A 47,729-nucleotide genomic window follows, 5' to 3' on the forward strand; every position below is an offset into this window, starting at 1 on the left:
AACTTTCTCCGCTCGACTTGCATGTGTTAGGCACGCCGCCAGCGTTCGTCCTGAGCCAGGATCAAACTCTCAATTTAAAGTTTAATCATAGCTTACTTACTTAGTAAGTCTTTTTTCAAAAGAATTGCTGGTTTAGTTTAAGTCTAGTTTTAGACTTTGTTTATCTTCTCTGTTTAATTTTCAAAGACCAAGTTTTTGTTGCCGCTCATTTGCGACTTCTTTATCTTATCACTTGCAAACTTTCTTGTCAACATTTTTTTTAATGTTTTTTTGTTTCCTTACGATTTTGCATCGCTGTGACGATGTTTATCTTACCATTTTAAAAGTTCATTATGATATTATTACAAAGTGATTACAAAGCACTAATATGATTTTTCTATTTATTTCTCTTATTTTCTAACTCTATCCTATAATGACACACCTGGTTATGTTTTCATTATACAAAGCACTTTTAAATCTAATTAACCTTTACTTAAAGCTAAACAACTAAATTTAGCTTATATAAAATTTGTTCAAATCCTTAGAGTCTTTTATAAAATATCTATGAAATTAAAATTATGTAGTTCTAGTTTTTACTCTAAATAGATTTTAAATCTAAGTAGTTTTAATCATTAATAATTCACTATTATCTAATATCACTATCTTTGTATTAGGATTAACTATAAAATTCAATTCTTACACTAAATATAAATTCTAAATAACTCTATATATTTTAATTTTTGTACATTTCAATTAAAAACAATTACACATTCACGCCAACTTTTTTTATACCTACAGCATTTTAAATAAATTGCAAAGAAGTTATTTCTGAATGGAGCTACTTTATTTTTAAAACAAAAGAAAGTTATTAACCGAATCTTTTTTTAATTTCTTTTACATATCAGTCTTTTTAAACATATAAATACAAACCTCTATGTGAGCAAAACTTTATTGCTTACTGTTTTATAAATATTTAATAAACCTAGTAAAACATCTGAGGTATAGTAATTTAAAAACTTCACCTATACAAATATATAAGCTTTTTAAAAATAAAAAAAGATAAAAAGATAACTTTTTAAAAAGTTACGCCTAGAATGCAGTTTTAAATATATCTTAGTAAAAAACAAAAGATCTTAAAATTATTTTTAGAAGCAAAATTTTTTATACTTTCAAACCAATGAAAAAGGACTATCTTAATAATAATTCTATAAGATAGCCCTTAAATATACTTTTATTCTATTGAATCTTATTCTTGATCATCAGTATTTTGATCTTCTTCTGCTCTCTCAAGTAATTCATTTAAACTATTATCTTCACTAGATACTACTGGAACTTCTTCTAGCTCTACAGCTACATCACTTCCATCAGCATCATCATCCGAAGATTTTTCAGTGTATGGTATTTTTGCTACAGCAACTACCTTTTCCTCTTCTCCGGTTCTCATAAGAGTAACACCCATTGCAGATCTACTTGTAACTGATATATCAGAAACATTAATTCTTATGGCAACACCACTACTATTTATAAGCATTAATTCATCATCAATCTTACATATAGTAGCACCAACTACTTTACCAGTCTTCTCAGCCAATTTATAAGTTATTAATCCCATTCCACCTCTATTTTGAACCTTATATTCAGATACAGGTGTTCTTTTACCAAATCCATTTTCACTTATTACTAGCACATCTTCATCATCAACAGCTATATCCATACAAACTGCCATATCATCTTTTCTTAGATTCATAGCCCTTACACCTGAAGCTGTTCTTCCCATTGGTCTTACATCTTGTTCATTGAATCTTATTGCATAACCATTTTGGGTAACTATCATTATGTTGGCATCTCCATAAGTTACTTTTGCCTTTAGAAGTTCATCTTCTTCTCTTAAACCTATAGCTATTAAACCATTCTTTCTTATATTTTGGAATTCACTAAGTGGAGTCTTTTTAACTAAACCTTTCTTAGTTGCCATAAATAAGAATCCATCTTGATTCATATCCTTTATAGTCAAGACAGTGTAAATTCTTTCATCTTGCTCTAAAGGTAATATGTTTATAAGATTCGTTCCCTTTGCAGCCCTTCCTGCATCTGGTATCTCATAAGCCTTAAGTTTAAACACTTTACCTCTGTTAGTAAAGAATAATAAATTAGTATGAGTTGAGGTTATGAACACATTCTCTACAAAATCATCTTCTTTTGTAGTCATTGCCTGTATTCCCTTTCCCCCTCTTCTTTGAGCAGAGTAAGTGTCTGCTAATATTCTCTTAATATAACCGCTATGAGTTAAGGTTATAACAACTTCTTGTTCTTGAATTAAGTCTTCATAGTCTATTTCATTCTGATTCTTAGTAATTTCAGTTCTTCTTTCATCAGAATATCTAGCTTTTATTTCAAGAAGTTCTTCTTTTATGACACTTAGAAGTTTTTCTTCACTTCCTAGTATATCATTTAAGTAGTTAATAAGTTTCATTATTTCATTATACTCTTCTTCAATCTTATCTCTCTCTAATCCAGTAAGTCTTCTAAGTCTCATATCTAAAATTGCTTGAGTTTGAACATCAGTCAATCCAAACTTTTCTCTTAATTCATTTCTAGCAATTTCAGTAGTCTTAGAATTTCTTATTATGCTTATAACTTCATCTATGTGATCAAGCGCTATTCTTAAACCTTCTAATACGTGAGCTCTTTCTTGAGCCTTGTTTAATTCAAATACTGTTCTTCTTGTAATAACTTGTTTTTGGAATGCTACATAGTGAACCAGTACCTGTTTTAGATTCAAAACTTGAGGTTCATTATCTACTAGAGCTAACATTATAACACCAAAAGTATCTTGCATCTTAGTATGTTTATATAATAAGTTAAGAACTACATTTGGATTTGCATCTCTTTTAAGTTCTATTACTATTCTCATACCATCTCTGTCTGATTCATCTCTTAAGTCAGAGATACCGTTTATCTTCTTATCTTTTACTAAGTCAGCAATATTCTCTATTAACTTCGCTTTATTAACTTGATAAGGTAGCTCCGTAACAATAATCTTATGTCTGCCTTTTTCTTCTTCTATGTTAGCTTTAGCTCTTACAACAACTTTTCCTTTACCAGTTTCATAAGCTTCTCTTATACCTGAAAGCCCCATTATTGTTCCTGCGGTAGGGAAATCTGGCCCCTTTATATGTCCCATAAGCTCTAGTATAGAACTTTCTGGGTTATCTATAAGCATTATTGTACCATCTATAACTTCCCCTAGATTATGAGGAGGTATGTTAGTAGCCATACCAACAGCTATACCAGATGATCCATTTACCAATAGATTAGGGAATCTAGATGGAATAACAATAGGTTCTTGCTCTTCACCGTCAAAGTTATCCATAAAATCAACTGTATTCTTATTTATATCCCTTAGCATTTCAACTGCTATCTTGTTCATCTTTGCTTCTGTATATCTCATTGCTGCTGCTGAATCTCCATCAACAGAACCAAAGTTTCCATGACCATCTACAAGCATATATCTCATGGAGAAATCTTGCGCCATTCTTACAAGAGCATCATAAACTGATGTATCACCGTGTGGATGGTACTTACCTAAAACTTCTCCAACTATTCTTGCACACTTTCTATAACCTTTATCTGGTGCCAAACCAAGTTCATGCATAGAATAAAGTATTCTTCTATGAACTGGCTTCAAACCATCTCTTACATCTGGAAGTGCTCTACCTACTATAACACTCATAGCGTAGTCTATATAGCACTTTTTCATTTCGTTTTTTATGTCAACTGGAAGAACTTTTCCCTCGTTATAATTCATGTACTTCACCTCTTTTAGTACTAAACATCTAAATTGCTTACATACTTAGCATTTTGTTGGATAAACTCTCTTCTTGGATCAACCTTATCACCCATAAGTATTGTAAATATCTCATCTGCAGCCATTGCATCTTCAATTGAAACCTTAAGAAGAATTCTTCTCTCAGGATCCATAGTTGTATCCCAAAGCTGGCTAGCATTCATTTCGCCAAGACCCTTGTATCTTTGTATACCTACAGAATTATCCTTACCGCCAATCTCCACTAATTTATCCTCTAATTCCTTATCAGAATATACATAATAATCTTTCTTAGCCTTAGAGATTTTAAAAAGTGGTGGTTGAGCTATATATACATGGCCTTGATCTACAAGTTCTCTCATGTATCTGTAGAAGAATGTTAACAGCAATGTTCTTATATGAGCACCATCAACGTCAGCATCTGTCATTATTATTATTCTATTGTATCTCAACTTCTCAACATCAAAATCTTTTCCTATACCACCACCAAAAGCAGTTACCATGGAACGTATAGTATCAGATCCTAATATCTTATCCAATCTTTGCTTTTCCACATTCATTATTTTACCTCTTAAAGGTAAAATAGCCTGGAACCTTCTATTTCTTCCCTGCTTAGCAGAGCCCCCTGCAGAATCTCCCTCAACTATGTATATTTCGCACTCTAACGGATCCTTAGATGAGCAATCTGCAAGTTTACCTGGTAAAGTTGACCTTTCAAGAACTGACTTTCTTGTAAGTTCTCTTGCTTTTCTAGCTGCTTCTCTTGCTCTTTGAGCAAGTAATGATTTTTCTATGATAACTTTTCCAACTGCAGGATTTTCCTCTAAGAATTCACTTATACCTTCTCCAGCTATACTATCAACAACACTTCTAACTTCACTATTTCCAAGCTTAGTCTTAGTTTGGCCTTCAAATTGTGGTTCAGATATTTTAATTGATACAACAGCGGTTAAACCTTCTCTTATATCATCACCGGATAAATTTTTTTCATTTTCTTTTAGATGACCAAATTTCTTACCATAGTCATTGAATACTCTTGTTAATGCAGCTTTAAAACCAATAAGATGTGTTCCACCTTCAACTGTATCTATGTTATTTGCAAAAGAGAACATGTTTTCATTATATCCATCATGATATTGTAGAGATACCTCAACAACTATGCCGTCTTTAACACCTTCAACATATATTGGTTCATCATGCAGTACTTCCTTGTTTCTGTTTAAGTAACTTACAAAAGATTTTATACCACCTTCGTAAAAGTAATTTTCACTTTTTCCGTCTCTTTCGTCTGTAAGTTGTATATTTATCCCTTTATTTAAGAAAGCTAGCTCTCTTAACCTTTGAGATAAAATCTCAAAATCATATACAGTTTCCTCAAAAATTTCATGATCAGGCTTAAAATGAGTTTTTGTTCCCTGTCCGTCATCTTCACCAATCTTGGTGAGCTCACTAGTAACATTTCCCTTTGAGTAAGTTTGCTTCCATACGCTTCCTTCTCTAGTTACGGTAACTTCACATAATTCAGACAAAGCATTAACTACAGATGCACCTACTCCATGTAATCCACCTGATACCTTGTATCCTCCACCGCCAAATTTACCACCAGCGTGAAGAACTGTCATAATTACCTCAACAGTAGATTTTCCCATCTTAGGATGTATACCTACAGGCATACCCCTTCCATCATCAATTACTGTTATTGAATTATCTTCATGTATATAAACTTCTATATTTTTGCAATAACCAGCAAGAGCTTCGTCTATACTATTGTCTACAATTTCATACACAAGGTGATGAAGACCTCTTGAACTAGTACTACCTATATACATTCCTGGTCTCTTTCTAACTGCTTCGAGACCTTCTAGTACTTGAATTTGACTTTCATCATAAGTCTGTTTATTTTGTTCCACCACTCAATTCCTCCTAAAATTTAATAAACTAAATAATACAAAATTAGATATCGGACGATTTATGGCGTGTAATCTATATCCGTTCTTTTTGTAAGTGTAGATGAGGATATTGGAGAAAGATATATCTTACTTTTCTTATCCACTTCAGCAATTACAAAAGACTTGGGTTTATCATTAGTTATTCTTTCTACAAATCCATCTTCTTCTGCCATCCTTAAGAATTGGCTAGTATCACTACTATACATAGTAGTTTGTATATCAAAAATACCAATAACATCTTTGATTGGAACCACAACATTTTCACCTAAGTGTAAAAACAATTAAAACTCCTCCTCTATGTTAGAATTATTCCATCCTGAACCTTAAAAACCCTAGCTTTTTCATCTAGGTAATCAGTTAAATCTTCTATTCCAGTGCAAGTTATAACAGTCTGTATCTGCCCTATAGAAGTTAAAACATATCTTTTTCTATTAAAGTCCAACTCAGAAAGCACATCATCTAAAAGTAAAACTGGGTATTCTCCGGTTATATCTTTTATAATTCTTAGTGATGCAAATTTTATTGATAACACAGCTGTTCTTTGTTGCCCTTGAGACCCATAACTTTTGGCATCTATATCATTAATCAAAATCAAGAAATCATCTCTATGTGGGCCAATAGAAGTAAGTCTTTTTTCTATATCCTTACTTCTATTTTTCTCTAGCCCTTCCAAAAAAGACTTTTTAATATCATCAAAGTTCTTAATACTAGATAAATACTTAAACTCTATTACTTCCTTACCAGATGTTATTTCGTTATGTACAATCTTGCCATGCTCGTTGAGCTTATCTATATACTTAATTCTTTCTTTAACTATGTATTCTGCGAATTCACTAAGCTGTAAATCATATATGTCTAGCATAGATACATCTACTTTTTTTTGCTTTAAAACGGTATTTCTCTCGTTTAATATCTTGTTGTATTGAACTAAACTATAGTAATACTTTTTATTTAATTGAGAGAGCTCCATATCCAAAAACTTTCTTCTTATTCCAGGGCTTTCTTTTACAATCTTTAAGTCTTCAGGAGAAAACATAACAACATTAAAGACACCTACTAATTCTCCAACCTTATTTATTTTAATTGAATTAACCTTAATAGCTTTTTTACCATCTTTGAATATATTGATATCGATTCTTTTATCTATTCTCTCTTTACCTACACTTAAGCTTATAAACGATTTTTCTGAATCCCAATTAACAAGTTCCTTATCTCTATTGGTCCTGTGAGATTTAGCAAAGCCACAATAGTACATAGCCTCTAATATGTTCGTTTTTCCTTGAGCATTATCTCCCATAAAAACATTAACATTTCTTCCTAGATCAATAGTTATATTTCTATAATTTCTGTACTCAAGTAACATAATCTTTTTTATATACATATAAGCACCTATTTAATTATACCACATTTATTAATAGCATATCTTATTTAAATATTACTAAATTATTTTGTAGTCTTCATTATCAAATGTAATCACATCGTTTATTCTAAGCTTTTTTCCTCTTTGAAGACATACCTCTCCATTTACAAGTACATCGCCTTCTTGAACATAAATTTTAGCTTCTGCTCCAGTTGAAGCAGCTCCACACCACTTTAAAAACGCATCTAATTTTATAAATTCAGTATCAATTCTAATTTCATTCATTGTATTGTTAAAGTTTTAACTATAATATTTTTCTTTGTGATTTCTCACAAAAGGGTATATCACAGAAAAACTACTCCTTATTTTTATTTAACTAATCTTACTGGCACTACTAAGTATTTACTATTTTCATTGATTTTATTTTTTATAACACACGGAGATACACTACTAGTAAGTTCAAGCACAACTTCATCTTCTTCCATGTTTTTAAGAACATCTAATAGGTACTTCGAGTTAAATGCAATTTGTATACCTTCACCTTGCATATTTACAGATATCTCTTCTCTAACTTTTCCCAATTGAGAATTAGATGTTATCACCATTGCATCATCTTGGATATCTAATTTAATTAAATTACTATTTCCTTCTTTAGCCATCAAAGATGCTCTTTCTATACTATTTTGTAAAGATTGTTTCTTTACAGTAACACACATTTTATATTCTTGAGGAAGAATTGAATTATATTGAATAAACTCTCCTTCAAGTAATCTTGATATTATCTTAGTCTGACCTAAGTTAAATAATATATGATTTGTAGTAAATGTTATGTTAACTAAGTCTTCACTATCTTCTAGTATCTTAGCAACTTCATTTAAGGTCTTTCCTGGAATTACCGCATTTATAGTATTTTGTGAATCAACAATTTCTCTTCTTAATGCTAATCTATATCCATCTAATGCAACTAAATTTAAATAGTTATCCTTAACTTCAAACAATATTCCTTGAAGTATTGGTCTTATTTCATCTTGTGCGATTGCAAAAGATGTTCCTTTTATCATGTTTTTTAATTGATTTTGAGGAACTGAAAAAATCATATTTTCATTAATATTTGGTAAACTAGGAAAATCATCTGAACTCATATAAATTAAGTTAAATACTGATTTTTGGCAAGTTATTTGAATTACACTATTATCAAGTGTTTCTATCTTAACCTCATCATTAGGTAATTTTCTAATTATTTCTCCAAATATTTTAGCATCTACAACAATTGAACCTTTTTCTATAATATCTGCTTCAAGCTTTGTTTCGATACTTACATCTTTATCAGATCCAATAAGAGTTATAGTATTGCTATTTGCATTAATATAAACACCTTCTAATATAGGCATTGTTGATCTTCCTGTTATAGCCTTTTGAACTATTGAAATAGAATCTTGTAGTTTACTTTTATCACATATAAAAATCAAAGTAAAAACCTCCTTAATTAATTAACAAGTAATGATGTATAGATATATATAAATAAATAATTAATTACAGTAATAATAGTAGTAGGGGCTGGGGATTTGTTGAAAAGTACCTCTAGCCTTTTAAATAAGCCAAAAAACAGTAAAAAAATACTGTGGATAAGTTGTTATGGATTTTGTAACTTATCCACATTATTCACCGAGCATCATTCGAATTTAAGTTATCCACAGTATATTATAAAGTTATTATGTACAGATGTTAATTATTTTTGAGTCAGCTTCTTTGTTATGTCATTTACTGTATTTTGAAGAACTTCATCTGACTTTAATCCGCCTGATATCTTTTCATACGCATGTATTACAGTGGTATGATCCCTTCCTCCAAATTCTTCACCTATTTTAGGAAGAGACATATCTGTCAACTTTCTTGAAAGGTACATTGCGATTTGTCTAGGATAAGCTACATTTCTAGTTCTTCTCTGAGATTTTAAATCTTCTACTCTTAAATTAAAATAATTTGAAACTGTTTCTTGAATCAATTCTATAGTAATATGATTTCCTTGTTTGTTAGATATAATGTCTTTTAATGCTTCTGAAGCAAGATCAACAGTTATTTCTCTATTTGTTAATGAAGAATATGCAACTATTCTTATAAGTGCACCTTCAAGTTCTCTTATATTTGACTTGATTTTTGTAGCTATGTAGACCATAACTTCATTAGCTACGTTTAATTTTTCAACATCAGCCTTTTTTTTCAATATTGCCATTCTTGTTTCAAAATCAGGTGCTTGAGTATCTGCTATAAGTCCCCATTCAAATCTTGATCTTAATCTATCTTCTAATGTAGGAATTTCTTTTGGTGGTCTATCTGAAGATAAGATAATTTGTTTGTTAGCTTCATGGAGTGTGTTGAATGTATGGAAAAACTCTTCTTGAGTTCGTTCTTTTCCTGCAATAAATTGAATATCATCTATTAGAAGGACATCTACATTTCTATATTTATTCCTAAACTCTTCATTAGTGTCGTCTTTTATAGCATTTATTAATTCATTAGTAAATTTTTCAGAAGACACATAAACTACTTTAGCTTTAGGATTATTCTTCAGTATATAATGGCCAATAGCATGCATTAAGTGCGTTTTTCCAAGACCAACTCCTCCATATATAAATAAAGGGTTATATGCTTTGGCTGGAGATTCCGCTACCGCAAGGGATGCTGCATGGGCAAACCTATTACTATTACCTATTACGAATGAATTGAAAGTATATTTAGGATTTAAGGTAGCAGACATTTCATCATTAACGCTAACCACAGTATTATTAGAAGCTTCTTCTTTACTTGGTGTAGCTGAAATGGTTTTTTCTTCCTGAAGCTCGGACTGGATTAGGAATTCAATATTATATTTTTTAGAAGAAACAAGTTTGATTGCCTGCACGAAAAGAGTTTTGTAGCGCTTCTCTATTATATCTTTTGTGAAATCATTTGGGACACTAAACTTTATTGAATCTGAATCCATAGATATAGGTTCGCAACTCTTTATCCAAGTATTAAAACTTACCTCAGACATCTCACCCTTCATTATATTCAATGTTTTTTCCCACATTTGGTTTAGTTGGGCATCCATTTCCTATCCTCCAGTCAAAAAATTTTTTATTAGCAATTTCTAGTAATAACAGTTTATTCACAAAAATATAAACACCCTATTAAGATGATTGACTATGTAAATAAAATTATTCACATGTTGATAACTATGTTAATAATTTTAATCATAAAAAGTTATCAACATATGTTAATATATATTAAATAACACTATCAACAGCAGTATAATAATAGAAAAAGGGCTAAAAATATATAATGTATAAACCACTTATATACACAAAGCAATAAGTTATGCACAGACTTATCAACAGTTGTGGATAAGTATTAGTGGGTTAACAATTTATACACAGCCACCACTTAATCATATCATAAAGAAATAAGCCTGTTCAATAACTTATCCACAAAAAATATATTGTATTATAAAATTATCAACAACTATTGATTTTCTTGACATAAGAACACTTGAAATATATAATTAAAAAGTAAATCTTAAAATCAATAAGATTCAGTGACAGAATAGTTTTTTACTATAAAACATAATTAACTGAAGGGGGTGTATTATAGATGTTCATGACATACCAACCTAAAAAGAAACAAAGAAAAAGAGAACATGGCTTCAGAAAGAGAATGGCTACTGCATCAGGTAGAACTGTTCTTAAGAGAAGAAGACAAAAAGGTAGAAAGAGATTGACAGCATAAGGGCCGCTTTAGTGGCCTTTTTCTGCAACTGCAGAAAAAAAAGGAGAATATCGAAGCTATGGCAGATCAAAAACTAAGAAAGAACATGGAATTTAGAAATGTGTATAGACGAGGTAAATCCTTTGCTAATGATTTGCTTGTATTATATATATATAATAATAGAAGAAACAGAGATGAAAAAGGTACACCGTACAATAGGGTAGGAATTTCTGTTAGCAAAAAAGTCGGAATTAGCGTAATTAGAAGTAGAGCTAAGAGATTAATAAGTGAAAGTTATAGATTGAATAATGAGAATATAAAAAGAGGAAATGATTTAGTGTTCATTGCAAGGGTAGCCATTAATGAGAAAACTTATTGGGATGTCCAAAAAGCTATGATCAACTTATTTAATAAGGCAGGTTTAATAAAAAATGAAAAGGGTTTTAATTCTAATAATAAGATTCTATAGAAGATTTATTTCACCTTTAAAAAGACCTTCTTGTATATATTACCCTACTTGTTCTCAATATGCAATTGAAGCGATACAAAAGTATGGATCCTTAAAAGGTGGATTCATGGCTATAAAAAGAATATTAAGATGCCATCCATTTCACGAAGGCGGATATGACCCCGTGAAGTAAGAGAGTGTAGGAGGTTAGAAATTTGTTACAACCAATAGTTAATTTCTTAACTAATATTTTTACAGCACTACATAGTTTCGTACTTAACATAGGTATTACACATGTAGGTACATCATATGTTTTAGCTATCTTTATATTAACTGTAATAGTTAGGTTAATATTATTACCTCTAAACATAAAACAAATTAGATCACAAGTTAAGATGCAAGAGGTTCAGCCTATAGTTCAAGAGATGCAAAAGAAATACAAAAATGATCCTCAAAAAGCACAAATGGAAATGATGAAGATTTATAAAGAGAATAATGTAAGTCCTTTTAGTGGATGCTTACCATTATTAATTCAAATGCCTATTTTATTTGCTCTATACGGAGTATTTACTAGTATAAATGTACAGGGTGCTTCTTTCCTATGGATACCTAACCTGTATGCGAAAGATCCATTCTATATATTACCTATTCTATCAGCTGCAACAACATATTTATCATCATATTTATCAACTAAGACTACGGTTAATACTAGTCAACAAGGTGGTATGAATATGGGGTCAATGAATATCGGAATGTCGCTTATGATGGGATTTATGGCATTAAACTTTAGATCAGCATTAGTTCTTTATTGGATAATGGGTAACTTAATTCAATTAGTTCAAACTTATTTTTTAGTTATAAGACCAGCTAATAAGAAGAAAGCATTAGCAAGTTAATATATATATTGTATTTTAATACTAAGCTTTTAGTATAATAAGGTGGGTGACTAGGGTATGCAGAAAACTTTAGAAATTACAGGAAAAACTGTAGAGGAAGCTCTAAAGAATGCTCTAAAGGAATTAAATGTTACAGAAGATAAAGTTGAGTATAACATTGTTGATGAGGGGAGCAGAGGTTTATTTAATTTTATAGGAAGTAAACCTGCTAAGATTCTTGTTACAGTTAAGCGTGATTATGTTCTTGAAGCGAAGACATTTTTAAGAAGTGTTTTAGATTCAATGGATATAAAAGCTGAAATAAGAATAAAAGAAGATGATAATGTTTTGAATATCAATCTTTTAGGTCCTAAAATGGGAGTTATAATTGGCTATAGGGGGGAGACATTAGATTCTCTACAATATCTTGTTAGCCTAGTTGTTAATAAAGGCCATGATATCCCATATAAGAGAGTAGTTCTAGATACAGAAAATTATAGAGTTAAAAGAGAAGAAACATTAAAACGCTTAGCAGATAAAACAGCCTATAAGGTTAGAAAGTCTGGCAGACCATTTAAACTTGAACCTATGAATCCATATGAGAGAAGAGTAATTCATTCTGCTCTTCAAGGCAACCAAACTGTATATACATACAGCGAGGGAGAAGAACCATATAGAAGAATAGTAGTTGATATAAGAAGAGAAAAATAGGAAAGCCATTTAGGCTTTCTTTTTGATTTACTTTTTTTTAATATGTTTTGACTAATAAAGTTTATTTTTGTAAAATAAATATTAGTTTTAAAGATATACTAGTTCAAATAAGACGTAAATAAAGGTTCTTAACATTATAAGAATTTTTATTTATAAATTTTTATAATGTTAAGAATTTATACTGTTTATTCGGGTTTTATTGATTTTATTAGTTGCCCTGAAACAATAGAATCTGATAATTTTGTAAAAAGTTAATAAGTCATTGAAAAACGGATATATTAGAGGAGATACTATAATTATAAATTTAATAATGAGGAGGACAGCATGAAAGAATTTGATACAATTGCTGCTGTTGCAACTGCACTTGGTGAGGGTGGGATTTCTATTATAAGAATTTCTGGTAATAAATCACTAGATATAGTATCTAAGATTTTTAGAGGAAAAAGCAATTTAAGTATATTAGAAATGAAGCCTTATACAATGAGGTACGGTAATATAGTAGATTCAAAACAAGAAATAGTTGATGAAGTAATTATAAGCTACATGAAAGGGCCTAAGAGTTTTACTGCTGAGGACACTGTAGAGATTAATTGCCATGGTGGAGTGACGTCAACTAATAGGGTATTGCAAGAAGTTATAAAATCAGGAGCAAGACTTGCTGAACCTGGAGAATTCACAAAAAGGGCGTTTTTAAATGGTAGAATTGACTTAACTCAAGCAGAAGCGGTTATAGATATAATACGAGCTAAAACAGATTTATCTATGAAATCAGCTATGATCCAGAGTCAAGGAGTGCTTTCCCGGGAAATAAATTCTTTAAGAGAAAAACTACTAAATGTGTTAGCACTTATTGAATTTGCTGTTGATTTTACTGAAGATGACGAAGAACCAGATGCTTCTATACCTATAAGAGTTGGTGAAAATATCCAATCAGTAATAAATGAAGTTAATAGGTTATTATCTAGTGCAGATGAGGGTAAGATTATAAGAGATGGTTTAAGTATGGTTATTGTTGGAAAGCCTAATGTAGGGAAATCTTCTCTTTTAAACACTCTTTTAAGAGAAAAAAGGGCTATTGTTACTAATATACCTGGAACTACTAGAGATGTAATTGAAGAATACATTAACTTAGATGGAATACCTATTAGAATTATTGATACTGCAGGAATAAGAGAAACAGAAGATGAAGTAGAAAGAATCGGAGTTCAGAGATCAAAGGAAAAGATAAATGAAGCTGATATTATAGTATTTATGGTTGATGCAAGCAGAGGCTTGGATAGCGAAGATAGAGAAATATTAGACTTCATAAAAGATAAAAAATATATAACTCTATGTAATAAAATTGATTTAGATAAGAACATAGCAACTAATGATTTAGACGTTCTTAGTAATTCGATAGAAATATCTACAGTTACAGGGTATGGAATTGATTCTTTAAAAGATAAGATAAAGGATATGTTCTTTAAAGGTCATATAGATAGTGAAAGTGTAATTATAACTAATACTAGACATAAGCAGGCGCTTTATAGAGCTAAGGAAAATTGTGAAGTGGCTTTAAATCAAGTTAAAAATAATGAATATCTAGACTTGATTTCTATATACGTTACAACTGGTTTAAGAGCTCTTGGAGAGATTACCGGATCAGAACTTGAGGAAGATTTAGTAAATAAAATCTTTTCAGATTTCTGTGTTGGAAAATAGGAGATGAAAATGAAGTATTTAGCTGGTGAATATGATGTGATTATTATAGGTGCAGGCCATGCTGGTTGTGAAGCGGCACTTGCTTCCGCTAGAATAGGATGCAAAACTTTAATTTGTACTATGAATCTTGATAGCATAGCACTAATGCCATGTAATCCTAATATTGGGGGAACTGCAAAAGGACATCTAGTAAGAGAAGTTGATGCGTTAGGTGGAGAAATGGGAATAAATATAGACAATACATTTATTCAATCCAGAATGCTTAACACATCTAAGGGTCCTGCAGTTCATTCACTTAGAGCTCAAGCTGATAAAAAGAAGTATCAGCAAAGAATGAAAAGCATTCTAGAAGATCAAGAGAATTTATACATAAAGCAAATTGAAGTTGTAGAGATAGATGTAGAAAATAATAAGGTTATCGGAGTTCAAACTAAAAATGGTGCTTATTTTAAGACCAAAGCTGTAGTTGTTTGTACGGGTACTTATCTAAAGTCTAGAATTATAATTGGTGATGTAAGTTATAATGGTGGACCAAATGGACTTTTCCCAGCCAATGATTTGTCTAAAAGTTTGCTAGATTTAGGGATTTCACTAAGGAGATTTAAAACAGGAACTCCTGCAAGAATAAATAAAAGATCTGTAGACTTTACGAAGATGGTTGAGCAGCCAGGTGATACAAGAATTGTCCCATTTTCTTTCATGAGCGATAATATAGATAGAGAACAAGTTTCTTGTTGGCTTACATATACTAATAGTCAGACTCATGACATAATAAAAGACAATATACACAGATCACCAATGTATAATGGTTCTATTGAAGGTGTTGGACCAAGATATTGTCCTTCTATTGAAGATAAGGTTATGAGATTCCAAGATAAGCATCAACATCAGATATTTATAGAACCTGAAGGTGAAGATACTGCTGAGATGTATGTAGGTGGAGTGAGTTCGTCTTTACCAGAAGATGTTCAAGTGCAGATGCTTAGAACTATTAGCGGACTTGAGAATGTGGAAATGATGAGAACTGCATATGCAATAGAATATGATTGTATAGATCCAACTCAACTTAAGCCATCTTTAGAGTTTAAAAATATACAAGGACTTTTTGGAGCGGGGCAGTTAAATGGTAGCTCTGGATATGAAGAAGCTGCTTCTCAAGGAATAGTAGCTGGAATAAATGCAGCTCTTAAAGTTAAGGGAAAAGATCCTATGATTTTAACTAGAAGTGATGGATATATAGGTGTTTTGATAGATGACTTAGTGACTAAGGGAACAAGTGAGCCTTATAGAATGATGACATCTAGAGCAGAGTATAGATTATTATTAAGACAGGATAATGCTGATTTAAGATTGACTGAAATCGGACATAATGTTGGTTTAGTCACAGAAGAAAGATATAAGAGATATACTGAAAGAAAAAACAATATAGACTCTGAGTTAGAGAGACTAAAAAAATTACAAATAACTAATAAGCAAGAAGTTAATCAATTTATTGAATCATTAGGTTCAGCAGAGCTTAAAAAGCCTATAAGCATGTATGAGCTTATAAAAAGACCTGAATTAGATTATTTTTCAGTTGCAGAATTAGATAAAGAGAGACAAGATTTACCGTATGATATAGGTGAGCAAGTTAATATAATTTCCAAATATGAAGGCTATATAGAAAAGCAGCTAGAGCAAGTTGAACAGTTTAAAAAGTTTGAAAACAGGCAAATACCTGAAGATATTGACTATGGTAATGTTAATAGCTTAAGAATTGAAGCTGTACAAAAATTATCTAAGATACGTCCAATAAGTATAGGTCAGGCATCTAGAATATCTGGTGTTTCTCCTGCAGATATATCAGTCTTACTTATACATTTAGAAAGCCTTTATAGGAGAAATACTAAGGCGGAGGAAATTTAGTATGATATACTATAGCATTTTAGAAAAAGCATGTAATTCTGTTGGAGTAGAATTCAATGAAGATAAATATGAAAAATTTATGATTTATATGAGTCTACTAAAAGAGTGGAATGAAAAGATAAATCTTACTGCTATAACGGAAGATGAGCAAATTGTGAAGAAACATTTTGTTGATTCAATAAAAGCATTTAATTCTCCATTATTTAAAAGTGCTTCATCACTAATTGATGTTGGCACTGGAGCTGGTTTTCCAGGAATACCTATAGCAATAATAAGAGGTGAATTAAATGTTACTTTAATGGATTCTTTAAATAAAAGAGTTAATTTTTTAAATGAGGTTATACAACAGCTTCATTTAAATAATGTAAAGACTATACATTCCAGAGCAGAAGATGGAGCTAGAAATAGTGAGTTAAGAGAAAAATTTGACATAGCTACATCTAGAGCTGTAGCAAATATGTGTGTACTTTCTGAATTCTGCATACCTTATGTTAAGGTAAATGGTCATTTTATAGCGCTTAAAGGTCCTTCAATCGAGGAAGAACTAAATGAATCTAAAAATGCAGTGGCTACTTTAGGTGGAAAGTTAGTTGAAGTAATACAAGTAAATATTGAAGATACAGATTTAAAACATAATTTAGTTGTTGTCAAAAAAATTAAAGAAACACCAAAAACTTATCCAAGAAAAGCTGGAAGTATATCAAAAAAACCTATAAAATAGTATTATATGTTTTTTTATAATATAAAATCAATTAATATAATGTATATTGTCGTACTGTTTTTATATATAAAAAGAAGGATATTTGTATTTTATAGAGAATTTGTTAAATAATGGGATAACGTGTATTTTAACTTTTTTCGTAAGGATGGATGGGAAATGCATAAAGAAATTGTTCATGTCAATATTGATAAAATAATTCCTAATACTTATCAACCAAGAAAATTCTTTAATGAAGAAGCTCTTGGAGAATTGTCACAATCTATTAGAGAACATGGTATAATTCAACCGCTTACTGTTAGAGTAAGAGGTGAGATTTTCGAATTAGTTGCAGGAGAAAGACGATGGAGAGCAGCAAGGCTTGCTAACCTTGAAGAGGTACCATGTACTGTTGTAGATATAACAGATTCTGAGTCAGCTGAAATTGCACTACTTGAGAATCTACAAAGAGAAGATTTAAATTTTTTAGAAGAAGCAGAAGCATATTATAATTTAATTCAAGATCATCACTTTACTCAAGAACAATTAGCTGAGAGATTAGGGAAGAAACAATCAACGATTGCAAATAAACTAAGACTTCTTAAGTTAGGAAACGAAGTAAGAAATATTTGCATATCAAATAATTTAACGGAAAGACATGCAAGAGCATTACTGTCTTTACCTAACGAAGAATTGCAGCTAAAAATAATAAATAAAGTTATAAAGCAAGGTCTTAATGTTAAAAACACAGAAGATTTGATTAATAAGGAACTTTTAAAATTAGCTGGTGAAAGTCTATCAAAAGAAGGAAAGAAAAGAATGACAGGTGTATTTTCTGCAAAAATATATGTTAATTCTATAAAACAAGTGTTTGATAAATTTAAAATACCTGCTGAATATAAATCAAAAGATTGTGGTGAATATGTTCAGATAACCGTAAATATACCTAAAAATGCATCCAAATAATATATTTGGATTTAGAAAAGACTGTTACGAAATAAACTAAATTGGTTTATTTGCATCAGTCTTTTTTATTTTTAACAAAAAGTAAATATGTTAAATTAATAGAACTTAGATAATTTATTTTGTCTGTTAATTTGTATGCTAATGGTAAAAAGAAGTATTCTTTAGCGAAATAGTTATTATATAATTCAACAAATGTAGATATAGAAAGATTTTAAAAAGTTTTTTTGCGATTTTTCATAAATGTTTCACGTGAAACAATAAAATTAATAATTAATTACTTTAATTATTCTTCATTAAAATATATAATATTTATATAAAGGAAAGGAGGTGGATGACTCGTAAGTTATAATGACTTAGAGTTGAATATGAAAAAGATATGTATATTTAACCAAAAAGGTGGGGTAGGTAAAACTACAACAAATATAAATCTCTGTTCGTACATAGCAATGTTGGGATATAAGGTTTTAGCTATCGATATAGATCCACAAGGAAATACTACAAGTGGGCTTGGAATTGATAAGAGAAAATTAGAGAAATCTATGTATGATGTAATAACTAATGACGTATCATTAAGAGAAATAATTAAGCAAAGTGAGTTAGTTTCAAACTTATACATAGCACCAGCTAAAATGGAGTTAGCAGGAGCAGAAGTTGAAATTATAGAAAAAGAAAAACGAGAATTAATTTTACAGGAGAAAATAAGAGAAGTAGAAGATGATTTTGACTTCATTTTTATAGATTGTCCTCCTTCTTTAGGATTTCTAACAATAAATTCGCTTACTTCATGTGATTCAGTTTTAATTCCTATTCAGTGTGAGTTTTATGCTCTAGAAGGAGTTGGACAACTTATAAACACTATACAGTTGGTAAAGAAATCATTAAATAAAAATCTTGAAATTGAAGGTGTCATAATGACAATGTACGATTCAAGAACTAATTTAAGTAATGAAGTTTATAAAGAAGTTGAGAAATATTTTAAAGATAAAGTATACAAAGTAACAATACCGAGAAACATAAGATTAGCAGAAGCACCTTCATTTGGCCTTCCTATAATGCTATATGATGAAAAATGTAAAGGTGCTGAGGCGTACGAGCAATTAACTAATGAATTTATCGAACGTCAGAAGGGGTGATGTAGATGAACAAAAAATTTGGTTTAGGTAAAGGGTTGGGTGCATTAATTCCTGAAGATGATAATGCTGAAGAAATAGCTAATAAATCAGCTACACTGATTCCATTAAATAATATTAAAGCTAACGAGAGTCAACCAAGAAGATATTTTGATAATGATAAGATTAATGAATTGTCAGAATCAATTAGAAATCATGGCATAATTCAACCTCTAATATTGAAAAAGGAAAATGAGAATTATACTATAATAGCCGGAGAAAGACGTTGGAGAGCTGCAAAACAGCTTATGCTAAAAGAAGTCCCAGCAATAATTATGGATATTGATGATAAAGAAATATTAGAAATTTCTTTAATAGAAAATATACAAAGAGAAGATCTTAATGCAATTGAAGAGGCTCAAGCCTACGAAAGACTTTTACATGAATTTTCGTTGACCCAAGAAAAACTTAGCGAAAGAATTGGGAAGTCTAGAACTGCTATATCGAATACAATTAGATTACTAAATTTAGATAAGAGAGTTCAAAGCTATATAATAGAAGGTGTATTAAGTGAGGGTCACGGAAGAGCCATATTAGCTATAGGTGATAAAGATAAACAATATGAAATAGCACAAAAGGCAATAGATGAAAGTCTTTCTGTAAGGGATGTAGAAAAGCTAATAAAAACATACTTGAGTAAGGCTGATAAGGTCGAAGAAAAGAATGATGAAGAAATTTTAATACCTTATTATAAAGATATACAAGAGCAGTTACAAAATTATTTTGGAACTAAGGTGAATATTAACTCGAAGAAAAATAAAGGTAAGATTGAAATAGAATACTATTCTGAAGATGACTTACAAAGAATATTAGAAATTATAAATATATAAAATGTTTCACGTGAAACATTTATTATAACTTTAGAAAGGGACTTAGAAATGGACACTATAATAAGTAACATACAAGATTTTATGCCATATATAGTTATTGCGCTTTCTGCAATCATATTGCTATTGCTTATTTTAATTATTATTCTATTTAGATCTTTATCGAAAGTCGAAAAGAAATATAGAAAACTAATGAGAGGCGTTAATAATAAAAATTTAGAAGAACATGTTATAAGCTATTTAGATAAAATTGATGAAGCAAATAAAACTTCAGAAGCTGCTCTTGAACACTGCTCAGTAATTGAGGAAAAAATGAAAGGATGTGTTCAAAAGGTTTCTATGATAAGATATAAGGCTTTTGAAGATGTAGGAAGTGATTTAAGTTTCTCTATTGCTATTTTAGATGATAATAATGATGGAATAATTTTAACTGGAATATATAGTAGAAATGACAGCACAACATACGCAAAGCCTGTGGATAAAGGAATATCAAGATATGATTTGTCTGAAGAAGAGCTAACCGTATTAAACCAAGCAATTAATCATGTAAATATACATTAAAAAAATGGAATTAACACAGTGTAGAATAGATATCTTAAATAATAAAAGGTGGTACTAATTTAATTGGTACCACCTTTTATTATTTAAGTCGTCAAGAATAAAAACAAGTTGTAATGGTAAACTATTATTTAAGGAGGGATAAATATGAACTTGTATATATCTGATGAATTAAAAAATCTAAAATCTCAATTAGAGAAACGAGGTTATAATATAGTAACATGTAATGATCAGTACGATGCTATAATTTGCAACTTAAAGGAAGTAGATCTTTCTCATTTACCATCTTGTAAAAGTTACAAATCAGAAGGTATAGTAATAATAGATAGTGGAAGTAAGAATGTGGATGACATTGAAAATATACTTATAAATAGAGTATATTCAGCTATTTTATAGTAGTCATTTTGAAAGTATACTTTCTATTCTAGCTTCAACTGGATTCTTTTTAAATCCAATAGATTTTAATATACAATGATGTATGCCACGAGAAATAGCATCTGCAATTGTCATAACAGTATATAGTCTAGTATTTTGTAGTACCATAAACTCTAGACTACCTGAAATATTTACTACGCCTAATATACTGATATCTCCAACTGGAGGAAGATTCTTATTCACAGCAATTCCAGGAAGCAAAGGTTTTTTATCAATATATATTTTGCCTACATTATCTAAGTCTCCAAGACAAGCATCTATAGCGATAATAAAAGGATTGTTGAATTTACAGTTTATTTCATCTAAAGTTGAATTAAGATTTTTGGCATGAACAGGCTCTTTTAAGTTCCCGTAGATGTATACTTCATTTTGAATCGTATATTTTAATTTTTCTCCGACAAGAGGTCCTAAAGAATCACCGGTAGACCTATCGGTGCCTATACATATAAAAATAATAGGTCTTTTTTGTTTAATAATCGGAGCAAGTTCATCATATAGATAATCTCTTATAAGAAATGGTGATCTAATATTTGTAGAGTCTATTGTAAATTTATTTGACATTAAAACACCTCCCATATTGGAATTATTACCAATAAGGAAGGTGCGTATACTATAGAACGTCTACTTTTTTTAAAATTTCATAAAATACAACTAAAAACATACAAAAGATTATACCACTTATCCCAGCTATCTGTATACCGATGAAAATAGCAGCTAAAACTGCTAATGGGTTAAGACCTAATGAAGAAGACATTATCTTTGGTTCTATTATTTGCCTTACGACAAATACTATTGCGTAAAGTATTAGTATCCCTATTCCGTTTATATAATTTTTTGATACTATATTCATTAAAGCCAAAGGAAAATAAATTATTGGCATGCCTACTACAGGAAGTAAGTCTAGAACTGCACAAAGAATACTAAGAACTAAACTGTATTGAACTTTAAATATAGTAAAACCAATAAAAGTAAAGATAAAGGTAATAAATATTATAAATAGATAAGATAATAAGTAATTCTTAAGCATTTTTCTTACATGGTTTAATATGGTTATTAATTTATCACTATTGTTAGGTATCACATTAGTTAATGTTAAAGTATTAGATGTAGATACTTTTTTGGTAAAGAAATATGTTGTAATAAGAGTGAAAATTACAACCATACCAATATACGGTATATAACCTAAAATTGTTAGCGTTCCTTGTACCACAGTAGAGCCAGCTCCAATTGTAAGATTTATTATTTTAGTAGCATAGGAAGAAAGATTTTTTTGTATAGTATCAATTATAGTAGGATCAATATTTAAGTTGCTCAGGTAATTTTGTAATGACATAAAGTAGTTATATATGTCAGAAGAATTGTTTGATATAAGCTTCTGCAGGTATTTTATTAATCCTATTAATTCACTAACTAAAGATGTAAGTATTATAACATTTAGTGATATTATTGTTCCAAAAAATACTAATGTGCTTAAGATAGATGCTATCCAGGATTTTAACTTAAGTCTTTCTATCATAAATCTAGTTGGTGATCTAAGTATTAGAGCAAATATTATTGCTAAAACAAAAGGTAGTGTATATTTAAGTGTAGAAAAAAATAAGTAGAAGAATAGAGTATAGACCGCAAAAAAGATGGCCAATCTCTCAAGGCGTTGTTGAATATCTTGCATTAATAACCTCCTAAAATAATTTTTATAGATTTATAAAGAGCTTCTGCATCTTCTAAGCTGTTAAAATAACCAAGGCTTACCCTCACAGTTCCTGTTGGATAAGTACCTATTGTTTCATGAGCAAGCGGAGCACAATGAAGTCCTGTTCTTGTTACTATTCCATATTGTTTGTCCAAAATAAATGATATCTCAGATGGATCTCTATTTAAGATATTAAATGAAATAGTGGAAGTTCTCATTTTTTCTGTATCTTTAAAACCATATACATTAATTTCTTTAAAATTATTTAGTATTTCCAAAATTCTCTTAGTTAGCGTTAATTCCTTATACTGAATTGTGTCTAAGCCAACATTTTGTATAAATTCAAGTGCTGCTTTTAGTCCTACAATTCCAGGTAAATTAAGTGTTCCACATTCAAATTTATCTGGTAAATAATCGGGATAAATTAAGGAGCTAGACATACTGCCAGTTCCACCAGTAAATGTCGGTAGAGTAGCCTCATTTAATTTATCATTAATTAAAAATCCACCTATTCCTTGAGGTCCTAATAACCCCTTATGCCCGGTAAAAGCAAGAGCATCGCAGTTTAATGACTTAAAATCAACAGAGGTACTTCCAGCAGATTGAGCAGAATCTACAATAAAAAATATATTATTATTTTTACATATTTTACCAATTAATTCTAGAGGCTGTATTGATCCAATTACATTAGATGCATGAGAAAGCACAATAAGTTTTGTATTTTCTTTTATTAGATTTTTAATATCATTTGCATTAATAATGCCATTTGCATCACATTGCACTATATCTAACTGTATTTTACCCTGATTTTTTAAAATGGTAAGTGGCCTTAGTACAGAATTATGCTCCATTGATGAAGTTATAATATGCCAACCATCTTTTATAGCACCTAAAAGTAATATATTTAAAGAGTAGGTTATATTTTGTGTAAATATAACATTTTCCGTTTTATCAAAATTAAAAAAATTGCATAGAGCTTCTCTACATTCATAAACCAGTTCGCTACTTTTTAAAGAGGAAGTTGATGCACCTCTTCCCGCATTACCTCCGTTATATACTATAAAATCATAAATTGATTTGCTTACAGTATCTGGTTTTGGAAAGCTAGTGGAAGCATTATCAAAATAAATACTCATAATAATCATCCTTTGCTGTAAATATATAAATTAATTACAGTATTATTAAGTAAAAAACTTAAAATTATTGTAATAATTGTTATTAAATAATATTAATATAACCGTGGAAAAACTGCAATAATTTAAATTAGTTAATGAATAAAAAACAACAATATAATATACATTAAGTATATGAAGAGTCTTATATAGATAAGATGTACAACTAAAACATCAATAAATTGTCTTAACTAATTCAACTCTAGAAAAATCTAATTAAAAATAACATTATAAATTTATTATAAGATTAATGCACTAAAATAATAAGTCTGCCTATGGTAATTTCCTAAAAATGCAGAAAAAAACAATTTAATTAGATATAATAATTATTATAGTTGAACATAAGCACAAATTCACTATTATTTATATCTTTAACAGTAAAACAAGATTTAAACATATTGATTAAGCAATATTATTAGATTAATATTAATATGTTTATATTCTATAACTATAAAATTATATAAATAGAGGAGGGAATGCTTTATATTAATAAAGCTAACATTTTTATGAAAGAATATATAATGGTTTTTAAGAATACACATGATGCTATTGGTGCAGAAAAATTTATTAAGAGTAATGATTTAGAAGTAGTCGTAATGCCTACTCCAACATATATAACCCAAAGTTGTGGAATATGTATAAAACTTAGCGATACAGTACTAAGTGCAATTGAGTGCGAATTAAATAATAAAATTAACTTTAAAAGCATCTATTTAATAGGAGATGAAGGTTTGAAATTATATAAGTAATGAGGTGATTATATATGGCAGCCATGGACACACTTTTTTCTATAGACTACGATAAGGGAAGATTGAATATAGCTAATATGTCAATACCATTTAGTACAATAAACAATATATTATGGAAAATATTTGTTATCATAGTTATAATATTTATTATGTACATATCTATAAGGATAGGAAATTCAATAATTGATAAGTTCGTAAAAAAGCAGATTGAAAGTGAACATAGATTCACAATGGATGAAAAAAAAGCTAGCACTATCGGTGAGCTATTAAAGAGTATATTAAAGTATACAGTATACTTTTTCGGAATAGTAGGTATTTTATCAGGTTTATTCAATGGAATATCTCTTACCTTTGCAAGTATAGGTGGAGTTGCAGTTGGTTTTGGTGCCCAGAGCATCGTAAAAGACCTAATAAACGGTGTATTTATATTATTTGAAGATCAGTATGCTGTAAGTGAATATGTCACTATAGGGTCCTTTAGCGGCGTTGTAGAGAGTATAGGGATAAGAACAACTAAGCTTAGAGATTTTTCAGGGGATGTACATCTTATACCTAATGGTACTGTAAGCACTGTAACCAATCATTCTAGAGGAAATATGAGAGTTATGCTTGAAATAGAAATTGGTTATGATGAAAATGTAGATAGGGCTATAGATACTATAAATCAAGTTTGCGATACTTACGCAAGAGATAATGATAATATAATTGATAAACCCCAAGTGGTTGGGGTAACCTCACTTAGTCAAACTGGAATAGTTATAAGAGTATTAGGATCAGCAAAATCAATGATGCAGTGGGCTGTTGAAAGAGAATTAAGAAAAGCAATAAAGTTAGAATTTGATAGACGTGGAATAAAAATACCACATCTTAATGTTCAGGATGTGGTAACTAATAAATTAAGAGAACAATAGTAATGATTATTAACAATTTATATTTGGAGGAAATAACTATATGCAAGTATTCAATTTAGGGGATGTAGTAGAGATGAGAAAACAGCACCCTTGTGGAAGTTATGAATGGGAAATTATTAGATTAGGTGCTGATATAAAAATAAAGTGTTTAGGTTGCGAAAGAATAGTTATGCTTTCTAGACAAAAGTTTCAAAAGGGAATAAAGAAAGTAGTTAAATCAAATGAAATATCTTAATTGGTATAAAAAAACTTGCAAAGCTTTATAGCTAATGATATAATATTTCATTGTGGATCCCTGCAATGCTATGCATTGCCGTTAGTCCAAAGGGAGGAGGTGAATGTGATGAGAAAGTACGAAACTATATTTATATTACATCCAACATTTGAAGAAGAGGCTGTTAAGGCTTCAATAGAAAAATTTAAAGGTGTAATTGAAAATGGTGGCGGAACTATCGATAACGTTGATTTTTGGGGTAAGAGAAAGCTTGCTTACGAAATATCAAAGGTTAATGATGGTTACTACACTTTAATTAACTTTACAGCTGGTCCAGAATTACCAAGAGAGTTAGACAGAATATTCAGAATCACTGATGGCGTATTAAGACACATAATAGTAAAGGAAGAAAAGTAAGAGGTGGTATAAGAAATGAATAGAGTTATTCTTATAGGTAGACTTACAAAAGATCCTGAGCTTAGATTTACACCTGGAGCAGGAACTGCGGTTACTACTCTGACTCTTGCCGTTGACAAGTTTAATCGTCAATCAGGTCAAAGAGAAGCAGACTTCATATCTGTAGTGGTATGGGGAAAGCAAGCTGAATCTACTGCCAATTACATGAGTAAAGGTAGCCAAATGGCTATAAGCGGTAGAATTCAAACTAGAAGTTATGACGCCAAAGATGGTTCAAAAAGATATGTCACTGAAGTAGTTGCTGATGAGGTTCAATTCCTTGGAAAAGGAGCTGGTAACCCACAATCAGGAAACAATAATTTTGGTGGCGGTTCTGAATATGGAGCTCCGTCAAATGATCCATTTGGTGGTATGAGCTTTGATGAGGATATGACTCCCGTAGATGATGGAGATATCCCATTCTAATTCTAAAAGGTAAGGAGGGAAAGTTGTGAGAGATAATAATAATGGTGGAATGAAGAGAAATGGCGGAAAAATGAGAAGATCCAAGAGAAAAGTTTGTGGATTTTGCGTTGAAAAAGCTACTTCTATAGATTATAAAGACATCAATAAGTTAAGAAAGTATGTAACTGAAAGAGGAAAGATACTTCCAAGAAGAATTTCAGGAACATGTGCTAAGCACCAAAGACAATTAACTGATGCTATAAAGAGATCAAGAAACATAGCATTATTACCATTTACTACTGAATAAGTAGTTAAAATCCCACAATTTATATTGTGGGATTTTATTTTTATCATAAGAAGTTAATTAAGCGATAATATGGATCGGACTATTTAAAGTAACAATCACTTTGGATAGTCTTATTATAATTATTTGAATAAAGTTTAAAATGATATTGCTAAATAAAGCATGATTTAATAGTGCACAATTTCAATCTGAGAATATAAATTATGGCACGAAGTAGTATATATCAATATATGTAAATTTCGATATAATAGATAAAAACAGCTAAATATAAATATAATTAGAGAATAATATACAGATGATTTAGAAAAAAGTATATAAATCATGTATTTTAGATATATTTGGTTGAAATACCATGAGAAAAAAATTAAAATATATATTATATATGAAAGGTTAGGAATATGAGGTTGATATGATGAAAAAAGATAATTTCAATATTATGTCTGATATAAAAATTATAGAAGATTTAAAAGCCCAGCTACTATGCATAATAGCAGAATTCTTTAGATTATTAACTAAAGGAAGCAACGTTGCTCATGATGCTATATTAGAATGCATTTCCGGGGCAATAATAATTTTATATCTATTAGCAGACAAATTAGGTTATTCATTCATTGAAGTAGATGAGGATATGAAGAAAAAAATTAAGATTGGTATTGTAGAGGGGGATAATATAGAAAAGGATGGTAAAAACTTAAGTAGATTGCATAGCCATCTTAAAGAAAGAAATTAACCTTTGGAGGAAAACAATGAAAGAAAATAAGTATACAGCAAGATCTACGGTAGAAGCAGGATTGATGTCAGTAATCGTATTTATAATCCTCATGATTACTACATATGTTCCGCTAATAGGAATGGCTGGCTTCTTTGTGTTACCAGTACCAATAACATTATTATATTTAAGGCATAATAAGGTAGTTGCTATATTATCTGTTATAGTTAGTACTATTTTAATTAGTATGTTCTATAACCCTTTATTAGCGATAGCTTCAGCTGTTTTATATGGGGTATCCGGTCTATCATTAGGTTTTTGTATATCGAGAGGATTTAAATCAACGCTTACTTTAGTTATAACTAGTATAGCTAATTTGGTTGGTATTATTATAAACTTATATCTGACAGTATTATTGGTAACAAACGTAAGTCTAGTGCAAATGATTCAACAGATGATAGATCAAATGAAAATGGCAGGAGACATATATAAAAATGCAGGAATTGATATGAGCACAAACCCTGCATATCAACAAATACAGCAGCTTAATGTGAATACTGTTTTGTTTATGATTCCAGCAGTATTAATTACTTGCACTGTTATAATATCATTATTAAACTATGTAATAGCAAAAAAGATGCTAAAAAGATTTGGACACAAATTTGACCCAATAAGAAATTTTATGAATTGGTATCTAGATAATAGAGTCGGTGCACTCATCATTTCTATCGTCTGTGTAGGGATAATATTAAAGTCTAGAGGCTTCATGATTGGGGATTATATACTTACTAGTTCAATGACCGTATTGCAGTTCACATTAATAATTATAGGAACGTCTATTGTATTCTACTATTTAAAGACTAAGCTTAATGTAAAAAATGGAATTGCTATTGCTATATGTATATTTATAGCCTTCTCAGGAGTTTCAAGTATTGCTTTTTATATTGGACTAATAGATTTAGTATTTGATATAAGAGGTTTAGATCCAAACAGTCTTGGAAATGCCTTGAGGAAAAAATTTGTAAAAAAATAGCCTTAAAATTATTTTTAAGGGGGAGATCAAAATATGAATAATTCTAAGATAACTAAATCAAGTTACATGATTTCAATAATTATTTGTATAATACTATCTCTGATTATATTATTTCAAGGCTATATGTATCTTGCTTATGTTCTCTTGCTAATAACAGTAGCATTAACTATTTATTGTTTTAATAATAATTTTAAATCGGAAAATAAAGATCAAGATTATAATGATGAAAATGTAGAATCTAAAGAGATAAACATTACGTATATAGTTGAAGATTTTGTGAGAGAAACTATGATGCTACAGATATATCCATTAGTAATTATAAAAGAAAATGGAGAAGTTATTTGGCATAATAAAATATTTGAAGATAGCTTTGAATCAATTAATTATAACGGAGAAGTTATTTCATCCATCGTAAGGGGATTGGAACTTGATGAAATAACGAAATTGTCTAATGGAATTTCCTATAAAGCAAAATTGAATAAACGCATATATGAGATTTATTCAAGGAGTTTAAAGATAGACGATAATGAGAATATACACTTAGTTTACTTTAATGATATAACTAATATAACAGAAGCCACTAAGGAAAGTGTAATGCTTATAGAAGTTGATAATTTAAGTGAAGTTGTAAAGATGACAGAAGAGAATAATGGGCCTTTTCTTATAGCAGAGGTAGAGAAAAATATAAATTTATATGCTCAAGCACTTAATGCTATGATAAGAAAATATGATAACAATAAATATGTTCTTTCGGTTCCTGATTATAATATAGATTCTCAAATTAACACAAAGTTTGATATACTAGATAAGGTAAGAGAAATAAATTTAGGAAATAAGATGGAAGTTACTCTAAGTATTGGAGTTGGAAGGGGAGGAAACTCACCAGCCCAAAATCATGCGTATGCAATTACTGCAAAAGAACTAGCCCTTGGAAGGGGTGGAGATCAGGCTGTAGTAAAAAAAGGAGAAAAACTTGCCTTCTTTGGTGGTAATAAAAAGGAATTAGAAAAGAGGACCAGAGTTAGAGCTAGAGTTGTTGGTCATGCATTAAAAGATTTAATATATGAAAGTAGTAAAGTTTATATAATGGGACATAAGAATCCTGATATGGATTGCTTTGGCGCTGCGGTAGGGATCGCTGCAGTGATACGTCAATTAGGAAAGCAATGCAATATTGTTCTTAATAATGATAATAGAGCTATTGATGGTTTCCTAGATAAGATAAAGCAAATAAAAGACTATGATGATGTATTTATTAACTCAGAGTCTGCAGCAAATACGATAGATGATGATACTTTGCTTATAATTGTTGATGTACATAGCAAAGGATATGTTCTAGATAAAAATATATATGAAAAAAGTAAGAAAATTGTTATAATTGATCATCATAGGAGAAGTCCTGATTTTATAGAAGGAGCTCTTCTAACTTATATTGAAGTATACGCATCATCAACATCAGAGTTAGTTACTGAAATTGTTCAATATATGCTTGAAAAACCAAAGTTACACCAACTTGAAGCTGAAGCACTTCTTGCAGGTATAGCTATGGATACAAAGAATTTTGTGTTTAAGACAGGTGTAAGAACTTTTGAAGCTGCATCTTTTCTTAGAAGAGCTGGAGCAGATACAGTTGATATAAAGAGATTCTTTAGTAATGACTTAAAGAGTTATATCCAAAAAGCAGAAGCTATAAGATCTGCTGAGGTGGTAAATAATATAGCTATTGCCGTATGTCCACCAAATGTAACACAAACTGTAATAGCTGCACAAGTTGCGGATGATTTACTAAATATTACAGGTATTCAAGCCTCCTTTGTTTTTGTTAAAATAGATAGAGACATTCACATAAGTGGAAGATCCTTAGGTGATGTTAATGTTCAGATTATTTTAGAATCCCTTGGAGGCGGTGGTCATATGACTATGGCAGGTGCTAAGCTAACGGATGTAGCTATAGAGGATGCAAAAAAAATATTACAAAAGGCTATATCAGAAAATTTAAGGGAAGGTGAATAAAATGAAAGTTATATTATTGCAAGATGTTAAGAAGTTAGGTAAGAAAGGTGATGTTATAGAGGCATCAGATGGATACGCTAGAAACTACTTGTTTCCTAGAAATCTAGCAGAACAAGCAAATGATTCAAATCTTCATGTATTAAATGCGAAGAAAGAAACTGAGAGAAGAAAGAAACTTGCTGAAATAGAAGAGGCTCAAAAGTTAGCAGATGAACTTAAAAATAAAGAAGTAAAAATTGTAGCAAAAACAGGCGATAGTGGAAGACTATTTGGAGCTATAACTAGCAAAGATGTAGCTGAATTAATAAAGAAGCAGTATAACGTGACAATTGATAAGAAAAAAATAGTCATGGAAACATTAAAGCTAGCTGGAACTTATGATATAGAAGTGAAATTATATCCAGAAGTTAGCACTAAGATGAAGGTTGTTATTGCTCCACAAGTATAAGGAGGAGTTATAGTTTGAAATCACAAAATGATATAGATGTTTTACAAGATATATTCAAGAGCGGAATGAACTTAGAATCACAAGTTAGTGTTCTTTTTGAAGTTGCAAAGAATGTTCTTGATGAAGGTGCTGTTAGAGCAAGAACCGTAAGACACAAATTAAATAAATATGTTAAGTCAAAAAATGTTTACGATAGATTATATGCATTAAATAAGATAGTTTCAGATGGTAAGGGGTTAAAAACCGTACCATCTGAAGCTAATTTACATGAAGCTTTAGAGGATACATATGGATGGCTTTCAGAAGAGCTAGCAAGAAAGTATATTCAAAGTAGAATTGAAGAACAAGTTCAAGATGCTATCATGGACAAACAGGACAAGTATATCGATGAGATGAAGCTTGGAATTATAAGAAAACAAAAAGGCCCTGAAAATGCAAAGACCTTAAAGAAGTACGCTCAATTTGAAACCTTGGATGCAAAGGTGCCTAACAAGAATATAATGAGTTTAGTTAGACCATCTTCGTTTGATGAAGTTATTGGACAAGAAAGAGCTATAAAATCACTAATTTCTAAACTAGCTTCACCATATCCTCAGCATATTATATTGTACGGGCCTCCAGGAGTAGGTAAAACAACTGCAGCTAGATTGGCATTAGAAGAAGCCAAAAAGCTTAGCTTTACACCATTTAATGATAAGTCTAATTTTGTAGAGGTAGATGGTACAACCTTAAGATGGGATCCAAGAGAAATAACAAATCCATTATTAGGTTCGGTGCATGATCCTATATACCAAGGAAGTAAAAGAGATTTAGCTGAAGTAGGAGTACCAGAGCCAAAACCTGGTCTAGTAACAGATGCACACGGAGGAGTTTTATTCATAGACGAAATAGGAGAATTAGATGATATTCTCCAAAATAAGCTTTTAAAAGTTTTAGAAGATAAAAGAGTTGAATTCTCTTCATCATACTATGATCCAGATGACGAAAATACTCCAAAATATATTAAGTATCTATTTGAGAATGGAGCACCAGCAGATTTTGTGCTAATTGGAGCAACAACAAGAGATCCTGGTGACATAAATCCAGCTTTAAGATCAAGATGTACAGAAGTTTATTTTGAACCTCTTACTGTTTCAGATATTAAAGTTATAATAACAGATGCTGCTGACAAGCTTCAAGTTGCTCTTGAGGAAGGTGTAGATGAACTAATATCAAGATATACTATTGAAGGCAGAAAGGCTGTAAACATACTTGCTGACGCTTATGGATATGCTTTATATAATTTTAAGGACAATGTTCCTGAAAAGGTCACTGTTACATTAAAAGATGTAGAGGAAGTAATATCTATAGGTAGATATATACCTTATGAAAGAGTTGATAGTGATACAAAATCAGAAATAGGACATATATATGGTTTAGGCGTATCAGGATTTTTGGGTTCTACCATAGAGATAGAAGCAACTGTTTTTGAGGCCAAGGATAAAGGAACTGGACAAGTTAGGTTTAATGAAACTGCTGGTTCTATGGCAAAGGATTCAGTATTTAATGCTGCATCAGTTATAAGAAAGATAACTGATATAGATATTAAGGATTATGACATACATGTAAATGTAATTGGTGGAGGAAATATTGATGGTCCTTCAGCAGGAGCCGCTATAACTGTATGTATAATTAGTGCTTTGCTTAATAAGCCTATAAGACAAGATATAGCTGTTACTGGAGAGATATCACTTAGAGGGAAAGTTAAACCTGTAGGTGGAATATTTGAAAAGGTATATGGAGCTAGAAGAAAAGGAATAAAGCTAGTGGTAGTTCCTAAAGACAATGAAAAAGAAGTGCCTCTAGGCTTAAAGGATATAGAAGTAAAAGCTGTTGAAACTATAGAATCGCTTATGGAAATAGTTTTCGAAGTATAATAAAGCTATGAGGCTGTCCATAATGTATAATGATGCATTATGTGCAGCCTTATTTTTATTAATTAAAGAAGTATTTATTTTCATAAATGTGTTGATTAATTATTAAAAGAAATTCATAATATTATATGCAAATATAATGGAGAAGGAGCGAATCATATGGATAATACACCTATCATGAGGAGTTTACCACAGAGCATAGAAGCTGAACAATCAGTACTTGGCTCTATGATAATCGATAGGCAAGCAATAGTTCAGGCTGCAGAAGCATTAACACCTGATGACTTTTATAGGGAAGCCCATAAGGTTATTTTTTTAAGTATATCTGAGATGATCCAAAAAGATCAACCTATTGATTTGGTAACTCTATTAGAATATTTGAAGGCCACAGACAGGTTAGAAAAAGCAGGGGGTATGACTTATGTAACTGAAATGAGTGGTTCTGTACCGACTACTGCTAACTTGAGTTCTTACATAAAAATAGTGTCTGAGAAGGCTACTTTAAGAAAATTAATAAGGTCTTCTACTGAGACAATAGAGGATTGCTATAATGGACAGGATAATGTTGAAAAGGTAGTAGACTCAGCTGAAAAGAGAGTCTTCGAAATAGGAGAGAAAAGAAATACTGGAGACTTTGAATCGTTAAGTGCCATACTTGAAAGAGGTTTTGCAGAAATTGAAAGACTTTTTAATGACAAGGGCGCTTTAACTGGAGTAGCCTCTGGATTTGTTGATTTAGATTCTAAAACTTCAGGTTTCCAAAAAGGAGACATGGTTCTAATAGCAGCAAGACCTTCAATGGGAAAAACTACGTTTGCTCTTAATATATGTGAACATGCTGCTCTTAGAGAAGGTAAAAGTGTAGTTATATTTTCTTTAGAAATGCCTAAGGAACAATTAGCTTACAAGCTTTTGTGTTCTGAAGCAAACGTCGATATGGTTAGTCTTAGAACAGGTAATTTAGAGGATAAGGATTGGGAAAATATAGCTAGAGCAGCGGGTCCGTTATCTTCAGCTAAGATATATATAGATGATACAGCTGGTGTAACTGTAATGGAAATGAGATCGAAATGCAGAAGACTTAAGATGGAGTATGGTATAGATTTGATAATGATAGATTACCTTCAGCTTATGAGTGGAAGCAGCACATCTGGGGAAAGTAGACAACAAGAAGTTTCAGAAATATCAAGAAGTATAAAAGCCTTAGCTAAAGAGATGCAATGTCCAGTTATAGCTTTATCTCAGTTATCTCGTGCACCTGAACAAAGAGCAGATCACAGACCGATGTTATCTGACCTTAGAGAATCTGGTTCAATAGAACAGGATGCTGACTTAGTTATGTTTTTATATAGAGATGAATATTATAACAAAGAAACTGATGATAAAAATATTGGTGAATGCATAATCGCTAAACATAGAAATGGTGAAGTTGGTGCAGTTAAGCTTGCGTGGCTTGGTCAATATAGTAAGTTTGGTAATCTGGATGTAGTTCATTAATTAATGTTTAATATTTTTATTATAAATATATAATAAATTATATAAGAAATAAAAACGAGAGGTGAATAACAATTATGGAATGTGACGGGCATAGTTGCTTAAAACACATTGAAAAATTGAATACTAAGAAGTAGAAGGAAGCAACTATACTTAAACATTTTATATTGTTTGATATACTTTCCTTCTACATGGTGAGGAGGAAAAGTAAAATGAAAACTTTCGATAAAGAAGACGTAAAAGAAATACTACTAACTCAATCTCTTGAAGGTTTAGAGAAACTTTTGGAAGAGGTGCATCCAGTAGATATATTGGATGTACTAAGGGAGCTTGATGATGAAAAGTATTCTATATTAAAGAAACTTCCTAACTGGCTTGTTGCAGATATATTTGAAGAGATGGATGAAGATGAGCAGCAAGAAGCATTGGAGCTTTTTTCAGAACTAGAGCAATTTAAGATATTAAATGAAATGAGTTCTGACGAGATAACAGACCTGTTAGGAAATCTAGAGCCTGATAAGGTAGATAGGTTTTTAGGTAATATAGATAAAGAAGACGCTGAAGAAGTTAAAGAACTGCTTACTTATGAGGAAGATACAGCTGGTGGTATAATGGCCACTGAGTTTATTGCAATAAAAGAGAATATGACGGTAAAAGAGACTCTAAATTATTTACAAACTACTGGAATAGAAGCAGAGACTGTTTACTATTTATATGTGCTTGATAGTAATAGTATACTAACAGGGATATTATCATTAAGAGATTTAGTAATATCATCTTTCGATACTAAAATCAGTAGTGTAATGACAACTAGTGTAAAGAGTGTTCCTGTAAATATGGACCAAGAGGAAGTAGCCAATATATTTCAAAAGTATGGATTTCAAGCAATGCCTGTAATTGATGAGGTAGGTGAAATGTTAGGAGTAGTAACTTTTGATGACATCATTGATATAGTAAGACAAGAGGATAATGAGGATATATATCGTCTTGGAGGACTTAATGAAGGCGAAGCTGTAGATGGTTCAGTGATGGATTCAGTAAGAAGTAGGCTTCCTTGGCTTCTAGTAAATCTAATTACAGCTATAATAGCTGGTGCTACGGTAGGACTGTTTAGTTCTACAATAGATAAATTAGTAATACTAGCAACATTCAATCCCATAATAGCTGGTATGGGTGGCAATGCAGGGACTCAGAGTCTAACTCTTATAGTAAGAGGAATAGCTTTAGGTGAATTAACTAAAGAAAATGCAAAAAGGGTATTCCTAAAAGAAGTTATTGCTGGATTGTTTAATGGAATAGCAATTGGAATAGTTGTGGCTATATTAGGTTTGATATGGGCCAATAAACCGGTATTTGGATTGGTGGTTGGAGTTGCTATGATACTAAATATGTCTTTAGCTACAGTAGTGGGATATCTTGTACCTGTAATTCTTAAAAAGTTAAATATAGATCCTGCACTTGCTTCAGCAGTTTTTGTTACAACATTTACAGATGTATGTGGTTTCTTCTTCTTCTTAGGGTTAGCCACAATGTTTTTGAAATACTTAATGTAGGTGGCGTAGGATTTGAATTAATAGATATTAATAAAGGTTAATTTAGGATAAGTTCTAAATGTAAATTAAGAGACAATTAGTATATAGAATGTTCTTAAAACGGGAGCATTTCGATAATATATTAATTGTCTTTTTTACTATATAGTAAAGTATGAAATTTGGTTTATTATAACTTTGACTTTGGTTATAATAAAAGATAGAGTAGTCAATTATATATAGAAAATTAAAGTTTTATTATTTTTAATAATAGAACTTTAGTAAGCAGATTCTAATATTTATTGTTATATTATAAATAATTATTAAAACAAAATCTTATTAGACTTGGGTATAGAATAATTTATTGTGTGAGGTTAATATGGAAAGATACATTATGTCATTAGATCAGGGAACTACTAGTTCTAGATGCATTCTTTTTAATAAGGAGGGTAACATATTATCAATAGGACAAATGGAAATTTCGCAGATATATCCAAGAGCGGGATGGGTTGAGCATGATCCTATGGAGATATGGTCTACTCAGTATAGTGTGGCAATTGAAGCTATGGCTAAGGTTGGAATTCAAGCATCTCAAATATCAGCAATAGGAATTACGAATCAAAGAGAAACCACTATAGTTTGGGATAAAACAACTGGAATGCCTGTTTACAATGGGATAGTCTGGCAGTGTAAGAGAACCGCTGAATATTGTGATGAAATCAAAGCTAAAGGTTATGAAAATAAAATAATGACAAAGACTGGGCTTAGGGTAGATTCTTATTTTTCTGCTTCTAAGATTGCTTGGATATTAGACAATGTAGAAGGTGCTAGAGAGAAGGCTGAAGATGGAAAGCTGCTTTTTGGAACGGTAGATAGCTGGCTAATATGGAAACTAACTAATGGAAGAGTTCATGTTACTGATTATTCCAACGCATCTAGAACATTATTATATAATATACATGATTTATGTTGGGATAAAGAATTATTGGAGATTTTTAATATACCAGAAAATATGATGCCAGAAGTTAAGAATTCAAGTGGATTGTTTGCTACTACTAATAGTAGATTGTTTGGTGATGAAATTCCTATATGTGGTGTAGCCGGAGACCAACAAGCTGCTTTGTTTGGACAAACTTGTTATGAGCAAGGTGCAGTTAAGAATACTTATGGTACTGGATGCTTTATGCTGATGAATACTGGAGATAATCCTGTAAAATCAAATAAAGGGTTATTAACTACTATTGCCTGGGGAATAGATGGTAATGTAACCTATGCATTGGAAGGAAGTGTGTTTGTAGCTGGAGCTGCAGTACAATGGCTTAGAGACGAAATGAAAATGATTGATACATCAAAGGAATCAGAAGAGTATGCATGGTTAGTGGAAGATACAAATGGAGTTTATTTTATACCTGCTTTTGTAGGACTCGGTGCTCCTTATTGGGATCAATATGCTAGAGGAATGATAACTGGGTTAACTAGAGGAGCAAAGAAAGAACATATAGTAAGAGCTGTTTTAGAATCTATTGCATATCAAACCTATGATATTCTAAGGGCTATGGAAGATGATTCTGATATAAAGTTAACGAGCTTAAAGGTTGATGGCGGAGCGGCAGCTAACAACTTTTTAATGCAGTTTCAAGCGGATTTAATAAATACAAGAGTATATAGACCTAAGGTTATAGAAACTACAGCACTTGGAGCCGCATATCTTGCAGGATTAGCAGTGGGATATTGGAGGGATATTGAAGACATAAAGACCAACTGGAGTGTAGGTAAAGAGTTTAATCCATGTATGAGTGAAGATAGAAGAAATAACTTTTTGTCAGGATGGAATAAGGCTGTAAAGAAGGCTTTAAGTGATGAAAGAAAAGATAGTTAATTAATTTAAGTATTATCAAATTTTATATATTTTAACGAGGTGAATTTAATTGAAAAAAGTTTTGGGATTTATAGGTTGTGGAAATATGGGAGCGGCTATGGTTGGAGGTATAATTGCATCAGGTATTGTAACAAATGATAATATTATAGCATCTACCAAAACTAAGCAATCAGCAGAAGCACTTGAACGAAAATTTGGAATAAAAACTACTCTAGATAATAAGAAAATAGCTTCTGAGGCGGACATAATATTTTTAGCGGTTAAACCGTTTATGTATGATGCAGTAATTGAAGAGATAAGAGATATAATAAGTACTGATACTATAATTGTTACTATTGCAGCAGGTATTGAGCTTGAGAAGGTTAAGAGTACTTTTAAAAGAGAAGTAAAGTTAATTAAAACTATGCCGAATACTCCTGCTTTAGTTGGCGAAGCAATGAGTGCTATTTGTCCTTCAAATAATATATCTGAGGAAGAACTTGATTATGTAATAAGTATATTCAATTCTTTTGGAAAAACTGAAATACTTGATGAGAAAGACTTTCACGGATTTATAGCTCTTTGTGGATCTTCTCCAGCATATGTATTTATGTTTATAGAGGCTATGGCAGATGCAGCAGTTAAAATGGGTATACAAAGAAAGAAAGCATATAAATTGGCAGCACAATCTGTATTAGGTTCAGCCAAAATGGTATTAGATACTGAAAAGCATCCTGGAGAACTTAAGGATATGGTTTGTTCGCCAAGAGGTACAACAATAGAAGCTGTAATAGAATTAGAGAATGGTGGAATGAGATCATCTATAATAAAAGCTATGGAAAAGTGTGAAGAGAAATCTAAGAATATGTAATAGATTGTGAATTCTAAGAAGTAAGTACTTAAAGTGATAAGTATTTACTTCTTTTTTTTATAATTTTAAAGTAAATTTTGTGAGTTTAGGATTAGTTAATAAATAAAATTAAATGATAAAAATTATCATTTACAATATTATATATATGAGTTATTATATTTAAGAAAATAATTATGATTAAATAGTAATTATTAATAGAGGTGGATTTATATAATCAATTATATAGAAAGATTTAAAGTATTAATGAGGTGATTGTTTTGAACAAATATAGAATATTGCTGTATTACAAATTTATAAACATAGAGAATAGTGAGGAATTCTCAAAGGAACATTTGAAATTATGTAAAGATATCAGACTTAAAGGGAGAATATTAATTGCAGATGAGGGGATAAATGGAACGGTATCAGGCACTATAGAGCAAACAGAAAAATATATGAATGCATTAAAGAGAGATGACAGATTTATAGATATGATATTTAAAATTGATGAATCAAATGAACATGCTTTCAAAAAGATGTATGTGAGGCATAAGGACAGTATAATAACTTTACTTCCAGAGGATGATGTAAATCCAAATAAAAAGGTTGGAAAGTATCTGAAGCCAAATGAATTTTATCAAATGCTTCAAAGAGATGATGTAATAATAGTGGACGGAAGAAATGATTATGAGTATGATATAGGTCACTTTAGAGGTGCTATAAGGTCAAATGTAAATAACTTCAAAGAGTTCCCGAAATGGATAGATGATAATTTGTCTGAGTATAAAAATAAGAAAGTACTTACTTATTGTACTGGCGGAATAAGGTGTGAGAAGTTGACAGGAGTACTTTTAGATCACGGGTTTGATGATGTATACCATCTTGAAGGTGGAATAGTGACCTACGGTAAAGATCCTGAAATAAGAGGAAAGTTATGGGATGGAAAGTGTTATGTTTTCGATGAAAGAATTTCTGTAAGGATAAATAATACAGATGAAGATATAGTTATATCTAAATGCAACCATTGTGGAGAGAAGTCTGACAGATATATAAATTGTATTAATGATGATTGTCATAAGCAACATATATGCTGTGAGAAATGTGAAAAAGCACAAGAAGGTTTTTGTTCTAGTAACTGTAGACAATACGTACTAGAGCATCCTGAGAAAGATGCACGATTAAGGTTTAAAGAAAAAGCTAAGATGTATAAAAGATATAATCAGTATCATGAAAAGGCTAAAGAAGCTATTAGCAAATTAGATAAAAATTATTCAGCTTAGGTAGCTGTAAGTGCAGTTAAAAATTTAATATATAAAAACAAAAAAAGTTTTTAAATATCTATTGACAGAAATCAAAAAAAGATATAAACTTTAGATAGTGATAATCATTCTCAAACAAATCTTTTATAAGATAGATGTTTTTACTGGGCAAAATAATTATATCTTACTTATATTAGTTGGGACTGGTTTTCGAAGGCAAACACACATAGCATTAACCAAATAGACTCCTCTTAATATTATTTGATGACTGCGGAGAGGCTATCCAAAATAGGATAGCCTCTTTTGCATTTAAGTAATACATATTTTTTATTCTTTAGGAAATTATAATATACGTAAGTTTACGTATAATCACATTTTATTATAAGAAAGAAATATACGTAATAAAGGAGCTGATAATATGGATAAAAGTTTAAAATCAAAACAACAAAGTATGTCTGATAAAAGTTCACAATCACAATCTTCAAAAACAGGATATATGGATACAGGTAATTCGGGTGTAAGTCAAGGAAATCAAAATACTAAAAACAAGAGATAATGCATTGAGGCAGATGTTTTTAACACTGCCTCAATTTTATATACTTTTATAACTGGATGTTAATTAACTATTAAATATATAATTGTAGTTATTAGAAGCTAAACTTACCTATTTTGTTTATGATATAATATAAAAGATAGGAGGTGGGTTTAATGGGTGGAATTACTATAGACAATATAATTTTATTATTAGTAGCCCTAATACTTTTATATTTAGTGTTTAAGTTCATAAAAGGTATAATAAAAACTATAATAACCATTATTTTAATCCTTACTTTAGGTGTAAGTGCGTATAATATATTTATTTCAAAAAAATCTGTTAGTGATGAAATTAATAGATATAAGATTGACTATGCATATTTTAATGATGTAAAAGATATATCGTCTGAAGCAAAACAAACAGTTGATGATATAGAAAAGAATAAGGATATTGATCAAAATATAAACAAGCTATCAGAGTTAAGAAATAAGGCACAATCTTTAAATCATAGTAGTGATCTAGATGCTTTGCATAATAAATATATAAATACTTTTGATGGAATCATATTAGGATGCAAAGGATATAGTACTGCTAAGCAGGTTGATGAGCAAACTAAGAAAATAGACGAATTAAAGAAAAATTTAGATATGAGTCTTAAGGATATAGTTTCAGCAAGATAAAATATGTAGAGCTATGAATACAATTTTAGAATATTTAGCAAAAAAGACTATTTATAATTTTTAAGTTTAAATTATAAATAGTCTTTTTTTATTATAAACATATAAAAAATTTTTTTAAAAATTATAAAACTTTTAATTAATGCTAAATATAGTTATTAGTAATGTATATAAATATATAATTTTATATAGAATATACGAATTATAAAATAAAAGTGTTAAAAAATATTCGTAACTTCCATTGACCTAATATATTTACTTTGATACTATGTTAGGTGGGAATTTAATTATATTAAATTTATTACTATTAAAATTTATATAAGTTTTAGACTTATTAGGAATGACAATAATGAATGAGTGTAACCAAGTAAACTGATGTATTTAAGGAGGAAGGGTTATGTCAGCATTTATAGTTTTAGGAGCTCAGTGGGGCGATGAAGGAAAAGGAAAGATGACTGATTACTTAGCTGAAGAAGCTGATGTTATAGTTAGATTTCAAGGTGGAAATAATGCAGGTCATACAGTAGAAGTTGAAGATAAACAATATAAATTACATTTGATACCATCAGGTGTACTTTATGATTCAAAATTGAACATAATAGGAAATGGTGTTGTTGTAGATCCAAAGGCTTTATTTGAAGAAATTGATTACCTTGAAGGTTTGGGAGTAAAAGTAACTCCAGAAAAGCTTATGATTAGTGATAGAGCTCATCTTATAATGCCATATCATAGAGTATTAGATAGATTAAAGGAACAAGCAAGAGGAAAGAATGATATAGGGACTACTGGCAAGGGCATAGGTCCATGTTATACTGACAAGTTTGAAAGAAGCGGAATAAGAATCTGTGACTTACTACATAAAGATGTATTTACAGAAAAGTTAAAAATAAATGTTGAAGCAAAAAATGAGTATATAACTACTGTTCTTAATGGAGAAGCATTAAGTTTTGAAGAGATATACAATGATTATATAGCTTATGCAGAAAGATTAAGACCATATATACAAGATACATCAGTAAAAGTTTATGATGCTATAAAGAGTAATAAGCAAGTTTTATTTGAAGGTGCTCAAGGAATGTTGCTTGATATAGATTATGGTACTTATCCATATGTTACATCATCAAATACTACTTCTGGTGGAGTATCTAATGGTGTAGGTATAGGCCCTACAATGATAACTAATGCCGTTGGTATTGCAAAAGCATACACAACAAGAGTTGGTAAAGGTCCTTTCCCTACAGAATTAGAAAATGAAACAGGAGAATGGATAAGAGAAAAAGGCCATGAATTCGGAGTAACTACTGGTAGGGCTAGAAGATGTGGTTGGTTGGATTTAGTTATATTAAAGACAACAGTAAGAGTATGTGGATTAACATCTTTAGCTGTTACAAAAATAGATACATTAGCTGGATTAGAGAAAATAAAGGTTTGTGTTGGATATAAATTCAACGGTTCTGTTATTGATTACTTCCCAGCAAGTCTTGAAGATTTAGCTAAGTGTGAGCCTGTTTATGAAGAATTTGATGGATGGGATGAATCTGTAGCTGATGCTAGAAGCTATGAAGAGCTTCCTGAAAATGCTAAGAAGTATCTATCTAGAATAGAAGAAATAACTGATACAAAGATATCAATAGTTTCTGTGGGACCTAGAAGAGACCAAACTATGAGAGTTAGCGAGTTATAATATAGTAAATATTCTTATATTGAAGAAGGACCTATCTATAGATTAGGTTCTTTTTCAATAAATAAAAATATAAAGTTTTTATGTTATTGTAACTTAGGTTACTGAAAAAAAGCTTTTTTTTATGTAAAATAGACTCATAGGTAGTAAAAAACAGCTTGAAAAATATACTAGATGAGTTTACATTTAAATCCGACCATTTTGGTTGAATTTATATAAATAATCTAGTATAATAATTAAAGTAAGCTTGTAACATAAAATTATTAAAAAGTGAGGTTGATAGTAATGGTTACTAAGGACATGACAATAGGTGAAGTAGTTAGAACATATCCACAAAAAGCAGAAGTTTTGATGAGCTTTGGAATGGGTTGTGTTGGATGTCCATCAGCTCAAGCAGAAACTATTGAAGAAGCTGCTTTAGTACATGGATTAAACCTTGATGAATTAGTAGTTGCTTTAAATAAGTAATAAATAAGAACTTTTAAGGACGTCTTTGTTAAGACGTCCTTGTTTTTAATGTATGAAAAAGTATAATACACAAAAGGATACAAATGAAAATTGAAATATCAATTTTTTAATAGCATTATATAAGACTTACCTGTATTTCATAAATATAGGTTATAAAACGCCAATGTGGTATAATATTTAACATTTATGTTAAAATTATACTATAAGAGTAGTGATGGAGGGTTTATGCTTAAAAAATTTGAAAAAGAGTACGAGATAAATTATCACGATGTAGCATGGAATCTAAAGGCATCTATTTCAACTATAGTGAATTTCCTATGTGATATAGGATTTAGGCAATCTGAAAGCCTTGGAGCGGGGATTAAGGCCATGATGAAAGATAAACAGTCATGGGTATTTTATAAATATGATATAGAAGTTCATAGATATCCAGATATAGAAGAAAAGATAAAGGTGATTACTGAACCAATAGGTTTCAGAAAGTTTTATGCTTACAGAAAATATATTGTTTTAGATGTTGATGGAAATGTAATTATAGAGGGAAAGAGTATATTTTTCTTTGTTGACTTAGAAAAAAGACGAGCGATAAGAATACCTGATCAGCAGTATAAGTTATACGGAGTAGATGGAGATTTAGATTATTCAATAGATATTGATGATGTTAAGCCAATTAAAGAATATGATTTTAAAAAGACTTTTAGAGTAAGGTATGGGGATATAGATTCTAATCTTCATGTTAATAATGTAAAATATATAGAATGGGCGGTAGAGAGTCTACCAATTGGTATAATTAAAGAAAATAGTATTAAAAGAATAATTGTTAATTTCTTAAAGGAAACAACTTTTGGACATGAGATATCTTCTTCTAGCAGTATAAATAACCTAGATGATAGTATAGAAAGTGTTCATAAGATAGAGGATGAAGAAGGAAAAGTTTTAGCTACGGTAAGATGTGTATGGGAATAAAATAAGTAGATAAAAAATCGCTAATGAATTCATATTAGCGATTTTTTATCTTATAGAATTTTTTATGTTATTTAGATGCACTTTTTCCAGCTAATACACCTGAACTCCAAGCCCATTGTAAGTTAAAACCACCGCAATCACCATCCACATCTAAGATTTCACCACAAAAGTATAGATTAGGAACAATTTTAGATTGAAGTGTTTTAGAATCTACTTCTTTAGTATTAATCCCTCCAGCAGTTACTTGAGCACTATCAAAACCATTAGTGCCAATGCATTTGAAAGACCAGTTTTTTAATAAATTAATTATATTATTCTTTTCTTTCCAGTCTAGGCTATAGCAAGGTTTATGGATATCTTGTATCCCAGCTTCTTTTAATAAGATTGGAACTAGCTTTTTATTTATTACCCCTATAAATGATTCCATTAGGGTTCTATGTGATACCATAGACCAATGTGCTTCAAAAAAGTTATGTAAATCTTCAGTAGATTTTCCAGGCATCATATCTACAGAAATCACAACTTCTTTATTTTTTGAAAGAGAGTAAGAAGCTATCCTAGAAAGTTGTAAAATTGGAGGCCCTGATATACCGTAATCTGTAAAAAGTATTTCTCCAAATTCTTTTCGTAATGAAATTCCGTCTACTATTACTTCACTAAATCCATCAAACTTTATACCTGAAAGAGCTTTTAAACTTCTATGATCTAGCTTAAGTTGGATTAATGCTGGGATTGGTTCTATTATACTATGCCCTAAATGAGAAGCTAAATTATACCCTGAACCATCTGATCCAGTTTTATGTGCTGATTTTCCTCCACAAGCTAATATAACTTTTCCACAGCTTATAGTACCTAAAGATAAATCTGATGTGGATAACTTAAAAATATCATCATTGTGGACAATTTTTTTTACTTTAAAAGAATTATACACAGGTATATTTCTATCTTCTATAGCAAATCTTAATATATCCACAACTGAAGAAGCTTGAAGTGACTGTGGATACATTTTCCCTTTTTCTAATTCTACTATAGGTAATCCTAGTAATAGAAATAGGTTTTTTGTGTCTTCCACTGAAAAGTTATTTAGAGAATAACTAAAAAAGTTTGGGTTTTCACTATGGTAATTTTCAAATGGAAAGCCAATTAGTGAATTACTTATATTACAACGTCCATTACCAGTGGTTAAAATTTTTTTGCAAACTCTATCAGTACCCTCTATTATTGCTACATCTGCGCCGTAATCTTTTGCTGTAATAGCAGCTAATAAACCTGATGCACCACCGCCTATCACAACTATATCATGATGTATTTTACTCATCCGTTTATAATCTCCTTTTAACTGATATTATGAATATCTAAAAATGTATAATTTTAATGAAAAATTTATTTTTGAAACTCTACTGATTTGTGAGCATAAATTAAAAAAACTTTTCATAAATTAAATTTTCGTAAAAAACCTATAATTATATTTTTAACATAAAAGTTTGCTAAATAACAATTAAATCTAAACAATAATTAAATGTTTATTGTATTCTAGGTTCAAATTTCCGTTCAAACGAGTCTTGGTATATTTTTAAATCATGAAAATGGCATAAATATATATAACAGAAAGTGAAATATTAAACTAAATACCTAAATTGTGCATATGTTATGTAATTATTATAATAGTAATATATAATTTTAAAACTCACATACTATAGTAGATTGATATTCAAGATTACAACTAATATATTGTTTATGTTTTAATCTCTATTTAGCTTAAATTAGTATATATATATTATAAACATATAAAGGAGTGGATGATATGAGTGCAAAAGATTTGATGAAATATGATAACTGGATTGTTATAGGTGATGTAGAAAATAATGAAAAATATGCATCTAGGATATTAGCGAAGTTTAGTGCTAATGGATATAATGTCAGCGGAGTAAACCCTAGAGCAAAGACTAAGGATGCTTATAAAAGTATAAAGGAAGTTCCTTATCATATTGATGCAGTAGATTTGTGTATAAATCCTAAGAGTGGTATAGAACTTGTAAAAGAAGCTGATGAACTTGGAATAAAACATGTCTTAATACAACCAGGAGCAGAAAGTGAAGAAATATTAAGCTATTGTAAGGAACATGGCATAGAAGCTGTTGAAGGGTGTGCTTTAGTAGAATTGGGATAAGTATATAAAGATATTTATAAGGGAATTATATTTTTGCAATGAGTAAAGTATGAGGAGGGATATCCATGGATGATAATAAACACAGACAAAAAGATAGACCTAAAAGTAATGCAGAACTCAGAAAAATGTTTCCAAAAGAAGGCGCATATATAGGTGACAAAAATAAAGGTAAGGGTGATTACCAAGATAGACATAAAGATCATAGTGGTCAATAGTAAATAATATTTAAAGGTGGCTAATAAAATATATATCAATATATATAAAATTTATTTTAACTTTAAAAAGGTTAATTTAAAGAAGTGTAAGTTATGAACTTTTTTATAAATTGATATAGTTATATAAAGAATATAGCCACCTTTATTGCCAAAAAAAAATAAGTAAATATAGCTAGGTTATATATAAATAACAAGCTTTAAAAAGTAATCAGAAGCTAGTAATTGATAAACTCAAATAACTAAATTTTAAAGATAAATTTAAAATTTTTTAAAAAAGTGTTGACACTGAGTCTTATTTTTTGTAATATATCTATTGTTGGGTCGTAAAGACGACATAAATTTAAGACATAAAATTTAATTTGGCTCCTTGGTCAAGCGGTCAAGACACCACCCTTTCACGGTGGTAACAGGGGTTCGATTCCCCTAGGAGTCACCATTATCATATTTTTGGGCGCATAGCTCAGCTGGGAGAGCATCTGCCTTACAAGCAGAGGGTCACAGGTTCGATCCCTGTTGTGCCCACCAAAAATATGGCTCAGTAGCTCAGTTGGTTAGAGTGCCGGCCTGTCACGCCGGAGGTCGAGGGTTCGAGCCCCTTCTGAGTCGCCATTTTTAATGCTGGCATGGCTCAACGGTAGAGCAGCTGACTTGTAATCAGCAGGTTGTAGGTTCGATTCCTATTGCCAGCTCCACTAAAAAACAAAATATTTGGCTCCTTGGTCAAGCGGTCAAGACACCACCCTTTCACGGTGGTAACAGGGGTTCGATTCCCCTAGGAGTCACCATTATCATATTTTTGGGCGCATAGCTCAGCTGGGAGAGCATCTGCCTTACAAGCAGAGGGTCACAGGTTCGATCCC

General features: G+C 30.5%; 47 protein-coding genes, 5 tRNA genes and 1 rRNA gene. 41 read left to right on the top strand and 12 right to left on the bottom strand.

Features of this window, described 5'->3' with window-relative positions; genetic code table 11:
* The 8 genes from J3477_RS19170 to dnaA all read right to left on the bottom strand — a co-directional run.
* A 16S ribosomal RNA gene (locus J3477_RS19170) occupies window positions 1-77 on the bottom strand; the annotation flags it as partial.
* Between the two features lie 1,148 nt (window positions 78-1,225).
* Window positions 1,226-3,787, bottom strand: a complete 2,562-nt coding sequence (gene gyrA / locus J3477_RS19175; protein ID WP_206871557.1) for a DNA gyrase subunit A — start codon at window positions 3,785-3,787, stop codon at window positions 1,226-1,228.
* 20 nt (window positions 3,788-3,807) lie between these two features.
* Complete coding sequence (gene gyrB, locus J3477_RS19180) at window positions 3,808-5,715, bottom strand: DNA topoisomerase (ATP-hydrolyzing) subunit B (protein ID WP_206871558.1); 1,908 nt, start codon at window positions 5,713-5,715, stop codon at window positions 3,808-3,810.
* 59 nt (window positions 5,716-5,774) lie between these two features.
* Window positions 5,775-6,035, bottom strand: a complete 261-nt coding sequence (gene remB, locus J3477_RS19185; protein WP_128210850.1) for an extracellular matrix regulator RemB — start codon at window positions 6,033-6,035, stop codon at window positions 5,775-5,777.
* A 14-nt stretch (window positions 6,036-6,049) separates the two neighbouring features.
* Window positions 6,050-7,135 (bottom strand): DNA replication/repair protein RecF, encoded by a 1,086-nt coding sequence (gene recF / locus J3477_RS19190; RefSeq protein WP_206871559.1) that lies wholly within the window; start codon window positions 7,133-7,135, stop codon window positions 6,050-6,052.
* 57 nt (window positions 7,136-7,192) lie between these two features.
* Window positions 7,193-7,399: a S4 domain-containing protein YaaA gene (gene yaaA, locus J3477_RS19195; RefSeq protein WP_206871560.1), complete on the bottom strand. Its 207-nt coding sequence runs from the start codon at window positions 7,397-7,399 to the stop codon at window positions 7,193-7,195.
* A gap of 83 nt (window positions 7,400-7,482) precedes the next feature.
* A complete protein-coding gene (gene dnaN / locus J3477_RS19200; RefSeq protein WP_206871561.1) occupies window positions 7,483-8,583 on the bottom strand; it encodes a DNA polymerase III subunit beta in 1,101 nt (366 codons plus the stop codon).
* 260 nt (window positions 8,584-8,843) lie between these two features.
* On the bottom strand, window positions 8,844-10,205 hold the full coding sequence (gene dnaA / locus J3477_RS19205; RefSeq protein ID WP_206871562.1) for a chromosomal replication initiator protein DnaA: 1,362 nt from the start codon (window positions 10,203-10,205) through the stop codon (window positions 8,844-8,846).
* Window positions 10,206-10,744: 539 nt separating this feature from the next.
* Between dnaA and rpmH the strand changes: the two genes are divergently transcribed.
* The 13 genes from rpmH (at window position 10,745) to J3477_RS19270 (ending at window position 21,111) form a co-directional block, all read left to right on the top strand.
* The gene (gene rpmH, locus J3477_RS19210) at window positions 10,745-10,879 is read left to right on the top strand and encodes a 50S ribosomal protein L34 (protein WP_128210855.1); all 135 of its coding nucleotides are present in this window, start codon (window positions 10,745-10,747) and stop codon (window positions 10,877-10,879) included.
* Window positions 10,880-10,937: 58 nt separating this feature from the next.
* The gene (gene rnpA, locus J3477_RS19215) at window positions 10,938-11,327 is read left to right on the top strand and encodes a ribonuclease P protein component (RefSeq protein ID WP_206871563.1); all 390 of its coding nucleotides are present in this window, start codon (window positions 10,938-10,940) and stop codon (window positions 11,325-11,327) included.
* Window positions 11,290-11,499 carry a membrane protein insertion efficiency factor YidD gene (yidD, locus tag J3477_RS19220; RefSeq protein WP_206871564.1) on the top strand — a complete coding sequence of 70 codons (210 nt, stop codon included), beginning with the start codon at window positions 11,290-11,292 and terminating at the stop codon, window positions 11,497-11,499. The genes rnpA and yidD overlap by 38 nt, the downstream gene beginning before the upstream one ends.
* Before the next feature lie 22 nt (window positions 11,500-11,521).
* Complete coding sequence (gene yidC, locus J3477_RS19225) at window positions 11,522-12,202, top strand: membrane protein insertase YidC (protein ID WP_206871565.1); 681 nt, start codon at window positions 11,522-11,524, stop codon at window positions 12,200-12,202.
* A gap of 57 nt (window positions 12,203-12,259) precedes the next feature.
* A complete protein-coding gene (gene jag, locus J3477_RS19230; RefSeq protein ID WP_183279574.1) occupies window positions 12,260-12,892 on the top strand; it encodes an RNA-binding cell elongation regulator Jag/EloR in 633 nt (210 codons plus the stop codon).
* Between the two features lie 324 nt (window positions 12,893-13,216).
* Complete coding sequence (gene mnmE / locus J3477_RS19235; protein ID WP_206871566.1) at window positions 13,217-14,593, top strand: tRNA uridine-5-carboxymethylaminomethyl(34) synthesis GTPase MnmE; 1,377 nt, start codon at window positions 13,217-13,219, stop codon at window positions 14,591-14,593.
* Between the two features lie 9 nt (window positions 14,594-14,602).
* Window positions 14,603-16,498, top strand: a complete 1,896-nt coding sequence (mnmG, locus tag J3477_RS19240; protein ID WP_206871567.1) for a tRNA uridine-5-carboxymethylaminomethyl(34) synthesis enzyme MnmG — start codon at window positions 14,603-14,605, stop codon at window positions 16,496-16,498.
* Between the two features lies 1 nt (window position 16,499).
* Complete coding sequence (rsmG, locus tag J3477_RS19245; RefSeq protein WP_206871568.1) at window positions 16,500-17,219, top strand: 16S rRNA (guanine(527)-N(7))-methyltransferase RsmG; 720 nt, start codon at window positions 16,500-16,502, stop codon at window positions 17,217-17,219.
* Window positions 17,220-17,375: 156 nt separating this feature from the next.
* A complete protein-coding gene (gene noc, locus J3477_RS19250) occupies window positions 17,376-18,161 on the top strand; it encodes a nucleoid occlusion protein (RefSeq protein ID WP_183279570.1) in 786 nt (261 codons plus the stop codon).
* Window positions 18,162-18,526: 365 nt separating this feature from the next.
* Window positions 18,527-19,294 carry a ParA family protein gene (locus tag J3477_RS19255; RefSeq protein WP_183279569.1) on the top strand — a complete coding sequence of 256 codons (768 nt, stop codon included), beginning with the start codon at window positions 18,527-18,529 and terminating at the stop codon, window positions 19,292-19,294.
* Between the two features lie 5 nt (window positions 19,295-19,299).
* On the top strand, window positions 19,300-20,160 hold the full coding sequence (locus J3477_RS19260) for a ParB/RepB/Spo0J family partition protein (RefSeq protein ID WP_206871569.1): 861 nt from the start codon (window positions 19,300-19,302) through the stop codon (window positions 20,158-20,160).
* A gap of 48 nt (window positions 20,161-20,208) precedes the next feature.
* Window positions 20,209-20,718 (top strand): DUF4446 family protein, encoded by a 510-nt coding sequence (locus J3477_RS19265; RefSeq protein WP_206871570.1) that lies wholly within the window; start codon window positions 20,209-20,211, stop codon window positions 20,716-20,718.
* 144 nt (window positions 20,719-20,862) lie between these two features.
* Window positions 20,863-21,111 (top strand): YkuS family protein, encoded by a 249-nt coding sequence (locus J3477_RS19270; protein ID WP_206871571.1) that lies wholly within the window; start codon window positions 20,863-20,865, stop codon window positions 21,109-21,111.
* A gap of 3 nt (window positions 21,112-21,114) precedes the next feature.
* Here the strand turns inward: J3477_RS19270 and yyaC are convergent, their stop codons facing one another.
* The 3 genes from yyaC to J3477_RS19285 are packed head-to-tail and all read right to left on the bottom strand — an operon-like array spanning window position 21,115 to window position 23,976.
* Window positions 21,115-21,711, bottom strand: coding sequence for a spore protease YyaC (gene yyaC / locus J3477_RS19275; RefSeq protein ID WP_206871572.1), 597 nt, complete (start codon window positions 21,709-21,711; stop codon window positions 21,115-21,117).
* Window positions 21,712-21,760: 49 nt separating this feature from the next.
* Entirely contained in the window at window positions 21,761-22,819 is a 1,059-nt protein-coding gene (gene ytvI, locus J3477_RS19280; RefSeq protein ID WP_206871573.1) for a sporulation integral membrane protein YtvI, read from the bottom strand.
* Window positions 22,819-23,976: an aminotransferase class V-fold PLP-dependent enzyme gene (locus J3477_RS19285; protein WP_206871574.1), complete on the bottom strand. Its 1,158-nt coding sequence runs from the start codon at window positions 23,974-23,976 to the stop codon at window positions 22,819-22,821. Before J3477_RS19285 ends, ytvI begins: the two co-directional genes overlap by 1 nt.
* Window positions 23,977-24,488: 512 nt before the next feature.
* Between J3477_RS19285 and J3477_RS19290 the strand changes: the two genes are divergently transcribed.
* The 21 genes from J3477_RS19290 (at window position 24,489) to J3477_RS19390 (ending at window position 44,484) form a co-directional block, all read left to right on the top strand.
* On the top strand, window positions 24,489-24,761 hold the full coding sequence (locus tag J3477_RS19290; protein WP_228731321.1) for a putative Se/S carrier protein: 273 nt from the start codon (window positions 24,489-24,491) through the stop codon (window positions 24,759-24,761).
* 14 nt (window positions 24,762-24,775) lie between these two features.
* Complete coding sequence (locus J3477_RS19295; protein WP_228731322.1) at window positions 24,776-25,672, top strand: mechanosensitive ion channel family protein; 897 nt, start codon at window positions 24,776-24,778, stop codon at window positions 25,670-25,672.
* Between the two features lie 40 nt (window positions 25,673-25,712).
* A complete protein-coding gene (locus J3477_RS19300; protein ID WP_183279562.1) occupies window positions 25,713-25,907 on the top strand; it encodes a DUF951 domain-containing protein in 195 nt (64 codons plus the stop codon).
* A 108-nt stretch (window positions 25,908-26,015) separates the two neighbouring features.
* Complete coding sequence (rpsF, locus tag J3477_RS19305; protein ID WP_183279561.1) at window positions 26,016-26,303, top strand: 30S ribosomal protein S6; 288 nt, start codon at window positions 26,016-26,018, stop codon at window positions 26,301-26,303.
* Window positions 26,304-26,318: 15 nt separating this feature from the next.
* Window positions 26,319-26,768 (top strand): single-stranded DNA-binding protein, encoded by a 450-nt coding sequence (locus tag J3477_RS19310; protein ID WP_206871575.1) that lies wholly within the window; start codon window positions 26,319-26,321, stop codon window positions 26,766-26,768.
* 49 nt (window positions 26,769-26,817) lie between these two features.
* Window positions 26,818-27,054, top strand: a complete 237-nt coding sequence (rpsR, locus tag J3477_RS19315) for a 30S ribosomal protein S18 (RefSeq protein ID WP_183279878.1) — start codon at window positions 26,818-26,820, stop codon at window positions 27,052-27,054.
* Between the two features lie 409 nt (window positions 27,055-27,463).
* Window positions 27,464-27,781: a MazG-like family protein gene (locus J3477_RS19320; protein ID WP_183279559.1), complete on the top strand. Its 318-nt coding sequence runs from the start codon at window positions 27,464-27,466 to the stop codon at window positions 27,779-27,781.
* Between the two features lie 16 nt (window positions 27,782-27,797).
* Complete coding sequence (locus tag J3477_RS19325) at window positions 27,798-28,793, top strand: YybS family protein (protein WP_206871576.1); 996 nt, start codon at window positions 27,798-27,800, stop codon at window positions 28,791-28,793.
* 33 nt (window positions 28,794-28,826) lie between these two features.
* Window positions 28,827-30,806: a DHH family phosphoesterase gene (locus J3477_RS19330; RefSeq protein WP_228731323.1), complete on the top strand. Its 1,980-nt coding sequence runs from the start codon at window positions 28,827-28,829 to the stop codon at window positions 30,804-30,806.
* Window position 30,807: 1 nt separating this feature from the next.
* Window positions 30,808-31,254 (top strand): 50S ribosomal protein L9, encoded by a 447-nt coding sequence (gene rplI / locus J3477_RS19335; protein ID WP_206871577.1) that lies wholly within the window; start codon window positions 30,808-30,810, stop codon window positions 31,252-31,254.
* Between the two features lie 14 nt (window positions 31,255-31,268).
* Window positions 31,269-33,170, top strand: coding sequence for a Lon family ATP-dependent protease (lonC, locus tag J3477_RS19340; RefSeq protein WP_206871578.1), 1,902 nt, complete (start codon window positions 31,269-31,271; stop codon window positions 33,168-33,170).
* A 156-nt stretch (window positions 33,171-33,326) separates the two neighbouring features.
* Window positions 33,327-34,664 (top strand): replicative DNA helicase, encoded by a 1,338-nt coding sequence (locus tag J3477_RS19345; RefSeq protein ID WP_206871579.1) that lies wholly within the window; start codon window positions 33,327-33,329, stop codon window positions 34,662-34,664.
* 209 nt (window positions 34,665-34,873) lie between these two features.
* Window positions 34,874-36,214 (top strand): magnesium transporter, encoded by a 1,341-nt coding sequence (gene mgtE, locus J3477_RS19350; RefSeq protein ID WP_206871580.1) that lies wholly within the window; start codon window positions 34,874-34,876, stop codon window positions 36,212-36,214.
* 355 nt (window positions 36,215-36,569) lie between these two features.
* Entirely contained in the window at window positions 36,570-38,069 is a 1,500-nt protein-coding gene (gene glpK / locus J3477_RS19355) for a glycerol kinase GlpK (RefSeq protein ID WP_206871581.1), read from the top strand.
* 49 nt (window positions 38,070-38,118) lie between these two features.
* Window positions 38,119-38,919, top strand: coding sequence for a pyrroline-5-carboxylate reductase (proC, locus tag J3477_RS19360; RefSeq protein ID WP_206871582.1), 801 nt, complete (start codon window positions 38,119-38,121; stop codon window positions 38,917-38,919).
* A 257-nt stretch (window positions 38,920-39,176) separates the two neighbouring features.
* Entirely contained in the window at window positions 39,177-40,178 is a 1,002-nt protein-coding gene (gene trhO, locus J3477_RS19365) for an oxygen-dependent tRNA uridine(34) hydroxylase TrhO (protein ID WP_206871583.1), read from the top strand.
* A gap of 397 nt (window positions 40,179-40,575) precedes the next feature.
* Window positions 40,576-40,713: a hypothetical protein gene (locus J3477_RS19370; protein WP_206871584.1), complete on the top strand. Its 138-nt coding sequence runs from the start codon at window positions 40,576-40,578 to the stop codon at window positions 40,711-40,713.
* 152 nt (window positions 40,714-40,865) lie between these two features.
* The gene (locus tag J3477_RS19375) at window positions 40,866-41,372 is read left to right on the top strand and encodes a hypothetical protein (protein ID WP_206871585.1); all 507 of its coding nucleotides are present in this window, start codon (window positions 40,866-40,868) and stop codon (window positions 41,370-41,372) included.
* 394 nt (window positions 41,373-41,766) lie between these two features.
* Entirely contained in the window at window positions 41,767-43,053 is a 1,287-nt protein-coding gene (locus J3477_RS19380; RefSeq protein WP_206871586.1) for an adenylosuccinate synthase, read from the top strand.
* A 282-nt stretch (window positions 43,054-43,335) separates the two neighbouring features.
* Window positions 43,336-43,518: a DUF1858 domain-containing protein gene (locus J3477_RS19385; RefSeq protein ID WP_183279549.1), complete on the top strand. Its 183-nt coding sequence runs from the start codon at window positions 43,336-43,338 to the stop codon at window positions 43,516-43,518.
* Window positions 43,519-43,743: 225 nt separating this feature from the next.
* Entirely contained in the window at window positions 43,744-44,484 is a 741-nt protein-coding gene (locus J3477_RS19390) for an acyl-[acyl-carrier-protein] thioesterase (protein WP_206871587.1), read from the top strand.
* A 67-nt stretch (window positions 44,485-44,551) separates the two neighbouring features.
* On the opposite strand, the gene J3477_RS19395 is transcribed toward J3477_RS19390, so the two are convergent.
* The gene (locus J3477_RS19395; RefSeq protein ID WP_206871588.1) at window positions 44,552-45,802 is read right to left on the bottom strand and encodes a BaiN/RdsA family NAD(P)/FAD-dependent oxidoreductase; all 1,251 of its coding nucleotides are present in this window, start codon (window positions 45,800-45,802) and stop codon (window positions 44,552-44,554) included.
* Between the two features lie 486 nt (window positions 45,803-46,288).
* Between J3477_RS19395 and J3477_RS19400 the strand changes: the two genes are divergently transcribed.
* From J3477_RS19400 to J3477_RS19430, 7 genes are all read left to right on the top strand, one after another.
* The gene (locus tag J3477_RS19400) at window positions 46,289-46,654 is read left to right on the top strand and encodes a CoA-binding protein (protein ID WP_206871589.1); all 366 of its coding nucleotides are present in this window, start codon (window positions 46,289-46,291) and stop codon (window positions 46,652-46,654) included.
* 65 nt (window positions 46,655-46,719) lie between these two features.
* Window positions 46,720-46,869, top strand: coding sequence for a hypothetical protein (locus J3477_RS19405; RefSeq protein WP_206871590.1), 150 nt, complete (start codon window positions 46,720-46,722; stop codon window positions 46,867-46,869).
* 361 nt (window positions 46,870-47,230) lie between these two features.
* Window positions 47,231-47,305 (top strand) — tRNA-Glu (locus J3477_RS19410).
* Between the two features lie 13 nt (window positions 47,306-47,318).
* Window positions 47,319-47,394 (top strand) — tRNA-Val (locus J3477_RS19415).
* A gap of 7 nt (window positions 47,395-47,401) precedes the next feature.
* Window positions 47,402-47,478 (top strand) — tRNA-Asp (locus J3477_RS19420).
* An 8-nt stretch (window positions 47,479-47,486) separates the two neighbouring features.
* Window positions 47,487-47,561, top strand: a tRNA-Thr gene (locus J3477_RS19425).
* A gap of 18 nt (window positions 47,562-47,579) precedes the next feature.
* Window positions 47,580-47,654: transfer RNA gene (locus tag J3477_RS19430), tRNA-Glu, on the top strand.
* Window positions 47,655-47,729 lie beyond the last annotated feature (75 nt).

This window comes from Clostridium zeae, assembly GCF_017312485.1.
Lineage (GTDB): Bacteria > Bacillota > Clostridia > Clostridiales > Clostridiaceae > Clostridium_AR > Clostridium_AR zeae.

What these genes read in the sequence shown, in the direction of transcription:
- J3477_RS19385 (WP_183279549.1), top strand. Translation starts at nt 43,336, where the DNA reads ATGGTTACTAAGGACATGACAATAGGTGAAGTAGTTAGAACATATCCA.
- rpsF (WP_183279561.1), top strand. Translation starts at nt 26,016, where the DNA reads ATGAGAAAGTACGAAACTATATTTATATTACATCCAACATTTGAAGAA.
- rpsR (WP_183279878.1), top strand. Translation starts at nt 26,818, where the DNA reads ATGAAGAGAAATGGCGGAAAAATGAGAAGATCCAAGAGAAAAGTTTGT.
- ytvI (WP_206871573.1), bottom strand. Translation starts at nt 22,819, where the DNA reads ATGCAAGATATTCAACAACGCCTTGAGAGATTGGCCATCTTTTTTGCG.
- J3477_RS19295 (WP_228731322.1), top strand. Translation starts at nt 24,776, where the DNA reads ATGGCAGCCATGGACACACTTTTTTCTATAGACTACGATAAGGGAAGA.
- J3477_RS19290 (WP_228731321.1), top strand. Translation starts at nt 24,489, where the DNA reads ATGCTTTATATTAATAAAGCTAACATTTTTATGAAAGAATATATAATG.
- J3477_RS19390 (WP_206871587.1), top strand. Translation starts at nt 43,744, where the DNA reads ATGCTTAAAAAATTTGAAAAAGAGTACGAGATAAATTATCACGATGTA.
- J3477_RS19325 (WP_206871576.1), top strand. Translation starts at nt 27,798, where the DNA reads ATGAAAGAAAATAAGTATACAGCAAGATCTACGGTAGAAGCAGGATTG.
- yidD (WP_206871564.1), top strand. Translation starts at nt 11,290, where the DNA reads ATGAAAAGGGTTTTAATTCTAATAATAAGATTCTATAGAAGATTTATT.
- J3477_RS19260 (WP_206871569.1), top strand. Translation starts at nt 19,300, where the DNA reads ATGAACAAAAAATTTGGTTTAGGTAAAGGGTTGGGTGCATTAATTCCT.
- rpmH (WP_128210855.1), top strand. Translation starts at nt 10,745, where the DNA reads ATGTTCATGACATACCAACCTAAAAAGAAACAAAGAAAAAGAGAACAT.
- dnaA (WP_206871562.1), bottom strand. Translation starts at nt 10,205, where the DNA reads ATGGATGCCCAACTAAACCAAATGTGGGAAAAAACATTGAATATAATG.
- rsmG (WP_206871568.1), top strand. Translation starts at nt 16,500, where the DNA reads ATGATATACTATAGCATTTTAGAAAAAGCATGTAATTCTGTTGGAGTA.
- J3477_RS19395 (WP_206871588.1), bottom strand. Translation starts at nt 45,802, where the DNA reads ATGAGTAAAATACATCATGATATAGTTGTGATAGGCGGTGGTGCATCA.
- yaaA (WP_206871560.1), bottom strand. Translation starts at nt 7,399, where the DNA reads ATGAATGAAATTAGAATTGATACTGAATTTATAAAATTAGATGCGTTT.
- J3477_RS19320 (WP_183279559.1), top strand. Translation starts at nt 27,464, where the DNA reads ATGAAAAAAGATAATTTCAATATTATGTCTGATATAAAAATTATAGAA.
- rplI (WP_206871577.1), top strand. Translation starts at nt 30,808, where the DNA reads ATGAAAGTTATATTATTGCAAGATGTTAAGAAGTTAGGTAAGAAAGGT.
- J3477_RS19370 (WP_206871584.1), top strand. Translation starts at nt 40,576, where the DNA reads ATGGATAAAAGTTTAAAATCAAAACAACAAAGTATGTCTGATAAAAGT.
- noc (WP_183279570.1), top strand. Translation starts at nt 17,376, where the DNA reads ATGCATAAAGAAATTGTTCATGTCAATATTGATAAAATAATTCCTAAT.
- J3477_RS19400 (WP_206871589.1), top strand. Translation starts at nt 46,289, where the DNA reads ATGAGTGCAAAAGATTTGATGAAATATGATAACTGGATTGTTATAGGT.
- J3477_RS19375 (WP_206871585.1), top strand. Translation starts at nt 40,866, where the DNA reads ATGGGTGGAATTACTATAGACAATATAATTTTATTATTAGTAGCCCTA.
- J3477_RS19255 (WP_183279569.1), top strand. Translation starts at nt 18,527, where the DNA reads ATGAAAAAGATATGTATATTTAACCAAAAAGGTGGGGTAGGTAAAACT.
- gyrA (WP_206871557.1), bottom strand. Translation starts at nt 3,787, where the DNA reads ATGAATTATAACGAGGGAAAAGTTCTTCCAGTTGACATAAAAAACGAA.
- J3477_RS19270 (WP_206871571.1), top strand. Translation starts at nt 20,863, where the DNA reads ATGAACTTGTATATATCTGATGAATTAAAAAATCTAAAATCTCAATTA.
- glpK (WP_206871581.1), top strand. Translation starts at nt 36,570, where the DNA reads ATGGAAAGATACATTATGTCATTAGATCAGGGAACTACTAGTTCTAGA.
- J3477_RS19405 (WP_206871590.1), top strand. Translation starts at nt 46,720, where the DNA reads ATGGATGATAATAAACACAGACAAAAAGATAGACCTAAAAGTAATGCA.
- mnmG (WP_206871567.1), top strand. Translation starts at nt 14,603, where the DNA reads ATGAAGTATTTAGCTGGTGAATATGATGTGATTATTATAGGTGCAGGC.
- J3477_RS19380 (WP_206871586.1), top strand. Translation starts at nt 41,767, where the DNA reads ATGTCAGCATTTATAGTTTTAGGAGCTCAGTGGGGCGATGAAGGAAAA.
- jag (WP_183279574.1), top strand. Translation starts at nt 12,260, where the DNA reads ATGCAGAAAACTTTAGAAATTACAGGAAAAACTGTAGAGGAAGCTCTA.
- J3477_RS19285 (WP_206871574.1), bottom strand. Translation starts at nt 23,976, where the DNA reads ATGAGTATTTATTTTGATAATGCTTCCACTAGCTTTCCAAAACCAGAT.
- mnmE (WP_206871566.1), top strand. Translation starts at nt 13,217, where the DNA reads ATGAAAGAATTTGATACAATTGCTGCTGTTGCAACTGCACTTGGTGAG.
- J3477_RS19345 (WP_206871579.1), top strand. Translation starts at nt 33,327, where the DNA reads ATGGATAATACACCTATCATGAGGAGTTTACCACAGAGCATAGAAGCT.
- J3477_RS19300 (WP_183279562.1), top strand. Translation starts at nt 25,713, where the DNA reads ATGCAAGTATTCAATTTAGGGGATGTAGTAGAGATGAGAAAACAGCAC.
- J3477_RS19310 (WP_206871575.1), top strand. Translation starts at nt 26,319, where the DNA reads ATGAATAGAGTTATTCTTATAGGTAGACTTACAAAAGATCCTGAGCTT.
- recF (WP_206871559.1), bottom strand. Translation starts at nt 7,135, where the DNA reads ATGTATATAAAAAAGATTATGTTACTTGAGTACAGAAATTATAGAAAT.
- yyaC (WP_206871572.1), bottom strand. Translation starts at nt 21,711, where the DNA reads ATGTCAAATAAATTTACAATAGACTCTACAAATATTAGATCACCATTT.
- J3477_RS19265 (WP_206871570.1), top strand. Translation starts at nt 20,209, where the DNA reads ATGGACACTATAATAAGTAACATACAAGATTTTATGCCATATATAGTT.
- J3477_RS19330 (WP_228731323.1), top strand. Translation starts at nt 28,827, where the DNA reads ATGAATAATTCTAAGATAACTAAATCAAGTTACATGATTTCAATAATT.
- rnpA (WP_206871563.1), top strand. Translation starts at nt 10,938, where the DNA reads ATGGCAGATCAAAAACTAAGAAAGAACATGGAATTTAGAAATGTGTAT.
- mgtE (WP_206871580.1), top strand. Translation starts at nt 34,874, where the DNA reads ATGAAAACTTTCGATAAAGAAGACGTAAAAGAAATACTACTAACTCAA.